This is a genomic window from Celeribacter halophilus, from assembly GCF_018860305.1.
Lineage (GTDB): Bacteria > Pseudomonadota > Alphaproteobacteria > Rhodobacterales > Rhodobacteraceae > Celeribacter > Celeribacter halophilus_A.
This window is the reverse complement of sequence record NZ_JAHKPE010000040.1, coordinates 55798-111790: the sequence shown is the minus strand read 5'-3', so window position 1 is coordinate 111790 and position 55993 is coordinate 55798. Positions and strand designations below refer to the sequence as shown.

Below are 55993 nucleotides of genomic sequence, written 5' to 3'. Positions count from 1 at the left end.
TGACCTTCACCACCAGAGGGCCGGTCAGGTTGACCTCCCCCGCCGAGACAATGGTGTCCACGCCGGCTTCGACGGGCAGGCTCTCTCCGGTCAAAAGGGAGCGGTCCAACTCGGAAGCCCCTTCGACAACGATCCCGTCCACCGGCACCCGTGCGCCCGGAACGACACGGACCAAAGCGCCTTTGGCAAGGTCAGCTATAGAGACCACAGTGCCATCCGCCAATGTGGCACGCGGCACTTCAAGCGCGGCCAGTTCTTCGGCGGCAGAGCGCGCTACAGAGCGCGTGCGATAGTCGAGATAGCGCCCCGCCAGAAGGAAGAAGGTCAGCGACAGAGCCGCATCGAAATAGGCATGACGGCCGGATTCCATTGTCTCGAACAGCGACATGCCGCCCGCCAGAAGGATCGCCAGCGAGATGGGCACATCCATATTGAGACGCCTGACCCTCAGCGCAGACCATGCGGAGCCGAAGAACGGCTGGGCCGCATAGGCAATCGCGGGCAAGGCGATGGCGGCTGAAATCCAGTGGAACATATCGCGGGTGACATCCGAGGCCCCCGACCAGACCGCGATGGACAACAGCATCACGTTCATCATGGCAAAGCCCGACACGGCGATGCGGGTCAGGATCGCGCGACCTTTCCGGTCGGTTTCCGTGGCAGAGATCGCGCCGGCGTCCAGTTCATAAGCCTCATATCCGGCCCGCGTGAGCGCGGAGATCAGGTCATCGACAGAGACGTCTTCGTCGGCATCCACCTGCGCGCGTTTGAGCGTCAGGTTCACCCGCGCCGCACGCACGCCCGGCTGTTTGATCAACTCGCGCTCGACCCCCGAGATACAGGCCGCGCAATAGATTGCAGGCAGGGACAGGACAAAGCGGGTATCACGCACATCACGCGCATGGGCCGCCTCTTCCGCAGCAGGCGCCGCGACACAGGCCGGACAGGCCGAGATTTGAACCTCAGACATCCCTCGCCCTCCCCATCATCAGCGTTTCACGTGAATAACAACGCGCTGGGTGAAATGCGTGCCATCAAGCGCCTTGGCCACCATGCGATAGTTCCAGTTGCCCTCGGCCAGAACACCCGTTTGGGCGACATAGGCCTCACCGTTGAAGGTAAATTCCGGCGTCTGGTCCTCTGTCACGGTTGTGGCGCGACCCAATGTGCCACCGATTTCCGCAACCTCGACCGGATTGCCCTGCGCATCACGAATATAGACGAACAGGTTTTCCTGATCATCCACCGCCTCGACCGTCCAGCCCAGTGCTTCCTGAGCCTGTTTGTCACGGTTGAAGGTCTGGGACACACCATAGGAATTGGCGGTTTCCAGACCGGGGAATGTCCTTACGGCCTGCACAGCCATAAAGATATTCACCCCGATGATCACAGAAAATGCAGACACAGTTCCGATAAGAACATGTTTGCCGGTGATTTCGCGCGCCATGGATTATTGTCCTTTCCCGTTGAACACGGTGTCGACGGAGACACGTTCATTGGCCACACCATCTTCGACCCAGAAGGTAAAGTCCGTTCGGTCGGACGTGGCCGCTTTGGAGCCCGCAGGCGCCTCGACATAGGCCCGCACGATCCGCATTTCATCGGCGTTCACCGCGATCGTATCGCCAAGCGTGTTGTCGGCCCCTTGCAAGGTCACCGTCAGCGTATCATCGCCCGACACGCTCACACGGAACTCGCGCTGCTCGCCATGTTTGTTGCGCAGACGCAGGTCATAAATGTTGCGGATCGCTCCATCGGATTGCAACACATAGGTCGGGTTGCGCACCGGTGCCACGGTCATGTCGATGTCCGAGCGGATGAACAGGGCAAACAGAAGCGCAAAGCCCACGCTGGACCAGAGCACAGTGTAGAGAATCGTGCGCGGACGGAAGATGTGTTTCCAGACCGGCTTCGGCTCCTGACCGGAGATTTCACGCGGCTCGTCGGTCAGCGCCATGTAGTCGATCAGGCCACGCGGCTTGCCAATCTTGTCCATCATTTCGTCACAGGCGTCGATGCAGAGCGCGCAGGTGATACATTCAAGCTGCTGACCATCGCGGATGTCGATCCCCATCGGACAGACGTTCACGCAAGCCATACAGTCAATGCAATCGCCCATCTCGGCAGCATTGGCCCCTTTGCGGTGCTTGCCGCGCGGCTCCCCGCGCCAGTGGCGATATGCGACGACCAGCGTATCCTCGTCCATCATCGCGGCCTGAATACGCGGCCACGGGCAGGCGTAGATACAGATTTGCTCACGCGCAATCGCGCCGAAGAATACGGTGGTGGCTGTCAGAATACCCAGTGTCAGATAGGCCGCAGGATGCGCATGTCCGGTCACCAGATCGACCAGCAGGGTCGGCGCATCGGCAAAGTAGAACACCCAGGCCCCGCCGGTTGCCAGACCGATCAGAATCCATGACAGGTATTTGATCGCACGCAGGCGGATCTTGCGCATATCCCATTTCTTTTGTCGGTGCAGACGCAGACGCGCGTTGCGATCCCCTTCGATCCAGCGCTCCACCAGAATGAACAGGTCCGTCCAGACGGTTTGCGGACAGGCATAGCCACACCACACACGACCGGCGGCAGATGTGAAGAGGAACAGCCCGAGCCCCGCCATGATCAGAAGGCCCGCGATGAAATAGAATTCATGCGGCCAGATTTCGATCCAGAAGAAAAAGAACCGGCGGTTGGCAAGATCAATCAGGATCGCCTGATCCGGCAGTTCGGGTCCACGGTCCCACCTGATCCACGGCGACAGGTAATAGATCCCCAGCGTGACCGCCATGATGATCCATTTCAGGTTGCGAAACTTGCCTTTTACCCGTCGCGGAAAAATCGGTTCGCGGGACGCATAAAGTTTCTCTTCGGGGGGGGTGTCGGTAGAGCTCATGGAGCGTTGCCTTCTTACACTGTTCGCGTTTTCCCTTATTGCGAGGGAGGGATTTGCGCAGCCTTGATGTGAATCAAGATATTTTGAAATCGCGCTAAAGACGCATTAAAAAAACATCTTTGGGATGTGACATGCTGCCACGTCCGCGCCGCGATCCGATATTTTTCCGGTATGAGGAGACCGCAGCGCCAAGGTGCTGCGGTCTCCGGATTTGTTGGCACCGACCCTGAAGAAACGCGCGAACAGGATCAAGGGCCGGCGCCTTAACCCGGACGTTACCGTCCGGATTTCGGGGTTATTGACCGCCGCCCAACTGGTGGACGTAGAGCGCGGCCGCATTCACCTCGGCCTGCGTCAGACGCTGACCCCAAGCGGGCATCACGCCGAAGCGGGCGTTGAACACCGTGTCATAGACCGTGTCGTGATCACCGCCGTAGAGCCAGATGGCGTCGGTCAGGTCGGGCGCACCTTGGTAGATGTCGCCGGTTCCATCTTCGCCGTGACAGGAGGCGCAGTTGTATTCGAACACTTCCGCACCGGCTGCCGCCAGTTCGACGTCATATGTGCCGCCCACAAGGTTGGTCCCATCGCCTTCCGGATCGGACAGGGACATGGCAAAGGCCACGACCTGATCGATTTCCTCGTCGGCCAGCAACTCGTCCGCGCCGAATTTCGGCATTTCGGAGTAGCGGGCCTCGTCAGTTTCGTTCCGGACACCGTGCTGGATGGTATAGGCCACCTCATCAATGGTGCCACCCCAGAGCCAGTCATTGTCGAGAAGGTTCGGATAGCCGAAGTTCCCTGCCGCACCGGAACCGTGGCACTGCGAACAGTTGGCGCGGAACACGGCAGCGCCCATGTTCACACCATAGCTGTGCACATCGGAGCCGGGTTCGATCATTGTAACGTCTGCGGCGGCCAGTTCGGCGTTCACGGCGGCGTTCATTTCCTCGAAAGAGGCAATTTTCTCCGCCACTTCGGCACGCGTCGACCATCCGAGGACACCGGCGGTTGCCGATTTGATCCCCGGCCATGCGGGCATGGCAATGGTGTAGGCAATCCCCCAGAGGATACAGGCATACCAGACCAGCAACCACCAGCGCGGAAGCGGGTTGTTGAGCTCTTCAATGCCGTCCCACGAGTGGCCTGTGGTTTCCACTTCTTTCTTACTCATGTCCTCGCCTCCTTTTCGGCGGGTTTGTCTTCATGCCGGAAGATGATGTCGGCCGTGTCGCGGTGTTCCTTGCGCGAGCCCGGGCGGAACGCCCAGATCACAGCGCCGATAAAGAACACGAACATGGCCAAAAGCACCCAGCTGTCGGCAAATTCGCGAAGGATGTGATAATCCATCTCAAGCCCTCCTTAACGAGAGGCGTCGGGCGTAAAGGTCGAGAAATCGACCAGTGTTCCGAGCATCTGCATATAGGCGATGAGCGCATCCATTTCCGTGATTCCGTCCTTGCCGTCGAAGTTCGACACCACGGCACCCGGATAGCGTTCCAACAGGCCATCGGTATCGGCCCACGGGTCGGCTTGGGCTTCGAAATCCGCCTTCGCAAGTTCGATCATCTCGTCGGTATAGGGCACACCCACGATCCGGTGCGTCGACAACAGATCCTCGATATACTCGGGCTCGATGTAACGCTCGGCGAGGAAGCCGTATTTCGGCATGACCGATTCCGGCACAACCGATTGCGGGTTGGTCAAGTGATCCACATGCCACGCATCCGAGTAACGACCACCCACACGGGCAAGGTCGGGACCGGTCCGTTTGGAGCCCCACTGGAACGGGTGATCGTATTTCGATTCCGCAGCCAGCGAGTAGTGACCGTAGCGCTCCACCTCGTCACGCATCGGGCGGATCATTTGCGAGTGACAGACGTAGCAGCCTTCACGCACATAGATTTCCCGCCCTGTGAGTTCCAGCGGGGAGTAGGGGCGCACGCCCTCTACATCCTCGATGGTGTTTTCAAGGTAGAACAAAGGAGCGATCTCGACGATCCCGCCCACGGTGACGACCAGAAGGGCGCCGACCATGAGCAAAGTGCCGTTGGTTTCGATAATCTTATGCTTATCAATGAGAGCCATAGTCCAAACCCTCCCTTATTCTGCCGGCACGGCAGCAGCGACATCCGCTTTCACGGGGCTGCGACGCACGGTCATGACGAGGTTGTAGCACATGATGATTGCACCGGTGAGGTAAAGCACCCCGCCCAAAGCACGCACCACATACATCGGATGTTTGGCAGACACGGTGTCAGCGAATGCGTTCACAAGGAAGCCCTGGCTGTCCACTTCGCGCCACATCAGGCCTTCCATGATACCGGTCACCCACATGGACGCGGCGTAGAGCACGATCCCGATGGTGGCGAGCCAGAAGTGCCAGGACACGAGGCCAAGGCTATAGAGACGCTGACGGTTCCACAGAGCCGGCACGAGGTAGTACAGCGCACCAAAGGTGATCATACCGTTCCAGCCCAGCGCACCGGAGTGCACGTGACCGATGGTCCAGTCGGTGTAGTGGGACAGCGAGTTGACCGCACGGATCGACATCATCGGCCCTTCAAAGGTCGACATGCCGTAGAAGCCCACGGAAATCACCATCATACGGATCACAGGATCGGTCCGCAGCTTGTCCCATGCGCCGGACAGCGTCATCAGACCGTTGATCATACCACCCCAAGAGGGCATCCACAGGATCACAGAGAACACCATGCCGAGGGTCGAGGCCCAGTCCGGCAGCGCGGTGTAGTGCAGGTGGTGCGGACCGGCCCAGATGTAGATGAAGATCAGCGCCCAGAAGTGGATGATCGACAGCTTGTAGGAGAACACCGGACGTTCGGCCTGTTTCGGCACGAAATAGTACATCATGCCCAGAAAGCCTGCGGTCAGGAAGAAGCCCACAGCGTTGTGGCCATACCACCATTGCGTCATGGCATCCTGAACACCGGACATCACCATAACGGAGCGCGAGCCGAGAATCGAAATCGGAATCGCCAGATTGTTGACGATATGAAGCATCGCGATGGTGATGATGAAGGACAGGTAGAACCAGTTGGCCACGTAGATATGCTTTTCCTTGCGCATAAAGATCGTGCCCATGAAGGTCACCAGATAGGCCACCCAGACAATGGTCAGCCAAAGGTCAATATACCATTCAGGTTCGGCATATTCTTTCGACTGGGTCACACCCATCAGGTAGCCGGTTGCGGCCAGAACGATGAAGAGGTTGTAGCCCCAGAACACAAACCAGCCGAGGCCTCCGCCCCAAAGACGCGCCGCCGAGGTGCGCTGCACCACATAGAAAGACGTCGCGATCAAGGCGTTCCCGCCAAAAGCAAAAATCACCGCAGAGGTGTGCAGCGGGCGCAGGCGCCCGAAGTTGCCATAGCCCTGCAGGAACTCGAAGTTCAACTGCGGGAAAGCGAGCTGGAAGGCAATGTACGTCCCCGCGAGGAAGCCCACAACGCCCCAGCCCGCAGTGGCGATGACACCTGCGCGCACAACACCGTCAAAGTAGCCTTCCGGCTTCGGTTTGACGTCACCTGTCGTGCGCAGGGTGTAAATAAAGGTGATGGCTGCAGCGGCCATAAAGATGAGCGCATGCACTTGATATGCAAAATCGCGCCCGTAGTTGGCGGCAAGGCCGAAAAGGATCACCGCGACCCCCAGCACTGCCAGCTTAATATAGTTCCACATGTTGCGTCCCTTCGTTCATTCGCCCTTGTCAGTAGGGCATAGTCGTCCCGCGTTCGACCCACGGGTGTCGACATTCAGCGGTTTGTCTCACATCTCTGTGACCAACCTTGATCTGAGTCAAAACACTGACATTTACGATTTTTATGCAACAGATTCCCAGCCCGCCTTTTCCGAACCGCGATGATCCGTCGCAGCCATGTTCGCGTCTCTAGTGTGCCTTCTCTTGCCGAATTCACAAAGCCAAAACAGGCAAAGAGCCGCACAAATCGACACGCACCTCCCTTTTGTTGATCTCAATCAATGCTACATTTTTCAGATAGAGCCATGCTCTGAGCAGAAACGACACAACGCGAGAAGGGAGGCGAACATGCCTTTCAAAACCATTACAACGATCATGTGCGACATGGAGGCCGACCGCCACGCACTTGATGCAGCGGTTGCCTTGGCACGACGCGAAGAAGGTCACCTCGACGTGATCTGTCTTGGCCTCGACCGGACCCAACCCGGTTTCTATTACGCGGGCACCAATGCCATGGCCTTGCAGGACAACCTGCAACAGGCGCAGGCTGACAGCAAAAAGGTTGAGGAAGATGTTTCCGATTACCTGAAGGCCGAGGAAATTCCTTGGGTTACCAACCCTGTCACCGCACAGATGGCCGGGCTGACCCCGCAACTTGCGCATTTCCTGCGCTTCTCCGATGTGGTCGTCCTGCCCCGCCCGTATGGTCCGGGCCGCGGACACGAGCATGAAGAAATTCTCGAAGCCGCATTGTTCTCCGGTCATGTACCGGTGCTCGTCGTCCCCGACGGCATCACGGTCGCAGACAATATCAACCGTGTGGTTGTGGCATGGAACGAAAGTGCCGAGGCGCTTGGGGCCGTCCGCTCCGCCCTGCCGATTCTGCAAAAGGCCGATCTGGTCGACATCACCATCATCGACCCGCCGCAACATGGCCCCGACCGGTCCGATCCGGGTGGTTCCCTGTGCCAGATGCTTGTCCGTCATGGCGTCCGCGCCGAGGTGTCGGTGCTGGCAAAAACCATGCCGCGCGTCTCCGATGTGCTGATGCGGCAACTGACCGACAAGGATGCCGACATGCTGGTGATGGGGGCCTATGGCCACTCGCGCTTCCGCGAATCCATCTTGGGCGGCGCGACACGGCACATGCTTGAACTGGCCGAAGTGCCGGTGCTCATGTCCCACTAAAGCATTTCGGGTCAAACCGGTCTGCGTGATTTCCCTCGTGCGCGGGCCGGAGTCCCAAAAGAAACCCCGCAGAAAATTCTGCGGGGTTTCTTTATTCTCAGCGTTCAAAATTTCGAAAAATCAGATCAAACCGCCATCGGTGTCATCACCCGTTTCTATCTGAAGCCGGTCATAATCGGGAATGATCACCTTCCGCTTGCCCTCAAGCGTGATCACACCTTCGCGTTTCAGCGCCGAAATCTGCCGCGACACCGTTTCCAGCGTCAGCCCCAGATAATCAGCCATCGACTCACGGGTCAGCGGCAACTCGAAACTCATGCCGTCGCCAGCCGTGGTCAGCTCCAGAGAGGCCTCGCGGCGGGCGATGATCGCCAGAAGCGAGGCAATCTTTTCACGCGCGGTCTTGCGACCGAGAATCAGCATCCATTCACGCGCCGCATCCAGCTCGTCGAGCGTCATCTCCAACAATCGCTGGCTGACATGCGGCGTGTGTAGCATCATCTGCTCGAACGGTTTACGCCGGAAACAACACAGGGTCAGGTTCGACACGGCAACCACGTCATATGGGGCAAATTCGCGTCCCGGACGGCCAAGGAAATCAGACGGCAGCAAAAGCCCGACCATCTGGGTTCGCCCGTCTTCCATCGCCTGACTCAAAGATGCCACGCCCGTGACCACGGAGGCCACGAAGTCCATACGGTCCCCCGACCAGATGATCGGCTGGCCCGCCTCGTAAGAGCGATAATATTTGATCGAATCCAGCTCTTCGAGCTCATCGGCCTCACATCGCGCACAAACGGCCCGATGGCGGATCGGGCACGAACCGCATTCTTTGTGGTCAAAAGTCTTGTCGCTCATTATGTGCGCTCGCAATTCTTGATCTGGGTCAAGGCACCGGATCTATGATTCACTAGAGCGTATCCGTATGAACAAACACACGCAACTCCGCAAGCTGGGCCTCTTCGATGCTCGTGTGCCTCGCTACACAAGCTATCCGACAGCGCCGCATTTTGGCAACACAACCTCTGCGGAGGATGTGGGAAGCTGGATGGGCTCTCTCAATCCTGCACAGCCGATCTCGCTCTATGTGCATGTGCCCTTCTGCCGTCGCCTGTGTTGGTTCTGTGCCTGCCGGACGCAAGGCACCACCACCGCCAGCCCTGTGGCCGCTTATGTCGAGACTCTCAAAGCAGAGCTTGCCCTGATCAAGACACGGATGCCCGAGGGAATCAAAATCGGCCACCTGCATTGGGGCGGCGGCACACCAACGCTTCTGGACGCGCAGATGATTGCCGATCTTTCCGGCAGCATCCGCGATCTGGCCGATTTCGCGCCGGAATACGAATTTTCCGTCGAGGTGGACCCGAACGAAATCGACGATTCGCGCCTTGATGCTCTGGCCGAAGCGGGCATGAACCGCGCCTCTATCGGGGTGCAGGACTTTGATCCGCAAATTCAGGAGACCATTGGCCGCATACAGTCCTACGAGACAACGAAAGCTGCCGTAGACGGTCTTCGCGCACGCGGCATCCGCTCGCTCAACGCCGACATTCTCTACGGCCTGCCGGGTCAAACACAGGAGAAAATCTCCGAAAGCGTGCAAAAACTTCTGTCCCTCTCACCGGATCGCGTGGCTTTGTTCGGCTACGCCCATGTCCCGTGGATGGCACGGCGGCAAAACATGATCCCGACCGACGAACTGCCCACCCCTGAAGAGCGGCTGGACCTGTTCAATATCGCGCGCGATCTGTTTGTCTGGGACGACTACGCCGAAATCGGCATCGACCACTTTGCCAAGAAAGGTGACGGGCTTGAAGTCGCGCTGCGTACCGGCAAACTGCGCCGCAATTTCCAAGGCTATACGGATGACAAATGTCCGACCATGGTCGGCGTCGGAGCCTCATCGATTGCAAAATATCCGCAAGGCTATGCCCAGAACCAGCCCTCAACCTCGAAATACCAGTCCGAAGTGCGCGCCGGACATCTGCCTATTGCCAAAGGTCATGTCTTTACCGCAGAAGACCATCTGCGGGGCCGGATTATCGAAGCTCTGATGTGCGACTTCAGGGTCGAAGCCGCAGAGCTGGCGCAACGTTTCGGCCTCACCGCGCAGGCCTTCGACGGTTTCGCCACAAGCGTGCAAGCGGCCTTTCCAGATATGCTCGATATTTCGCCGGAACGCATCGTCATCCGCGAGGAGGCGCGCCCCCTGACCCGCATGATCGCACGGCATTTCGATGCCTATGACATGACACAGGCGCAGCACTCCTCAGCGGTCTGATCCGGCACAAAGCAGATCAAAGCCCCGCCACAGGCGGGTCTTTCGCCTCCCCCTCTTGCCTTCCTCCATGTTTCGCAGGACAACCGGCACAACAACCGGAGACCGATCATGGACATTCTTTCCCGCCTCGCAGACATCACCCCCCATGTGCTCACAGGCGATGACGCCCTACCCTACGGGCGCGACTGGGTGGGGAAATACGAAACTAAACCTCTGGCCGTTGTGCGCCCCGGCTCCACGCAAGAAGTCTCGGAGATTCTCGCGCTTTGCCATGAAACCGGCACGCCCGTCGTTCCGATGGGCGGCAACACCGGCCTGACCGGTGCGACCGCCGCCGAAGCTATGCTTGTCCTCTCGCTGGACCGGATGCAGACCATTCGCGAAATCCGGCCGGACGCACGGCTTGCCGTGGTGGAAGCAGGAGTGATCCTGCAAAACCTGCATGACGCCACCGCCGAACATGGCCTGTCCTATCCGATGTCTTTCGGCGCAAAGGGATCGGCGCGGATCGGCGGCACGCTCGCGACGAATGCGGGGGGCTCGAATGTTCTGCGGTATGGCAACACCCGCGATCTGTGCCTCGGGGTCGAAGTTGTCCTCGCCGACGGGCGCGTGCTTGATCTCATGAGCGAGTTGCACAAGGACAATTCCGGCTATGACCTGCGCGATCTGATGATCGGCTCCGAGGGCACGCTGGGCGTCATCACCGCCGCCGTCCTGAAACTCGTCCCGAAACCATTGGCTTATGCCACCGCAATGGTCACTGTGCCGACCCTCTCCGCAGCCTTGCGCCTTTTGAACGCACTGCAAACCCGCACGGGGGGCATGGTCGAAGCATTCGAATATATGCCGCGGGATTACATGGAAAATCTGGAACGCTACCGTCCGGACCTGACCCCGCCTCTGGGATACGATCAGGATCATACCATCTTCCTCGAAATCGCCTCGACCGTGCCGCGCGACTGCACGCCGGATGAGGACGGACAGCTACCGCTTGCCGCGCAGCTGGAAGAGACCTTGGGCGAGATGTTCGAAGAGGGGCTTGTGCTTGATGCCGCCTTGGCCCAGTCGGAGACGCAGCGGGCCTTGATGTGGACCATCCGCGAAGTGGCCGCCGAGATTTCCGTAGCGGTCAAACCTGTGGTGATCAATGATCTTTGCCTGCCCGTCGATCAGGTCGAAACCTTCCTGAACCGCGCCGAAGCCAAGCTGCGCGCGCTGGATCCGGAGTTCGGCACCTGTGTGGTTAGCCACCTTGGCGATGGCAATGTGCATTACACGGTTTTCCCCTCGACAGAGGCGCTCATTGATCCGCTGATGGAAGCGGTTGAGGATATTGTGAAAGACATGCGCGGGAGCTTCTCGGCAGAACACGGCATCGGGCTTGGGAAACTTCCCTCCATGCGGCGGCGCAAAGACCCCGTGGCGCTAGAGATGATGCACGCCATCAAGACTGTGTTTGATCCGAAAGGGATTCTGAACCCCGGCAAAACCCTGCCCTGAGTATAGGGTATCGCGCAGGGCTGGCCGTTATTTCCAGTCGAAGAACCCGTCGCCCGCGCGTTCCAGAAGTTTCTCCGCCATCTCGATTCCCATAGCCGCTCCGTCTTCGACCGGACCGGTCATGTCGTCGGTGAGGCTCTCCGAGCCGTCCGAGCGCAGGATTTCTCCGCGCAGCCGGATCGTGCCGCCATCGACCTCAGCCAGCCCCGCAATCGGTGTCTGACAGGAGCCGTCAAGCTTGGCGAGAAACGCACGTTCACAGGCCATCGCCTGCCCCGTCGGAACATGGTGAAGCGCCGCGAGCATCTCCGCGATATGGTGATCTGCGGCGCGATGCTCGATGGAAATCGCCCCCTGCGCCACGGCAGGCAGCATCTCTTCGGCTGTCACCGCCGTGCGCGGCACATCCGCATAGCCGAGACGGTTCAGTCCGGCCATCGCAAGGAATGTTGCGTCGGCCACGCCCTCCTCGAGTTTCTTCAGGCGGGTCTGAACGGAACCGCGAAATTCGACGACGTTGAGATCGGGCCGTTTGTTCAACAGTTGCGCCTTGCGCCGCAAGGAAGACGAACCAACCGTGGCCCCCTGTGGCAAATCACGCAGCGCCTTGCCGTCGAGCGAGATGAACGCATCAAACGGGTTCTCGCGCGGCAGGAATGTGCCCAGAACCAAACCCTCCGGCTGTTCCACCGACATATCCTTGGTCGAGTGAACCGCAATATCAACCTCACCGGACAAAAGCCGGTCTTCGATCTCTTTGGAAAACAGCCCCTTGCCGCCCAATTCCCGCAAGGAACGATCCTGAACGCGGTCGCCACGGGTGGACAGGCTGACCACCTCGAACGCCTCTTCCGGCAGGTCGAAAGCGGCCATCAAACGGTCACGCGCCTCATAGGCCTGCGCCAGCGCAAGCGGAGAGCTACGGGTGCCGATTTTCAGCGGTTGGGCGGGAGTGGGCAAGGTCAAAGTCATACCCAAGGCTTACCTGCGGCAGATCGGCCTGACAAGGCGGGAAAACCGCTTGTTTGCTTGACAAAACCGCGCAGGACAGGGACCAGTGCAGGACACGAACACGGGAGGCCGCAGATGACCGACAAGACAATTCTGAAAGCACTCAAAGGCGAGACCCAGAAAGTGCCGCCGATCTGGATGATGCGTCAGGCCGGACGGTATTTGCCCGAATATCGCGCCACGCGGGCCGAAGCCGGTGACTTTCTCTCCCTGTGCTACAACTCCGATCTTGCCGCCGAAGTGACGCTTCAGCCGATCCGGCGTTTCGGGTTTGATGCGGCAATCCTTTTTGCCGATATCCTGTTGTTGCCGCAGGCTCTGGGCGCGGATCTTTGGTTTGTCACTGGCGAAGGTCCACGGCTTTCGACCATCACCGAAGACGCCGACTTCGCCAAACTCAAAGGCAAGGACGACATCCACGACAAGCTGGCACCGATTTACGAGACCGTCAAAATCCTCTCAACGGAACTCCCGAAAGAGACCACACTCATCGGCTTTGCGGGCGCGCCATGGACCGTTGCGACCTATATGATCGCCGGACGCGGCACACCGGATCAGGGGCCGGCCCATGCATTGCGTGAAGGCAATGTGGAGCTGTTCGAGAAGGTGATCGACCTGCTCACGGTCTCCACAATCGAATATCTCGACATGCAAATCCGTGCGGGTGCCGAAGTGGTCAAACTCTTTGACAGCTGGGCCGGAAGCCTCAAAGGCGAGGCTTTCGAGAAATATGCAGTCGAACCGGCAAGGATCATCACCCGCGAACTCAAACGTCGCCATGACAATATTCCCGTGATCGGCTTCCCGCGTGAGGCTGGCGACGGCTACATCGGCTTCCACAAGAAAACCGGCGTCGATTGCGTCGCTTTGGACAATTCCGTCACGCCAGAGTGGGGCGCGGAACATGTGCAGGTCGACGGCTGTGTGCAGGGCAACCTTGCGTCTTCGCATATGGTCACGGGCGGGCAGGCTTTGATCGACGAGGTGCGCCATGTACGCGAGGCCTTCTCGAAGGGCCCGCATATTTTCAACCTCGGCCACGGGATCACCCCCGACGCGGACCCCGACAACGTGAGCCTGATGATCGAGACGTTGCGCGAAAACGCATAAATAAAAGCCCCGTTAAACGCGGGGCTTTTTTTGAGTATTTAAACCATTAGAAAGCCGTCACACCCATTTTGCCATGGGCGGCAGCGACATCAGCACCGCATCTGGATTGTGACCGGTCTCCAGACCGAATTTTGTGCCGCGATCATAGACCAGATTATATTCCGCATAGAGACCACGATGGACAAGCTGACGATCCTTGTCGGCCTCTGTCCACGGCGTATCGCGGCGCTTTTCCGTCACGCCGAGGAAGGCGGGGAGGAAGGCGCGGCCGACGTCCTGGGTAAAGGCAAAGTCCTTTTCCCAGTCGCCCGTGTTGAGATCATCATAGAAAATACCTCCCACACCGCGCGCGCGTCCTCTGTGCGGAATGTAGAAATATTCGTCCGCCCATGCTTTGAAACGCGGGTAATACGCGGGATCGTGGCGGTCACAGTGCTCTTTTTGAACGGCGTGGAAGGCCTTTGTGTCTTCGTCATATTCGATGCACGGGTTCAGATCGGAGCCGCCGCCAAACCACCAGCCATGCGGCGTCCAGAACATCCGCGTGTTCATGTGAACGGCAGGCGTATGGGGATTTTGCATATGGGCGACAAGAGAAATGCCTGCGGCCCAGAACCGCGGATCGTCTTTCATCCCCGGCAGGCCCTTGCGCGCTGCCATAGCGTTTTGCGCCCGTTCGCCGAGAGAGCCATAGACGGTGGAGACATTGACGCCGACCTTCTCGAATACACGCCCGTCACGCATCACAGACATAAGGCCACCGCCCGCGTCCGTTCCGTCGTCCGACTGGCGCTGGGTCTTGGTGACTTCGAAACGTCCCGCCGGACGGTCGGCGAAAGGTCCGCTCACCTGCGTGTCTTCGAGCGCCTCGAACGCGGACACGATCTGATCACGCAAACTGCGGAACCATGCGCTGGCGCGGTCTTTTTCGGTTTTCATCTCATCGCTCATCGGGGCGGTCCTTCTTTCTCGTCTCGAGGGCAGGTAACAGCTTTCGACCTTTGGCGGCAAGTTCCCTTCCCCTGTGACAGAAACACGCTATGCTGACAGGCAAAGTCAAAAGGAGACGTTGTTATGCGTTGGTTTATCCCTCTCGCCCTTGTCCCGCTTCTCGCCGCCTGTTCCGAGCAACAGATGTGCATTTCCCGCGCGACGAAAGACCTACGGCAGGTGCAGAGCTTTATCTCCGAGGCCGAAGGAAATCTGGCGCGTGGCTATGCCTTGGTCGAAAAGGAATATATCGACTATGACATCAAGCGCTGCGGCGAGCATCCCGATGGCAAACCTCGCTACTGTCGGGTTCCCGATGTCGAAACGCGGCGCGTCGCGAAGGCCATTGATCTCGATGGTGAAGCCGCGAAGCTGGCCGCTTTGAAAAAGAAAGAGGCGCAGCTCTCCGCTCAGGCAGCTGCCGAGATAGAAGCCTGCAAGATCCAATATCCCGAGTGATTTCTATCACTTAGTGGGTCGGCGCGTGCACCGGATCAACCAGCGTGCGCCCGCCGTCCACGGTCAGGATCTGCCCCGTCATAAAGCCGGAGCAGTCGGAGGTGAGATATTGCACCGTTTCGGCCACTTCGGAGGCCGGCGCGACCCGTCCCAGCGGGGTTTTTGACGTGATTTCATCGCGATAATCGGGATTTTCCGCCAGCATATCCCGCAGACTTGAACTCATCACAGAGCCAAACGCCACGGCATTCACCCTAATGCGATGAGGTGCCAGAGACACAGCCATCGCACGCGTCATCTGGTCCACGGCGGCAGAGGAGATGGAAAAGGCCAGAAGCTCCGGCTGACAACGACGCGCGGCAATCGACGACAGGTTGACGATAGAGCCCACGACACCGTCATCGTCACCGCTCTTGTCCGAGTTCTTGATCATCCATTTCGCCACCTGCTGCGTCAGGCGCAGAGAAGTCATCAGGTTCTGCTCCAAAAGCTCGGCCACATTGTCCCCTTCCACCGACAAAGGCTCGCTCATCAGAACCTGCCGCGAGGCGTTGACCAGAATATCCACCCCGTCAAAGGCGTCGATCGTGGCGGAGAGCAGATTGGCGATGGTCAGCTTTTGACGCAAATCTCCGGCGAAATAGGCCAGTTTCGCATCTTCCGCATCGGCCTCCTCCCCATATTCGGCAATGAGACTGGACTCGTCCATATCGGCACACATCACATATGCGCCCTGCGCCAGAAAATGCCGCGCCACCGAAAGACCGACACCGTTGGCGGCCCCTGTGACGATGGCCACCTTGCCTGCAATCGAAAAGCTCATGGGAGACTCCCTGTTGTGTTAGCGCCGATGTTAGGATTTTGATCCGGTCCTGCGAAGAGGTTTCGCAGCGTGAAGCACTTTGAAACCGCTTGTGCCGCCAATCTCGGCGGTATTGCCAAAGAGAGAGGCAAGGGTCGCCTCATAAGGCAATTGCCGGTTGGCAACCAGCCAAAGCTGTCCTTGAGGGGCCAGCATGCCAGCGGCGGCCTTTATAAACGCCTGACCAAGCGCGGGATCAGCGGCGCGCGACGTATGGAACGGCGGATTCATGATCACCGCATCCAAAAGCTGCGGCGGCTTGAATTTTGTCGCATCTTCCCAATGGAACTGCGCACGCGGATCGGAAATATTGTCGCGTGCAGAAGCCAGAGCGGCGGCCTCAGCCTCGACCAGATGCAATTCTTTCACACCCTCGCGCGCCAGTATCGCACGGGACAGGTAGCCCCATCCGGCCCCAAGGTCCGCGATTCGGGCGGGCAATTTGTCAGGCAGACTGTCGACCAGCACCTGCGATGCCTTGTCGATGCGATCCACAGAAAACACGCCTAGGCGCGTGGTAAAGCCTTCGATCAGATGCAGCGGGCCCGGATCGGCCCAATCAGAAAAATCACCGCCGGAGAACCGGAGCGCCTTGCCATGCGATTTCGAGACGACCTGCACATCCGTCCGTTTGCGAATGTCTTTCAACAGGCTGTCGATGCCATCCGTCTTCTGCCCATCCACGATAACCTGATCCGCGCGCAAAACCGCATCCGCGATCAGGGCGCGGGCCTCCGCCTTGGCACGCGGCACAGCCACGACAGCAAGATCGAAATGCCCCTCGGCGGAGGTTGTCACATCAAAGCCTTGCGCCGCGAAGGCCTCAATATCCGGCTTGAACCCCTGCACTATATGGACATGCGCGCCTTTCAACGCCGACAGGTCGGCATCCGCACGCGGCCGATAGACCACAACACGCTCAGGCACAGGCCCGTTCAAAAGGAGGGGGAGACGCGGGGAGACCATGTCAGACAGGCGAAACGCCTATTCCTTTTCCATAGTGCATTGCAGCGGATGCTGATGCCGACGGGAAAAATCCATCACTTGCTGGACTTTGGTTTCCGCGATTTCAAACGGAAACACGCCCACGACGGCCAGCCCCTTTTTATGCACGGTCAACATGATCTCTGTCGCCTGCGCATGACCAATGCCGAAGAACCGCTCCAGAACCAGCACAACGAATTCCATCGGCGTGTAATCGTCATTGAGCAGCATAACCTTGTAGAGAGGCGGGCGTTTTGTCTTGGGTTTGGTTTTAAGCGCAAGTCCAGCGTCGCCGTCGCCATCCGAACGGTCGCCATTATCAGCCATCATCTGCGGTGCGAGGATCACTCTTATCGCCTCCGATATCGCATGTCTTGAATTCGGGTCTTGCACGAGCCGTTATATAGCCCCTTTTGCGCATGAATAAAGGGCGTTATGCCGAAACCGGTAAAGGAGCGCCGATCATATGACCGAGAAACTCGCGACAATCGCCTTTGATGCGGATGATACGCTTTGGGAAAATGAACAGTTTTTCCGTATGACGCAGGAGCGTTTCACGGAACTGCTCGCCGACTTCACCGAGGCCGACCACCTCTCCGAGCGGCTTCTGGCAGCCGAACGCCGCAACCTCGGTCAATACGGATTCGGCATCAAGGGCTTCGTCCTTTCGATGATCGAGACCGCCATCGAAGTCACAGAAGACCGTGTGCCCGCCTCGGTGATCCGCGAACTGATCGCCGCCGGACAAGAGATGCTGCGCCATCCGATTCACCTTCTCGACGGGGTGGAGGAGACGGTAGGAACCTTGGCCGAGGACTATGACATCCTGCTGGTGACCAAGGGCGACCTTCTGGATCAGGAGCGCAAACTCGCGCAATCGGGTCTCGGGGACATGTTCGATGGAATCGAAGTCGTCTCCAACAAGACGCCAGACATCTACCGCACCATTTTTGCCCGCCACAATACCGCGCCTGAACGTGCGATGATGGTCGGCAACTCCATGAAATCCGACGTTATTCCGCCGATCGAAGCCGGGGCATGGGGCGTATATGTCCCACATAATTACACTTGGGAAATCGAACATGCCGAGGCCCCTTCCGCGCATCCGCGCTTTCACGAACTGCCCCGATTGACGGAATTACCGGGCCTGATTGACGCGATCCAAAAAAGTTGATCGCGGCACTTTCCCCGATCTAGTAGACGCCAATCCAGCAAACACCAGATTTAGGGTTGCCGCTCTGCACCGCCTCAAAACCATTGAAAATTCTTTGTTTTCTCAAGGAAAAGCCTGTGCTACCGTCACATCAATAAGCTGGGCGAAATGATCCGGCAAGACGAGGCAGAGTTATCATGAAGAGCAACGTGCAAGCGCGGGGTTTCCTGCGTGCCGTTTCAGGGCGTATTTTTCCTCTCCTATTGATCGCATTCGCGATGTCAATCGCGGTGACCACACGGGCTATGGCAGCTGAATATGCTGCCCTTGTGATGGACGCGCGCAATGGCAAGGTATTGCACGCGACCAACGCCGACACACGACTGCATCCCGCATCGCTCACCAAGATGATGACGCTCTACATCACATTTGAAGCGGTGGAACATGGTGAGATCGGACTTGATGATCTGGTCACCGTGTCGCGCAATGCCGCCTCCGAACCGCCGTCCAAACTGGGTCTGAAAGCAGGCCAGAAGATCAAGCTGCGCTACCTGATCCGCGCTGCCGCCGTCAAATCCGCCAATGATGCAGCCACCGCCATCGGGGAAGCCATCGAAGGCTCCGAAGCCGCATTTGCCCGCCGCATGAACCGCACGGCCAAAGCACTGGGCATGTCGCGCACAACCTTCAAAAACGCCAACGGCCTGACCGAGGCGGGACACCTTTCGACCGCGCGGGACATGACCGTTCTGGGGCGGCATCTGTTCTATGACTATCCGGAATATTACAACATTTTCTCGCGCAAGACCGCTGATGCAGGTGTACGCACCGTGACCCATACCAACTCGCGCTTCCTGAGTTCTTACGAAGGAGCAGACGGGATCAAGACCGGGTACACCTCAGCGGCTGGCTTCAACCTCACGGCTTCGGCCCATCGTGGTAACAAGCGAATCATCACTACGGTCTTCGGCGGTCGCTCCACAGCATCGCGCAATGCCAAGGTAACCGAACTTATGGATCTCGGCTTCAAACGCGCGCCCAACCGTGTCGCGGTCTCGAAACCCGTCAAACCGCCCTACATGGGCAAATCCGGCGGGGCAGTCATGGTTGCCGGCAATCAAGAAGCGCCCAAAGTGGCCTCGAAGATCATCCGTGTGAACATCTCGATGACTTCAAGCCCCCTGCCCAAGCCGCGGCCACTTAAATCTCTGGCGCCCGAAGACGAACAACTCCTTCTCGCCGCCTCCGACGACGTTCTGAATGCATTGACGAAAGCCGAAGAGGAAGAAGCTCTCCTCGCAGCAGCCACAGAAGCGGCCGATGAAGCCAGCACGCTCTTGGCCGAAACAGCCCACGCGCAGCAGGAACCCACACCTGCTGTCACGGCAGCCGTCCCAGCCATCGCGCCCCTGCCGCGACCTGCTGCTTTGGAACAAATACAGCTTGCATCCGTGGAACAAACTGCGGCGGCTATGCCCGCTGCGGCATCGCAAGCCCCTGAAGTGGTGACGCGAATCTCGACCTCAGGCAGTCGATATTGGGGCATCAACATCGGCACCTATGGCTCCGAATATGCCGCCCGCAAGGAACTGTTAAGAACGGCATTGACGGAAGTCGAAATGCTCGACGGCGCGCTGCGTAAGGTGGTCAAAACCAAACGTGGCTACGACGCCAATTTCCTCGGCCTCACCGAAGAAATGGCAGCCATGACCTGTCGCCGCCTCGAAGCACGCGGCACGGAATGCGAGACTGTCGGCCCATCCTAGGTTTATCAAAATTCAAAACCTAAAGGCGGCCAACAATGGTCGCCTTTTTTATGAAGCACCATCCAACATATTCGTGACCTCCACTCACGGCAAATCCGAAATCGTAGATTTCAGTCAACAGTTAGTGCCCACGAGGATATGATAGACTGCATCCGCGAAACGGCAAACTTGCCTCAATACCCCAAAACGTCTTCAAACACTTCCCTCGCCCTTTGGCTTGAGGCGATCAGAGCTTCGGCCGATGCAATTGACGGTTTGTGATCCTCCTCGTCACCATTGAGTGCAAAATTCCCGTCTCTCATTACATTTGCGAACTTGGACATCCCCTGTGAATTCGCCCCGTCGAGGCTCTCCCAATCCTCCGCGAGCAAGGCGAAGAGTTCCTTCTCCCCGTCCACGGGATTGTTCCTTAAAACCTCTGTCGCTTTCTCAACATCGTCTAGATAGAAATATGATTTCGCGGCAATTTCCCGTGCACTTTCATGGTTCACGCTCAACGCATATTTCAACGCGTTTTGCATATCTCCAATGCCATAGAACGCTTCAGCTAATAATATTTTGGCGCCATCACCCATCTGGCCCTCAGCTTCAGGCATAAACTCCAAGGCTTGTTTGAAAAAACCAAGATCCAGCAAGCGCCTTGATACCGCAAGGCGCGCGCTATTTGAGAAGTCCGCTTGAGATATGCCATCCTTGTGCTGCCAAATAGTCTTTAAAAACGAAGTATCATCTGAAACCTGAGCCAGCGTCTCAAGGGCGCGGGAGGTAAGATTCTTAAGGTCAGGATTATCTGACCCTTCCTCCTGCTTTAGGGCAAAAATCTTCTCAACCGCGACATCCGGTTTTCCCGAATAGATTTGAGCTAGGATCGCTGCCTCTTGTAGCTTTCCTTCGAAGGGGTCACCACGAAACTCAACCGCAAACGCTTCAACTGTTTCTGCAATACTTTCATCAATTTCCTCGCCATCCTTAGCTTTCAATTGAATAAGTTTCACAAGCGCTTCCGGAGTATGCGTGCCATTTTCTGCAATAATATCTTTAAGTTTATCCTCACCGAGTTGTAAGTCCCCCTCCGCAAGAGCCAACTTTGCGTTCAGTAAGACTGATGCATCGCTCTGACGTTCGTTTACGCGCAACATCGCATTTTGAATGTATTGCACGCTCTCCGTATCTCCAATTGCAAGAAAACGATCCGACAATATCGGGCCAAGATGTCGTCGAAGATGGAATGGCAATGCTGAAAATGTCGATAGGATACTATTCATGTTATAGTCTTCATCCGGATCAAGTGCCTTTTTAGACAAAACTGACCAAAGGGCCACAGATGTATCGCACTGGAACTGATGAGATAACGGACTGGAAACCTCTGTAAAGCCTTGGTCCATGATGTCCGCCATGGCCCAAAGAATGTCGTGCCCCTCCACTTTGACACCGAAATCACGCAACACAGATTTGGCTTCCGCTCCGAAAGTCAAATAAAGGTAATATCGCGCAAGATCTCTAATGCCTTCGGGATCCGGTCGATCAAACTCACCGAGAATTTTTGCGCGCAAATGGGATAAGCTTTGACCATCATCCACAGCCCTCCCCCACTGTGAAATTTGAACTTGACGGTCATCCAAACAAATATTCCGACTTCCTTCAATAATCTGCGGCTCCGCGGTATCACCCCGTTCGCGGTCAATCGAAGACTGAATATGTATGTGGGATAATTCTGCAGTGTCCTCATCCGATATTATAGATTCGCGGTTGCCACTATCCGCTGACACGGCCTCGTCTTGAGGCTCGATTGTCCCATTTTCAGCTCGATCAGCTTGCGACACTTCCGGCTCTAACAACCCTTGCGTGACAGCGCGCCCGATCTGCTCAAGCAGTTTACGTTCCAAATCGTTTACATCGTCTAGGTGCTCACTGAACGCTTCCTCCGCATTAAGTGGGGTAGCCGATGAAGCATCATGGGCAAAGCTATCACTCTCCAAAGGAAAGCCATTGTCAGGCTCCCCATTCTCTTCCTCATCTGGAATCCACTCCTCAGCGACAGAAACAAAACCGCCGCCTCCTTCCCCCGAAATTATAATATCAGAAGCAACAGGCACCGGCACAGTATCTTTCCCCGCAGCACCCAGTGAGGGCGGGGAAACTGTTTCATCGCCATTTACGTGTTTAGTCAAAGTCTGCTCAAATTCCGACGATGTTTCAGGAGCACCGTCCTTTATGTCAATAACCACACGTCCCTCGCGCAGCTCGAATACATCTGCATGGACATTGTCCGGAATGGTCAGCCGAAGATATCCATTGCCACTCTTGACGTTCGCAATACGTTGGCGGGGAATCTTTTGAAACACTGCACTTGTGTCAAAATACATATCCTCACCCGGCACATGAAACTCATAACCCTGTTCTGACCGACCGAATGCCCAATCCGTCTTTTCGGAAAACTGCATCACCAAACGCGAAAACCCCGCATGCTCGCCGGAACGCACAGTTATGACTTCCGCAAACAGAACCTGTGGCATCAGAGCAAGACCAAGAATATATCCCAGAATCCGGATCATGCCGCCTCCGATTTAACTTCTTTAAGCGCTTCTTCTAAATCCGAGAAACTTGGACGATATCGACCAGGCGTATTCTGCCGTCCGACCTCAATACAAATATTCGTTGCGTGATTGTGCAGGTTAGCCACAAGAACTTCGCGAACTAGATTGTAGAAATGCCCGTCCTCTTCAATCACATCCTTCATTTTGCGCGCAAACGGACCTACGATACCATAAGCAAGGAACACACCAAGAAAGGTGCCGACGAGAGCGCCGCCGATCATTTTTCCCAATATTTCTGGGGGTTGATCAATAGAAGCCATTGTTTTGATGACCCCCAAAACTGCGGCTACAATACCAAGAGCCGGCAAAGCATCACTAATCGCGGTCATCGCATGTGAGGAGTGCAACGCATGGTGAAGGTTCGCTTCAAGCCGCTTTTCAAGCACCTCCTCAACCTGATGCGGATCATCATAGTTCATAGAGGCCGACCGCAAAGTATCGCAGATCAAAGCGATCGCCTCTTTATCTGCGAGAATCTTTGGATATTTCGAGAATATGATCGAGTTCTCAGGGGCTTCGATATGTTCCTCAAGAGCAACCGGATTCTGACGCGCCAGACGAATCAGTTCAAAAAGCAAACAAAGGAGATCTTTATAGTCTTCCGGCTTCCATTTGGGCCCCTTGAAAACTTTGCCTATATCTTTGAGCGTATGCTTGATTCCCGACAGATCATTGGAAATAACAAATGCCCCTGTCGCCGCTCCTCCGATCATCATGAATTCGAAGGGCAAAGACTTCATAATGATAGCGATTTTACCACCAGCGGCAGCATATCCACCGAACACCATGATAAAGATCAGCAAGATTCCAACGATACCGATCATTCTCTTTCCTCATGTCTGCGTATCAACAGGGTCAACCTGTCACAAACCTCTTAAGAAAGTTTATCCATCAGACTATTCGCGCGGCGCCTTTGCATTTCGTCCTGCCAAAATAACAGAAATTGTATAGGCAGTTTCCGGATCTAGTCCGGCCAGAATTGCGCCAGCCGCATCAGAACGCATCCGGCCCAAAAATCCCGCCGCAAACTCCGGAGACATTGCATCAAAGAGTTCAGCGGCTTCTTTCGGTTTTATCGCCTCATAAACAGCTGTCAGTTTGGCCAGATCATCCTCTGCCGCAGTCTGAGAACGCGCCATTGTGGCCTGTAGGCGCGCCTCCGCTTCCTCAAGCGCAGACAGGTTCTCCAGAGCTTTTTCGCGGGCCAATTCAATGGTTTTCATCTTTTGGGCGAGAAAGAACTCTTGTTCTTCAACTTTTTTTTCACGCTCCAACAAAGCAGCAATCAAATCAGCCGTTTCTTCATCGGAATAGCAAGCCTCGGCCTCTTGCACTCCCGCCATATCGTCACGAGACAATTCCGACATTTCACGCGCAATTGCGGCTCCCGTTCCAGAAGCAACCCGAAGAAACGCAGAAACACCAAAGATCGTTGCAATAATCCAAAGTGCACCGCGTCCGGATCGAACGTTGCGAAACATTTTCTTGCTCGGTTTTGTAGCTTGCTTCATTCCGCAGCCTCCACTCGTCCTCTTTGGCTCAGAAAAAATGTCTCCTGCTCGGATTTCTCCTCTGCTTCAGGCTGGGGAGGCGTCTCGACTGGCGCCGGGCCTTCAGGCAAATCGTGCATTGAGGCAATAAGAAGCTCCATGCGTCGGGAGACATCCTCGGCCCGCTCTGTAAGGCTTTCCAACCTTCCCGCAGACCCCGCCGCGGTTTTTTGCGCCTTGGTCAACGTTTTCGTCATGTCATCCACTTGAGCGGACAAAACAGCGATTGCTCCGCCGACCCCTTTTTCAAGGTCCGTGAACCGGCTCAAACGTCTGGCCAACACCATGCAGTAGACAGCAACCGCCAATGTTCCAGAAATCATAAGAATGTCTGCAATAAGCTCCATGACGAAGTCCTCAATTTATAACGAATTCCATAATGAGAACGTCATTGACACGTCCTTCACCGGCGACAATCTGCAAGCGCCTCAATATCTGGGCGCGCAAACGAACGAGTGCGGATGGGCTTTCCAACTCGGAAACCTCGACAGCGCGCAAATATCCGTTCAACACATCAATCAGACGTGGAAGCAATGTCTCCACCTCCTGCTTATATTGTGTCGGCACTTCCAACTGCGCCTGAAAGCGCAGATGACGGTTCTGCCCGGACGTATCCACCAGATTGACGATCAGCGGATCTATCGGAACAAAAGCCATATTGGGCAGAGGCGTCACACTCCCCCCGTCAACAGTGGCACTACCTTGCCCGGAGCGGCCTTCATCGGGTGGAAACAGTGCCCCGGAATACACAAGGGCAAACCCGCCTCCTCCGAGGGCGAGCATCAAAATCACCCCCAAGAGCAAAGAGAGTTTCGCTTTTTTATTGGCTCCGCTTTTGAGCTGTTCTTCTTCAGCCATAAGTCCATCCAGAATTTTTCTCCGAATCCGTTTTATCCTGAATGTAGCTAACCAATTATTAAGACGGATCAGGCATTTCTATGAACAGACGGGAGCAGAAGCTCACGCATTCAAGGAGTGTCGTCTTGCAACAGATTCTTTCTGTGTGGTCCAATTTAGATATCAATCGCCGCGTCATTGTCGTTGGCGCAACTATATTGATGTTCGTCGCAATCATCGGCTTGTCTCGACTGGCGACAAAGCCATCAATGTCTCTTCTGTATTCCGGACTTGAAACAGGGGCGGCTGGTGAGGTTGTGCAATCTCTTGAAGCACAAGGTGTCCCGCATGAGATTCGCGGCGGCGCGATCTTTGTGCCGTCCGATATGCGTGATGAATTGCGTATGACATTGGCATCCGAGGGGCTCCCCGCCAATTCCATAGGGGGATACGAGTTGCTCGATTCCCTCTCAGGCTTCGGAACAACGTCACAAATGTTTGACGCCGCATATTGGCGCGCAAAAGAAGGTGAATTGGCTCGAACGATTCTCTCGTCTCAGAAGATCAGGTCTGCACGCGTTCACATTGCAAACCCTTCGTCGCAACCTTTTCAGCGGGAAATAGCAGCGTCGGCTTCTGTTACGGTCACCGCTGTGAGCGGATCAGTATCAACCGATCAGGCAAACGCTTTCCGGTATCTTGTGTCCTCCGCTGTCGCGGGGCTCGCCCCTGAAAATGTCTCTGTCATCGATGGTCGCACTGGCGTTGTCATCACAGGTGAAGACCCGACAACGGGAACTTCTGGCAACACAGATCGCGCCGAAGAAATGCGTCGAAATGTGCAACGGCTTCTCGAAGCACGTGTTGGCGTTGGCAAGGCTGTCGTCGAAGTTTCCATTGAAACGGAAACCGATAGAGAATCCATTGTCGAACGTCATTTCGACCCCGAGAGCCGCGTTGCGATCAGTTCGGAAACAGAAGAGCGCAGCAATTCCTCGCAAGGGAGCGGTAGCGGCGCTGTGACGGTCGCCTCCAACCTGCCGGACGATAGCAGCGCAACAAACGGCGCTTCGAGCACAAGTAACAGCGAAACCCGTGAACGCATCAATTACGAGGTTTCGGAGACACGTCGTGAAATTCAACGGGGCCCCGGTGCGATCAAACGCTTGACTGTGGCGGTCTTGGTCGACGGAATCAGAACGATCAACCCCGAAACACAAGAGGTTTCCTGGGCGCCGAGAAGCGACGAAGAGATCGATACTCTACGAGATTTGGTTGCATCAGCCATTGGCTTCAACGAAGAGCGCGGAGATCAGATCACGCTAAAAACGATGGAGTTCGAGCCCTTGCTCATAGAAGGGGCCGAAGCGCAAAGCTCTCTGCTCCCCCCTATGAATATTGATCCCATGTCGATCATACAATTGGCAGTTCTGGCCATTGTGACACTCATTCTAGGTCTCTTCGTCTTGCGCCCCATTCTGGCAAAACCTGCCCCCGCACTCCCTCCTGTGGATGCCTCGGATGTGAATGCGCCTGAAAGCTTGCCTGCCACGATACCAATGCCGGACTTGCCGTCCCCTTCAACTCCGGCGTTGGACGGAGAGATTTCTGAAAACGGATTTGAGTTGCCCGCTATGGGAGTCGTCTCGGATTTTGATTTCGAAGACGATGACATCGGCACGCCAAGCGATCCGGTGAAACGCCTCAAAAAACTCATTGAAGACCGACAAGAGGAAACCGTCGAAATCTTGCGCGGCTGGATGGAAGACGCGGAGGAGAACGCCTGATGACCTCGCAATTCCCCCTCGAAGATTTCAGCATCACATCACAACCGGCGTCCCAGCCCCCTTTAACACAGCGAGATACAGACGGCGCAGCCACACCGCCCGTTCCGACTGAGGAAGAAATAGAAGCCAAGAGAATGGCCGCCTATGAGCAAGGATACAAAGCGGGATGGGATGACGCCACGCGCGCCGAAAACGAGCAACAGACCCGCATTGGCGCCGAGTTTGCGCGGAATTTGCAAGACCTGAGCTTCACATTCCACGAAGCCCGCGCACATATCATGAAGGCACTTGAGCCGCTGCTCAAGGAAATGACCAGCAAGGTGCTACCTCGGCTGGTGAGCGAGACCCTTGGTCAAAAAATTGTTGAAGAGCTTCTGCCGATGGCTGAGGCCGCATCGGATTCGCCGATAAAAATTGTGGTTTCTCCTGCATCCCGACCCGTAATTCAGCGCCTTATTGACGACTCCTTAACCATTCCATTGGACATCATGGAGGAGCCCAGCCTCGCAGATGGCCAAGTCTATCTGCAGATGGGCGGGCTTGAGAAAAAGATCGATATGGATGCGACCTTAGAAAAGATCATGAACGCCATTGATGCTGTATACGCTCTGAACGAGGAGGCCATAAAATATGGTTGAACAGACTGAAACCAATGTAAAAAATCCGTTTTCTCAAGTTCCGATCGAAATCACGATATCCGTCGGAAAGGCGCGGCCTCTCGTGAAGGATCTATTGAAACTGCAAAGCGACAGTGTCCTTCCGCTCGACCGGAACATCGAAGATCCTGTCGAGCTATACGTCGGAGACAAACTCATCGCTCGCGGGGAGCTACAGGAAATGGATGGCGGGCAAGCCGGGCAGCTGGCTGTGCGCCTTACCGAAGTTGCCGATCTGAAAAACGGATTGTGAAACTTGATGCGCCCTTCAATCTTTCTGTCCGTTCTGGCCCTCATCCTCTTGTTGGTCAGCGATCCGGCCAACGCGCAATCCATGACTTTGGACCTTGGGGCAGACGGGTCGTTGTCGGCGCGGTCCATCCAACTTCTGCTGCTCATCACCGTTCTCAGCATTGCCCCCGGCATTGCCATAACACTCACATGTTTCCCATTCATCGTCACGGTTCTATCGATTTTGAGACAGGCGATCGGCTTGCAACAATCCCCGCCGAACATGCTGATGATCAGTCTGGCCATGTTCCTGACCTATTACGTTATGGAACCTGTGTTCACCGAGAGCTGGGCGACAGGTGTTCGCCCCTATGTGAATGGAGATATCCCTCTCGAACAGGCATTTTCTCTCTCCATTGATCCGTTCCGAGGCTTCATGTCCAATCGCATTGATCCCGACACGTTTCAGCAACTGAAAGAACTTCGTGCTGATTTCAGCACCGTCAACGGTGTGTCGCGGGACGCCCCTCTTTCCTTGCTCGTGCCGTCTTTTCTGCTTTCCGAAGTCGAGCGCGCGTTTCAAATCGGATTTCTCGTCTTTTTACCTTTTCTCATCATCGACTTGGTCGTGTCCGCCATCTTGATGTCGATGGGTATGATGATGGTCCCACCCGCGATCGTCTCCTTGCCGTTCAAACTTGCGTTCTTTGTTGTGTCCGACGGTTGGTCACTCCTCTCCAGCGCCCTTGTCCGAAGTTATTTCTAAAATGCTTGGGACAGTGCCGGATGCATAAAGTTCCCGCTTAAAGGCACCTTATCGGTATAAGATCACAAAAAATGGGCGTCAGGATTTCGGTGGCAACTCGAAACCGGCCTCTTCCATAAGACGATCGGACGCGGCCTCAACGACCTGCTCAAGTTCCGACATAACGCCTTTCATCTCACGGCCCGCTTTGATCCGCGGCAAGAACTCTACCACCGCCAGACCCGGCTTGCGGTAGATACCGTGGCGCGGCCAGAACACACCCACGTTGGTCGCCGCCGGCACAAGGTCCTGACCAGTTTGATCATAGAGCACGCCCGTACCAATTTTATATGGCAGATGCGCCCCCGCCGCGACACGGGTGCCTTGCGGGAAGATGATCAACTGACCAGGAAGGGTAGCGCCGGACTTCACATCCGAAATCATTTTTTTGATCGCCAAACCACGTTTGCCCCGATCGACAGGAACACAACCGATACGTTTGGCGAAATATCCCACGATAGGGGTCCAGACGATTTGCTTTTTCATAATGAACTTCGGACGCGGAACCGCCGAAACGATCAAAATGATGTCGAAAAAGCTCTGATGCTTGGCTCCAATCAGCACCTCATCTGTAGGCACTTCGCCCCGAATCTCGGATTTCAACCCGACCAGCCAGCGCGCCGAAAACCGCACCCAGTGACAATAGGTGTGAACCGCCGTAAAGGCCCAATCGCGCTTGAGCAGCGACAAAGGAGTAAAGAAAACCGCCATGAGGAACATGACCAGATACATCTGGATCACGAATATCAAAGACAGAAACCACTGGATCGGATAGGGCATCACATCAACCTTCGCAGGGTTTGAGTCGCGGCCACACGGGTCGCAACATAGGCCACAATCGCGGCGAGAAGCGGGATCAAAAGCGGCCAGAGCCATTGCGCGCCGGAGAATCCCAGCCCCGTCAGAAAACCGCCCGCTTCGTCTGCCTTCGGCAAAAGCGCAATGGCGACCATGCCGAGAAATGTCCCGATCACGGCACCGGAAAGCCCGCGCAAGGTGAAACGACGGACGAAGGCACTGGCAATAAAGCGGTCCGTTGCCCCCACAAGACGCAAGGTCCGGATCACTTGCGCCGTCGCCGCCAAGGCCGCATTGGCCGCCAACGTGATCATACCACCTGTCACCCCCGCAATCAAAAGCAGGGAAATAACCCCCAACAGGCGCAGCCGCTCCGCCGCGCGCACCAAGGGCCGCCGCCAACGACTATGATCGTCGAGAACAGCACCGGGAGCCTCCCCCGCCAGCCTGAGACGCAGCCCTTCAGCATCAAACCCGTCGGGCGTTTCCTGAACGTCAATCAAGACCGGCAAAGACAGGCTGTCGAGTGGCAGATCGGGGCCGAACCACGGCTCCAGAAGCGCGGTTTCCTCTTCGGCACTCAAGCGCCGCGCCTCAGCCACCCCCGGCGTGGTCTCAAGCACCTTGATCGCTGCAGCGGTTTGGGCCTCGATCTGATCGGAAGGCGCGGAAATACGCACGGTCGAGCCGCGCGCAAGCTCCGTCCCCCAGCTATCCGCCAAACGTCCGGTTGCCATCGACAGTGCCAATGCAAAAACCGCCAGAAAGGCCATCGCAGCCGCCGTTATCACGGTCAGTTGCGCCGTAAAGCCCGAAGGCGGCACCACACGTCCCGAAGGGCTTTCGCGAAAACTCAGGAAGGACAAGAAAACGGTTTTCACAGATCCGCCCCCGCTTGCTGAATACGCCGGTTGGAGATGCGCAACACCCGCGCCTGCACTTGCGCTTTGGCCTGACGAATCAGATGCAGGTCATGCGTGGCGATCACCACCGTTTTCCCCATCCGGTTCAATTCGATCAAAAGCTGCAAAAGGCGCAGCGACATTTCCCAGTCCACGTTGCCCGTCGGCTCATCCGCAAGAATCACTTCCGGCGACATGATCACAGCACGCGCCAAGGCCGCACGTTGGCGTTCCCCGCCCGACAGTTCCGGCGGATGGGCTTTGGCCTGTTCCGACAGCCCGACCCAATTCAGAAGATCCTCCAGATCACGCTCATCGCGTTCACGACCGGAAACGGACAGCGGCAGGGCGACGTTATCGACAAGGCTGAGGTGGTCAAGAAACTGGCAATCCTGATGCACGACACCGATGCGCCGACGCAGGTTCGCCACCTCGTCCCGCTCCATCTGTCGCGTGTCTTCGCCAAAGATCGACACCCGACCAGCCGTGGCCTGAAGCTCGCGATAACACAGTTTGAGAAATGTTGTTTTCCCTGCCCCTGAAGGCCCCGTCAAAAAATGGAAAGACCCCGGCGCGAGCGTCAGGGACATTTCTGTCAATAGCTCCCGCCCACCGTAGCCGTAGCCTGCCTCATGAAACTCAATCACGTGTCACCTCTGCGAACCCCAGTCGCTTCTTCGCGACAGTTTTGCCTCACTGGTCAAAACCTTTCAATGCAACTGTCGCAAAAATATGGACAATCTGCTAATTCACGTTAAGAATTGCAGAAAATCGCGCAGTCAGCATGGGGGAGCGTGCGCAGATAACGTGTGGCAGGGGAAGTTATGCGGCTGATATGTCCGAATTGCGGAGCTCAATACGAAGTGGATTCACGTGTCATTCCTGACACGGGGCGTGATGTTCAATGTTCAAACTGCGGGCATACCTGGTTTCAGCAACCCGCCCGTATGGACAAAGAGCTGGCGGAAGAACTGGGATATGAAATTCCCGACGAAGATGCCTCTCTTACAGATACCTCCCCTGAACCCGCCGCGGTCCAACCTGCGGCAGAGGAGATTCACGAAGATGTGCCTGCGGCCGTTCAAGCGCCGGAACCAGCCATCGAACCAGAGCTTGATCCCGTGCCGGAGCCGGAAATTGTTCCCGAGCCTGTAGATATCCCTGAACCGGTGTTCGAACCGGAGCCAGAGTTCGAAGCGGAGCAGGACGCAATATCCGTGCCGGAAGCCGAACCGGAATACGAGATCGAAGACAGCGAAGATCTCCCGCCTCCCGCACAAGACACCGCACCACAGAGCAGCGTCGCGCTCAAGGACAGCGTGCGGGACATCTTGCGTGCCGAGGTCGAATTCGATCACGCGATGCGCCAGACAGAAGGCGAGACAATTGAAACCCAGCCCGATCTGGGGCTGGAAGAACCCGCGCAGGACTCAGCCAAGAAAAGCCTGCGCGAACGGATGGCGCGGCTGCGCGGGCTTGATCCGGCGGACCCCGGTCTTGTGGCGGGCGGCGTGGCTGCGGCCACAGGCAAACGTCGCGACCTCTTGCCTGATATCGAGGAAATCAACTCCACCCTGAGCGCCGCTTCGGAACGCGACGACGATGGCACCGTGCCGGATGAAGACACCCGCCGCGAGCGCGCGGAACGCTCCGGTTTCCGCACCGTTTTCCTGACGCTGGTGCTGATCGCGGTCTTCCTCGTGGCACTCTATATCCTCTCGCCTCTGATCGCGGCAAAAGTGCCCGCTCTGGCAGGCGTGATGGAAACCTACGTCCATATGGCAAACAGTTTCCGTGGCTGGCTCGACCAAACCCTGTCAGCCGCCAGCGCGCGGCTGAATGCGCTTCTGGGTCAGCTCAGCAGTTGATAAAGCAGCAAACCACTCAGAACTGATCCAGCAGCCGGTTGAGATAATCGCGCTCTTCCGCTGTGCGCTCCCGATCTTCGGTGCGGCGACGGATTTCATCCAGAAGCTCCTCGGCGCGACGATAGACATCCTCGCCCTCATAAAATTCATCATCCGTGCCAAGACGCCCTATGCCACCCGGCGTGCGCCCCAACGGATCGCGGCCTTGCGCCTCTGATCCGTCGTTTGGCTGACCGTCCTGATCTTGCTGCGATTGTGCTTGTTGTTCACCAAGTTGACGCATCCCGTCACGCAGGGCCTCCATCGCCTCGGCCTGCCCGTCAAGCGCGCCGGAGAGATCCCCCTCGCGCAACGCCTCTTCAGCGTCCTCCATCGCCCGATCCGCACGATCGAGTGCGCCGCCGACACTGTCTTCTCCGCCGCCACCGGGGACATTGCGCCGCTGTTCTCGCAAGGCTTCCCGCAAGGCGCGCTGACGCTCGGAAAGAGATTGCTCCGCGCCTTCTTCACCAGCCTCCGCGCCGCCCTGCGCTTCTCCATCCGGCTCATCGCCTTGCTGATCGCCACCTTGAGAGGGCGCGTTCTGGCCGAACTGCTCCTGCAAATCCGAGAACGTATCGTCATTCAACTGCTGTTGGTCGCGCAGCGTATCTTGCAGGCCCTGCACCCCCTCGCTGCCTTGGCCGCCCTGCCCCTCGCCTTGCGTGACCCGCATGTTTTCGAGCATTTCAGCCAGCATATCCATAAGCTGCTGTGCTTCGGCCATACGACCCTGCTCCATCAACTCCTGAATACGATCCATCAATTGTTGCAACTGATCCTGCGTGATCTCCTGCCCCTGATCCTGACCTTGGTCCGGCGCGTCCGTGTCGTCTGCGTCAGGGCCTTGCTGTTCGGCCAGTTGCTGCATGTAATCACGAGTCGCCTCGCGCAATTCTTGCATCAAGTTTTCGATCTCTTCAGGCGTGGCCCCGTCGCGCATAGCTTGGCTCAGACGCTCCTGCGCCCGATGCAGCCGCGCCAAAGCCTCTTTCAACTCACCATCTTCAAGCTCCAGCGCAATATCCCAAAGCGTGGCGGCGATGGTGTCGACCTGCTCATCCGTCAGCCGACCGTCACGCCCCTCAAGCTGGCCGATCACTTCGCGCAAGCGGACATAGCTGGTCATCTCATCAAACATTTCGCTCGGGTTGACGGAAATGGCGCGCAGAACCTGCGCCGTGCGGGGCGCATTCTCTCGATTCCACAGCAATTCACGCCGCTGATCCACCAAAGCCGCAGCCAGCGGATCAAAGAACCGGCGCGTCGGAAGGATGCTTTCGCCCAACGCCTCACTGCTCTCCTGCCCCGCCTCGTCCCAATCGCTCAAGGACAGGCGCACAGGAAGCCCTGCGAACGGATGCTGGGCAAGGTTTTCGGCAATCCGGCCTTCGATTTCGCGCCGGTCTCCGGTCTGCGGCAGCATGACGGGCACGGAAATATCCTCACGCGGCTCTGGCGGCAAAACATAGCCGTAACGTCGTTCCACCGCTTCAACGTCGCGCGAGATCGTCAATATGGCGCGACTGACCCCGAAATCATCGGACAGGCGGAAATCCTGACGCGCCTCGCCGGACGGGGCGCGGGTCATTGGCCCGACCAACTCTGCCACGGGCAGCGCATCCGGCTGAAGCGCAACCTCCCAAAGCCGGCCTGTGGGGCCATCGATCTCGATTTCCCCCGACTGCCGGATCCGGAAATCAGGACGCGTATCCATGTCTCCCGACACGGTTTCGCGCAGCGTCAAAACACCATCGTCCCCGTAAAACCGCAGCGTCACATCCGCCCCTTTGGGCACATCGAAATGCGGATCGAGGTCGCCCAAATAGAGCGTGGGCTTGCCGGAATACGCAGGCGGACGCACCCAGCCCTCCCAGATCGGCCCTGTGGCAATCTCTCCGCCACGCACTTGAAGGCTCGTGAGAGACCCGACGCGCTCAACCGAACCGAAGAGCAGCCCCATACCAAGGGTTGTCAAAGCGACAAGACGCAAAGCAAGGGGGTCACGAGGAGCCAGACGAATGTTTGGGGCGACGGGACGGACCGACGCGAGTCGCGCAATCATACGCTGGCGATGCCGCTCCCAAAGCGTCTCCGAAGCCGCATCCCCTGCCCCGACCAGAACCGTATCGGACAGCGCCTGTAGCGGTCGCCCCGGCAAATGCGCATCAACGCGGGTCATGACCTCGGCCTTTCGCGGCAAATATATCGCCCGCAGACCAAGGACAAGCGACAAGAGCGCGGCAATCCCGAAAAGCGCAAGACCCGTCCGAAAACCCCATATCGGCAGAGCGTCCTGAACGCCCAGCATCAACAGCCCCGCAGCGAAGAGAAACAGCGAGATCAGCGGCCAGAAGGCCAGCGCAATACGCTCAAGGATCAGCCCCGCTCCGGTCAACAGCAAAGCCGCCTTCACCCTGCGGGCAAGGGGGCGATCAAGGCTGTCAGTGGGTCCGTGCTCAGGGTCCATACATCTCGCTTTACAGCTCGTTTCGCTTCTCGGCCCGCCGTTACACTGCACCACTGGCGAGCAGGTCAGAGCCACACAGGGATGGTATCGCGGTTTATCATCTCGTCAAAGCTCGGACGTGCGCGGATGACAGCGAATTGATCGTCCTTCACCAAGACCTCGGGGACCAAAGGTCGCGAATTGTATTCGGACGCCATCACGGCCCCATAAGCACCGGCGGAGCGGAAAGCGACGAGATCGCACTCTCCCAAAGCGGGCATGTTGCGCCCCTTGGCAAAGGTGTCGCCCGTTTCGCAAATCGGCCCGACGACATCCACCGGAGCTTGCTCGGCCCCCGCAACGGGTTCCTCAACCGGCACAATATCATGATAGGCATCATACATCGACGGGCGCACCAGATCGTTCATCGCAGCATCAACAATCAGAAAATCTCGTCCCTCACCGTGTTTGAGGTAAATCACGGAAGACACGAGAATCCCCGCGTTGCCCGAAATCAGACGCCCCGGCTCGATCTCGATCTCGCAGCCCAGATGGCCCACGGTGCGACGGATCATATCACCATATTCAACCGGCAAAGGCGGCGCTTCGTTGGAACGCTCGTAAGGAATGCCAAGCCCGCCGCCCAGATCGAGACGCCGGATATTGTGCCCGTCGGCCCGCAATGCTTCGGTCAGTTCCGCGACTTTGGTGAACGCCAGCTCAAACGGCTCAAGCTGTGTCAGTTGCGATCCGATATGCACGTCGATCCCGACAACATCGATCCCCTCCATTGCTGCAGCACGCGCATAGACGTCGCGACAGGTGGCAATCGGAATACCGAATTTGTTTTCGGATTTACCCGTCGCGATTTTCGCATGGGTCTTGGCATCCACATCCGGATTGACCCGCAACGCAATGGGAGCTTTGACGCCAAGAGCTGTCGCGACCTCGTTCAGGGCCTCCAGTTCGGGTTCACTTTCCACATTGAATTGACGAATCCCGCCCTCAAGCGCCTGACGCATTTCCCAGCGGGTTTTGCCAACCCCGGAAAACACGATACGATCACCGGGCAATCCGGCGGCTTTGGCCTTGAGATATTCGCCAATGGAGACCACGTCGATCCCCGCGCCCAACTCGCCCATGAGCTTCAAAACCGCGAGGTTCGAATTCGACTTCATGGCGAAACAGACAAGGTGATCCATGCCCTCCAAAGCCTCGTCGAACAGCTTGAAATGCCGTGTCAGCGTGGCGGCTGAATAAACGTAAAACGGTGTCCCGACCTGTGCCGCAATTTCGGACACGGAAACGTCTTCGGCATGAAGCACGCCGTTTTTATAGAGAAAATGGTCCATGTGGATTGCCTTGTCGCGGCTCAGTTGAGCGGAAAATGGATGTTGAGTTCGGTGTCTGTGTAGCCGCCAGAGCCGGAGTTCACGCCCACAGTTGTTCTGGCGCTGATTTCAGGTTTGGAGGGCTCCCCATCGACGCCACAGGCGCTAAGGCCCAGAACAACGAACAGGGCGGCAATAACGGGTTTCATCCGAGTACCTCTTTCCAACGCTTGATTTGCGCACGCACTTGCGCGGGCGCGGTTCCCCCGTAGCTTGTCCGAGACGCGACCGAGTTTTCAACCGTCAAGACATCATAAACGCCTTCTGTGATCGCTTCGTGAACGGAATTCATGTCTTCCAGCGTCAAATCGGGCAGATCGCAGCCCTTTTTCTCCGCCATTGCCACCAATGCGCCAGTCACATGGTGCGCATCGCGGAAGGGCAGCCCCGCCTCACGCACCAGCCAATCGGCCAGATCCGTCGCCGTCGAGAAGCCGGAGGCAGCAGCCGCCCGCAAATTGTCGATATTCGCAGTCATGTCGGACACCATGCCCGTCATCGCCGCAAGAGCCAGCATGAGGTTGTCAGCGGCATCGAAGACCTGTTCCTTGTCTTCCTGCATGTCTTTGGAATAGGCCAGCGGCAACCCCTTCATCACCGTCATCAACGCAACATTGGCACCGAAAATACGCCCGATCTTGGCGCGGATCAGTTCGGCGGCGTCGGGGTTTTTCTTTTGCGGCATGATGGACGAACCGGTCGAGAAACGGTCCGACAGGGTCACAAAGCGGAATTGCGCGGAGGACCAGATCACCAGTTCCTCTGCAAACCGCGACAAGTGCATGGCGCAGATCGAGGCACAGGACAGAAATTCGAGCGCGAAATCCCGATCCGCAACAGCATCCAGAGAGTTCGCGGTCGGACGGTCAAAGCCCAAAGCCTCTGCCGTCATATGCCGATCAATCGGAAAGCCTGTGCCCGCCAGAGCGGCGGAACCGAGCGGGCTTTCATTCATCCGCGCCCGCGCATCTTTGAAGCGCGACAGGTCACGCCCCAACATCTCCACATAGGCCATCATGTGATGCCCCCATGTCACGGGCTGCGCCGTTTGCAGGTGGGTGAAGCCGGGCATAACCCAGTCAGCTCCCTCTTCTGCCTGTGCGATCAAGGCGCGGATCAGCGCCTCGACACCGGAGATCGCTGCATCGAATTGGTCACGCGTCCAGAGTTTGAAGTCCGTCGCCACCTGATCATTGCGCGAGCGCGCCGTGTGCAAACGCCCCGCGGCATCCCCGATGAGTTCCTTGAGGCGGGCCTCGACATTCATGTGGATGTCTTCAAGAGCGGTGGAAAAGGCAAATTCTCCGGCCTCAATCTCTGACAATACCGTGAGAAGGCCTTCCCGAATGGCCTCGGCATCTGTATCGGTAATGATGCCCTGTTTTGAGAGCATCAAGGCATGGGCGCGTGAGCCTGCGATATCTTGGGAGGCCAGCCGTTTGTCGAAATCAATGGAGGCGTTGATAGCTTCCATGATAGCGTCAGGTCCGGCAGCGAACCGGCCGCCCCACATCGCGTTTGATTTCTTTTCGGTCATGGACGTGTCCCACATGTTGAAAAAACTGATTGCTGCAATCCTTTATACGGCCCTGAGCCTCGGCGCAATTCCTGCTACCGCGCTTGATATTGAAGGGGCCGAAGCATTGCGCGAAGGAAGTATGATGAAGCTGGGCTTTCATAGCGCACCGAAAGAGGTCAGCGCTCTGAGCTTCACCGACATTGATGGCAACGAGGAAACCCTCGCGGATTATCAGGGGCAATTCGTGCTGTTGAACTTCTGGGCGACGTGGTGTGCGCCTTGCCGCAAGGAAATGCCCGCACTCAATGCGCTTTCGGGCGCGTTTGGGGACCAAGGATTGACCGTGCTGCCGGTTGCGACAGGACATAATCCGCTGCCTGCGATCAAAAGCTTCTTTGAAAAAGCAGAAGTCGAACACTTGCCTGTGCGTTTGGATAGCAAGGGCGCAATGGCACGCGATATGGGAGTGCTCGGTCTTCCGGTGTCCATCCTGATTTCGCCCGAAGGTAAAGAAATCGCACGCATGACCGGAGATGCCGAATGGTTTTCCCCCTCCGCGCAAGCCATCATCACGCATATACTTGAGAAAGATTCCGCTCAGCCATCGGATGTTTCTCAAGAGAGCAATTAAAGCTGCGCGGGATTGCCGTTTCGACCATTGCTGCAACCTTATCTGCAAGCGCCAAAATCTGTTCCAGGGTGCTATCAATTTCAATGTGAAATCGGTCGAGTTGATTAATCACCGGCGTCAGCGCCACAGATTGCGCGCCAAGCCGCCCCGCTTCCACACGGCACAAAACGCGAATCGAGTCCAACCCTGTCACAAGTTGACGCAGATCTTTCGCGGATCTCGCCAACCCCATCGCCTCCCTGCAAACGGAATGCAACACGCCGCCAGAGTCCGCCATATAGTCTTCTGCCAATTTATTCAAAACATCCCCCTCGCCCTGAAAACCATCTTTTTCAGCGCCTGCGGCAAGATCCTCCGCAGCAACAGCTTTCACCTCACATTGAATAGTTGACGCAGCCATCATGAAGAGCGCCTTATACACTTGCTCCGTTACCACCGCGGGCAAACTCTGTGTGCCATCTGCTCCCTGAAAGCTACCCAGATGATTGCTGGCCTCATCAGACATCAACCGATAGTTTTGTGAAATAGCAGAAATGGGCCCGCCCGCGGGCTCAAGTCGTGAGGCCACAATTCTCATGTTTGAGGGGATACCCCTCGTCTTGGCAAAAGACGCAAAAAGCGATGTGTGCTGTTCGTCCAGAGCTTCAAGAACAGGCAGAAGGCGTGCAAGACTCTGCAAGCGTTCATCTTCAACACGAGCAAGCGCCTCATCTCGCGCCATCACCTCCTGAGCAACGGCATAAGAACTGAACGCACTATATGTCGGAAAGCCAAGATCACTTAATTTCGCGTGAATATTCTCCGCACTTTCCGCCGGAGAAAGGCCATCTTCCCGTTCACACTTAAGCGCTTCCGCATAAAGCGTTTTCACAGTCTCAAAGAGCGCCGACGTCGGCTTGAGCCGGACGGACACATAGCCCTCATCCACCAGTGAAAAGATGGCATAAACCCAATAATACCGACCATCCTTTGCGCGATTTTTAACATAGGCGCCCGTTGCGAGGCCTTTTTTGAGACGCTCCCACAGAATATAAAATACGCCCTTGGGCATATCCGGATGACGTATAATTTTATGTGGCGCACCTACCAATTCATCCCAAGTATATCCGGAAATACGCCGGAAAACCTCGTTTCCGGATATAATAATGCCACGATCATTCGTGCGCGAAAAAAAGAGTTCGCTGATCTCAAAAGGGGCTTCTTCTTTTGAAGGCGCCGTGCTGGACGAGAAATCTTGTCGCGACATGTCAGTTCCTTTTGTTCAATCGGCAACAAGGAACCAGAATATGCTTTCAATTTCGTTAAACCTAAGTGCGCATTGTGTTTTTTTTCAAAAACACCTCACAGCGTCTGCTATCCGCAGACATATCCGACAGATTGAAAGAAAAACTTTATATAAATCCAATGCATTTCCTAAAAATCCTCGCGACATCACGAAAATTATCACTAAATATCAGATCATTACAAATTCATCATAAAATTAGGTAATTTTCACATCAAATCACGTCATTCACCAATCGTTATCACTTCCCCGCCAAAATCGACGGTGCAATTTACAAGCGACACAAGGTGATGGGATGCCCGATTCTTTCTATGATAATAGCGACTTGGAAAGCCCGCTGTCCGCGGCGATTGCCGCCAGGGACCGCCACACCATAGATATGGTGAAAGAGGCCCTCAGCAAAAAGCACGTGATGCTGGCCTATCAACCCATTGTGCATACTCTGCGACCGGACCGTCCTGCCTTTTACGAAGCGCTCATTCGTGTTCTCGACCAAAACGGACGCGTTATCCCCGCGCGCGAATTCATTGAAGTCGCCGAGACCACAGAAACAGGGCGCATTCTGGACTGCCTCTCTCTGGAACTGGGCTTGCAGGCACTTCATGAACACCCCGATCTTCGCCTCGCGATCAACATGTCCGCCCGCTCCATTGGCTACCCGCGCTGGAAGCAGACCCTCACGGAGGGCCTCGCAATGGGGCCAACCATTGCGGAGCGTCTTATCCTCGAAATCACCGAAAGCTCGGCCATGGTCATGCCCGATCTGGTTTCTGTTTTCATGTCTGATCTCCAATCTATGGGCATTTCCTTTGCGCTTGATGATTTCGGCGCGGGCTATACAGCCTTTCGCTATCTCAAGGATTTCTATTTCGACATCGTAAAAATCGACGGAGGGTTTATTCGCGGAGTCGCCTCCAATCCGGATAATCAGGTTTTGACTCAAGCACTTGTCTCGGTCGCGAAGCATTTTGACATGTATACGGTGGCGGAATTTGTCGAGAATTCCGCTGATGCCGAATACCTTACGGAAATCGGTGTTGATTGTATGCAGGGACACTATTTTGGCGCCGCAACAATTGATCCTGTGTGGCGACGCCCGGAGACAAAACACAAGACCGGCTAGAGGCAAGACACTTGATTGCGGTGACAAAGCGCCTCATGATCCCATTGAAGGTTGAAAATGCTGCGCTTGCAACATAGACCTTACACGGGGAGTCGAGCAACTTTGTTGCAAATTTTGCATCATTTGAGCAATCTCCCCGCAAACATTACGGGAGAGAGAGTATCATCATGACCAATGTCGTTATCGCATCTGCAGCACGGACAGCTGTCGGCAGCTTTTCCGGCGCCTTCGCCAACACCCCGGCCCACGAGCTCGGGGCACGCGTTCTCGAAGCGCTTGTCGAGCGTGCGGGCATAGACAAAAGCGAAGTGTCCGAAACCATCCTCGGACAAGTCCTCACCGCAGGTCAGGGCCAAAACCCCGCACGTCAAGCGCACATAAACGCGGGTCTGCCGCAAGAATCTGCCGCATGGAGCATCAATCAGGTCTGCGGTTCCGGCCTGCGCACAGTTGCCCTTGCCGCACAACACATCATGCTCGGAGATGCCGATATCGTCTGTGCCGGCGGACAGGAAAACATGTCCATGGCTCCTCATGTCGCCAACCTGCGCGCAGGGCACAAAATGGGCGACATGAAATTCATCGATTCGATGATCAAAGACGGGCTCTGGGATGCCTTCAACGGCTACCACATGGGGATCACCGCCGAGAATGTCGCAGAACAATGGCAAATTTCCCGCGAGATGCAGGACGAATTTGCCCTCGCGTCCCAAAACAAAGCCGAAGCGGCCCAGAAAGCGGGCAAATTCTCCGACGAGATCATCCCGATCACGGTTAAAACCCGTAAGAGTGAAACCGTTGTCGATCAGGATGAATACATCCGTCACGGCGCCACGCTTGAAAGCATGCAGAAATTGCGTCCGGCCTTTGATCGGGAGGGCACTGTTACGGCGGGGAACGCATCGGGGATCAACGACGGGGCAGCGGGCGCTTTGTTGATGTCTGCCGAGAACGCCGAGAAACGCGGCATCCAGCCGCTTGCACGTATTGCGTCCTATGCCACAGCGGGCCTTGACCCGTCGATCATGGGAGTGGGGCCGATCTATGCGTCACGCAAAGCGCTGGAGAAAGCGGGCTGGAAGCCCGAAGATCTCGACCTCGTCGAAGCGAACGAAGCCTTTGCGGCTCAGGCCTGTGCCGTAAACAAGGACATGGGCTGGGATCCGGCCATTGTGAACGTCAACGGCGGCGCCATCGCAATCGGTCACCCGATCGGCGCATCTGGCGCACGCATCCTCAACACACTCCTGTTTGAAATGCAGCGTCGCGACGCCAAAAAAGGCCTTGCCACCCTGTGCATTGGCGGCGGCATGGGTGTTGCCGTCTGTCTTGAGCGCGACTGATTTGGCGAAGGGGCCGTCATGGCCCCTTCATCCGCCCCTGATAATGGCATGTCGGTTTCACAAAATATTCCAAAATTCTTTAAGCAACATTGTTGCGCGTGTGGAATATTTTAGATAACAAGATTGCCAACTGGAATCTACTAGGAGGAGTACCATGTCCAGAGTCGCTCTCGTGACCGGAGGATCGCGCGGAATTGGCGCTGCCATTTCTATGGCGCTGAAAGACGCGGGCTATAAAGTTGCCGCCACCTATGCGGGCAACGATGAGGCCGCCGCTCACTTCACAAAAGAAACCGGCATCAAAACCTACAAATGGTCTGTGGCCGATTACGAAGCCTGCACTGACGGCATTGCAAAGGTCGAAGCCGACCTTGGTCCCGTCGACATTCTGGTGAACAACGCAGGAATCACGCGCGACGCACCGTTTCACAAAATGAGCCGAGAACAGTGGCAGGAGGTCATGGACACCAACCTCTCCGGCGTGTTCAACATGACCCATCCGCTCTGGCCCGGCATGCGTGAGCGGAAATTCGGACGTGTGATCAACATCAGTTCGATCAACGGCCAGAAAGGCCAGTTCGGGCAGGTCAACTACTCCGCCGCCAAAGCCGGAGATATCGGCTTTACCAAGGCGCTGGCCCAAGAAGGTGCACGCGCGGGGATCACCGTTAACGCAATCTGTCCGGGTTACATCGCGACCGAAATGGTGATGGCCGTGCCGGAAAAAGTCCGGGACTCGATCATTTCCACAATTCCGGTCGGACGTTTGGGTGAACCGGAAGATATTGCGCGCTGTGTGGTCTTTTTGGCCTCGGATGACGCGGGCTTCATCACCGGCTCGACCATCACCGCGAATGGTGGCCAGTATCTGACCTGACCAATCATTAACCTGAACGGTTTTCACACAAATGGGCTGCGCTTTCGTGGCCCATTTTTGATTGCGCCACAGCAAGGTTTTGGCTTTAGTGCTTTCATGACAAAACGCACCGCCACATTCATCGGCTTTATTGCCGTTCTACTCTGGGCCCTACTCGCACTCTTCACAGTAGGCGCACGGGAAATCCCTGCCCTACAACTCAATGCCGTGTGTTTTGCGATTGGCGGAACAATCGGGGTGATTTGGACCACCGCGAGCAAACGCTGGCATGAGCTGAAAAGCGTGCCACTGTCGATCTACGCATTTGGAACGGTCGGTCTATTCGGCTACCATTTTCTCTACTTTTCGGCCCTCAAAGCCGCCCCTCCTGCCGAAGCCGGATTGATCGCCTATCTCTGGCCTTTGCTCATCGTTCTGTTTTCCGGCCTGCTTCCCGGAGAGACCTTGCGCCCGCTGCATCTTGTGGGGGCGGGCCTGTCCTTTGTCGGCGCCGCGCTCATCGTTGCCAAAGGCGCATCTTTTTCGGGAGGGCATATGACCGGCTACCTGCTGGCCTCAGCCTGTGCGCTGACATGGTCAAGCTACTCGGTCATCTCCCGCCGGCTCGGATCGGTCTCAAGCATGGTGGTCACAGTCTATTGTCTGGCGACAGCCGTCCTGTCCCTCATTGCGCATCTGGCGCTGGAAGAGACCGTCTGGCCCTCGTCACAGACAGGCTGGCTTAGCATGATCGCACTTGGTCTCGGCCCCGTAGGAGCCGCGTTTTATGTGTGGGATATCGGGGTCAAGCGCGGCAACATCCAACTCTTGGGGACGGCCTCATATGCCGCACCGTTGCTCTCAACGCTGGTTCTGGTCGGCGCGGGCATCGCAGAGCCGCGCGCAACGCTTATCTTGTCAGCCGTTCTGATTACCGCTGGTGCCGGTTTGGCCGCATTCGCCAGCCGCCAAACCGGGTCGTGACAGTTCAAGGGGCAGAGGTCGCGTCAGGTGGTGCTCAGACGCGCAATCTCTTCTTTGATGCGGAGTTTCTGCTTCTTCAAGTCAGCGATCCGAAGGGCGTCGATACCCGGCGAACGTTGAGCAGTCTCAACGGCCTCCGAGAGGGATTGATGCTTTTTCTTCAGTTCCTCGATGTGGGACGTCAAGCTCATGTCTTCTCCTCTCTGTTTGGATACAGCTTTGTAAAAGCTATATGACAACTGCAGCATAGAATTTGAGTCGTGTCACGGCTTGTTTTTGGAACAATCTGACCCATATGGGCTCACACGCGAAAGATTGCCAAAACCTTAACGCGACCACGGCAAATCTGCGCCGCTTCGCAAGATTTTTAACACATTTTCGGCATAGCTTTCACCGTCACGTTCATGGCGCAGGCCTTGGTGCATGATCAGCGGCGCCTCCAGCACGAACCCTGCCCGCCCCGACTTGCGCGCCTGAACCAACACAAGCTCGGCCACGCGCCCCACCCGCGGCTGCACCGCTCGCACTCGCACAGAGCCCAAACGCCCCTCCAGAGCACAAAGCAGTTCCGGCAGGCGGTCCGCCTTCTGGATCATGGTCAAATAACCTTTGGGAGCCAGCCTACGCGCAGCCACATCGACCCAAGTCGCCAAGGGGGTCTCGCCAGCCAAAGCAATATCGCGCCCCTCATCCTCCGAGGCCGTTGAGCGCGCACGTTCGTAATACGGCGGATTGGCGATCACATGGTCGAAACTTCGCGCCCGTATATCTTGCGGCAAATCCCGCAAATCCGCGTCACAGACCGTCATATCCGCACCGTTCTCCACCGCATTGCGTTGCGCCAGAGCGGCATAGAACGGCTGCACCTCGATACCTGTCAGGCTCAGACCCGCGACCCGCGCATGCAAGCACAGGGAGGCCACACCGGCCCCGCAGCCCAGTTCCAACACAGTCTGCCCTGAACGCGCGGGCGTCGCCGCCGCCAAAAGCACCGGATCCACCCCCGCGCGATAGCCGCGTTTCGGTTGGAACACATGAATCTGCCCGTCCAGAAAAGCATCCCGGCTCAGATCACCTTCTGCGCTCACAACTCCTCCAGATCGAAGTCATTATCTTTGAGAATGCGCCGCGCTTGCGGCAGGTCGTCATCGCGCACCATCAGGCGGCGCGGCAATATGCCAATCCCCCCTTCGAGGATGCTCATATGGACGTCCATTTCAAAGCAGTCTATATCCTCTCCAGACAGGAGCGCTTTGGCATAGATGATCTGGGTCGGGTCGGTTGTGCGTAGGAGTTGCTTCATTATTCAAGTTAACGACAGGCCGTGAGGTTTGTCGAGCCGGGAAAACCGCGAGGGCATCACATGGGTTTGGAAAAAGCCGTTGTCAAACCGCACGAAAGACTGGCCACCGCACTGGCGGCAGAGCTGATTGCGGTCAATGCACTGATCCGCAAGCGGATGTCCTCCGAACATGCGCCGCGCATCCCCGAGGTGACAGCGCATCTGATCGAAGCGGGCGGCAAGCGCCTGCGCCCGATGTTGACGCTGGCGGCGGCGAAAGCCTGTGGCTACCAAGGCCCCTACCACATCCACCTTGCCGCAACCGTGGAATTCATCCACACCGCCACGCTTTTGCATGACGATGTCGTGGACGAAAGCGCGCAACGGCGGGGTCGCCCAACAGCCAACCTCTTGTGGGACAATAAATCTTCGATTCTGGTCGGCGATTATCTCTTTGCCCGCGCGTTCCAGTTGATGACAGATGCCGATAACATGCGCGTCCTGAAAATCCTGTCCAACGCGTCCGCAACGATTGCCGAGGGCGAGGTTCTACAACTGACCGCAGCGCAGGATCTCAAAACCGACGAGAGCATCTACCTGCAAGTTGTGCGCGGCAAAACCGCCGCCTTGTTTTCCGCTGCGACCGAAGTCGGGGGCGTTCTGGCTGATGCGGATGAAACCGTCATCAAAGCCCTGTTCGATTATGGTGATGCGCTCGGCATTTCCTTTCAAATCGTGGATGATTTGCTGGATTACTGGGGATCGGATCAAACCGGCAAGAATATCGGCGACGACTTCCGCGAACGCAAACTCACCCTGCCCGTCATCAAGGCCGTTGCGAAAAGCGACGATGAAGAGCGTGCCTTTTGGGAGCGCACGATTGAAAAGGGCAAACAGGAAGACGGTGATCTGGAGCACGCCATTGCCTTGCTGAACCGTCATAACGCCTTGGAAGAAACCCGCGACGTGGCGATCGCTTGGGCGGAAAAGGCGAAAGGCGCTTTGAAAGCCCTGCCCGAAAGCGACATCGTCGAAATGCTGTCGGACATCGCCGATTACGTCGTCGCCCGCGTGCGCTGATTCGACCGAAGGCGATATTCGGGAGGACACGCGAGAGGGGGAGTGAGGCGGGCTTGGCCCGGTAACTCACCCCGGCAAGGTGCTCGCGGATTTCACCCACCACCACGGATTGCTGTCCGCCAGTTGCAGCGCGGCCGCATCGGCGGTGTAGCGGTTCTCGAACAAAGCAAAACAGGTCGCGCCCGAGCCGGACATACGCACCATCTGCGCCCCCGGAGCAAGCGCCAATGCTGTCAAAGCCGCCGCCACTTCCGGCACGCGCTTTACAGCAGGCGCCTCAAGGTCATTGCGCTGGGTGCTCAGCCAGTCGATGAAAGACAGGCTACCAGGCCAGTCCGGCAAGACTTCCGGCATCGCGGCGTTCGTCTTGCTCTCCAAGGATTTGAACACCTCGGGCGTCGAAACCTCGACCCGCGGATTGACCAGAACCATGTGCAAAGCCGGCATCGAAACCGGTGTTAATGCCTCCCCGATCCCGCTCATACGCACTGGTTTTGCGCCCAAACAAACCGGCACATCAGCACCGAGGGACAGCACGTCCTCTGCGGCCACAGGCTTTGCCCCAAGGCGGGCGGCTGCGCGCATTGTGGCCGCCGCGTCGGCAGACCCTCCGCCAATTCCGGAGGCGGGCGGCAGGCGTTTGTCGAGGGTCAGGGACATGGGAAACCCCGCCAGACTGGCAGCCTGCATCACCAGATTGGAACCGTCCGTCGGCACCCCTTGCGCAAACGGGCCCCTCACGGAAAGCTCCGACACCGTCGCAGGCGTTGCGGTCACCTGATCGCCCAGATCAACAAAGACCACCAGACTGTCCAGAAGATGATACCCGTCTTCGCGCTGCCCTGTGACATGAAGCGTCAGGTTGATCTTGGCCGGAGCAAAGACCTTAACCGTCATTGATCGGCCTCGTCGGTTCTTCTCCCTCATCGATCAGAACCCGATCAAGGCCTACTTCCAGCTTGCGCCGGATGCGGTCGGCCTCGTCTTCTTCAGGATCAAAGGACAGGGCCCGTTTCCATTGGAAACGCGCTTCGCGCACACGCCCGACCGCCCAATAAACATCGCCCAGATGGTCATTGATGATCGGATCGACCGGCATCAACTCGGCGGCGCGTTCCATCGGCTCGACCGCCTCTTCATAGCGCCCCAAGCGATACAGCCCCCATGCCAGACTGTCCGTGATGTAACCGTCCTGCGGGCGCATCTCTGCGGCCTTGCGGATCATCTCCATCGCTTCGTCCAAATTGGTTTTCAGTTCCAGAAACGAATATCCCAGATAATTCAGCACCTGTGGCTGGTCGGGTTCGAGTTCCAAGGCCTGACGCAGGTCGGCTTCGGATTTTTCCCATTCCTCAAGGCGCTCATACGAGGTCCCACGCGTAAAGTAGAGCGGCCAAAGCGCCCGTGTCGGGGGCTGATGGCGGTCAATGACCACAGAATAAGCCTCGGCGGCCTCGCCATAACGCTCTTCACGGCGCAAGGCATCGCCCAGCGCGATATGCACGTCATCCATCTCAGGATGAGCCTTTGCCAACTGGCGCAGCACTTCCAACGCGGCCTCACTCTTGCCCGCTGCACGCAGGGTCTCTGCACGTCCGAGGCTGGCAATCGGATAGACCGGATCCTCCGGTGAAATACTGTCGAAAGCTGCAGTCGCCAGATCATAATTACCCAAACGCTCCAGCAGCGTGGCCACATTCAACACATAATTGGCTTCGTCCGAGCGCAACGTCTCGGCAATCCGCGCGTAAAGCAGGGTGTAGCCATCATCCAGCCCACCATCGAGCGCCGCAGCCACAGCGAAGAACACATCCGCGATCCCGTCCCGTGCGCTGCGCACAACGGTGAAAGGCACGGTCTCGCCCGCCGTCAAGGACTCACGAAGCCCTTCAAGCACGGGGTCCAGCTCCCCCTCACCGAAATTGTCGTTCAGCACGGTCAAGGCTTCGTCATTGCGCTCAAGCTGGCTGAGAATTTCGATGCGCGCGATCACGGAAGATCGGGTTTCCCGAATGCCGGATTCTGTCAGGACCTCCAAAGCCCCTTCGAAATCACCGACGAGGCCAAGCGCCAAGGCTTTGTTATAATGCCCGAAATCCTCGAACCCTTGGCTCAGGTTCGCACCATTGTCGAAAAGTTCCAGCGCGCCGGACATATCCCCCTGACCGACATGCGCCCAAGCGAGCATCAGGCCATCCACCACGGTGCTGATGCTTTGCCCACCTTCGAGAGCGGCGACGAGCCCGTCATAGTCTCCCTCTTTCACCAAGAGGGTCAGTTGGGACATAGCGGCGATCTGGTTGCCGGGTTCGATCTGGCTCAAAAGCGCGGCATAACCTTTGGTCGTCTCGAAGTCGCCCATGGAAATATGCGCGGAAATCACGGATTCGAGCAGAACCGGATTTTGCGGATCGGAGGCTAGCGCACGCGTGGCATAGCTCGCGAGTTCCTGAAAGCTACGGTCCATCGTGGCCTGACGTGCCGCCAGATAGGGGCCGGCATCCGCCATAAGGGGCGCAGGCGCCAGCGTTCCGGCACCTCCAAACAAAAGGCCAATGGCCGTAAGGGCAGATATCATGCGGCGCGCGCGTTGTGTCACCTGTCGTCTCCTTGGACATTTTGCCTGTATCTGTCCGAACCTATCGCCCAAACCCTGCCGCCGCAATGCAAACGGGGGCCGCTTTGGCCCCCGTTGATCAACAAGCGTAACACGTTGCCGTTACATATTCGGATAGTTCGGCCCGTCTCCCCCTTGCGGGACAGTCCATGTGATGTTCTGGCTGGTTTCCTTGATGTCACAGGTCTTGCAATGGACGCAGTTCTGAAAGTTGATCACAAATTTCGGCTCTTGGCCCTCTTCGGTCAGATATTCATAAACACCCGCCGGACAGTAACGCTGTGAGGGGCCGCCGAATTCCTTGTAATCAACATCAATCGCCACCTGCGGATCCTTGAGCTTCAAGTGACAGGGTTGGCTTTCCTCGTGGTTCGTTGCCGCGAAGGCCACGTTGGTCAGGCGGTCGAACGAAATCACCCCATCAGGTTTCGGATAGTCGATCGGCTTGAACTTCGCCGCCTTGCCCGTCGATTGCGCATCCGTCTTGCCGTGTTTCACCGTGCCGAACAGGGAGAACCCGAACAGGTGGTTGGTCCACATATCGAATCCACCGAGCGCCAGAGAGGCTGACAGGCCGAATTTCGACCAGAGTGGCTTGACATTGCGCACGCGCTTGAGGTCTTTGCCCACCGCGCCCTCGCGCAGCTCGATCTCGTAACCTTCAAGCGTATCCCCCGCGCGCCCCTCTTTGAGCGCGGCGACAACGTGTTCCGCTGCGGCCTTGCCCGAGAGCATCGCATTGTGGTTGCCCTTGATCCGCGGCACGTTGACCAGACCGACAGAGCAACCCAACAGAGCGCCGCCCGGAAAGGCCGCTTTCGGCATCGACTGATAACCACCCTCGGAAATCGCGCGCGCGCCGTAAGCGACACGTTTGCCGCCTTCCAGCAAGGCTTTGACTTGCGGATGCTGTTTGAATCGCTGGAATTCCATATAGGGGAAGAGATAGGGGTTTTCGTAGTTCAGGTGCACGACGAAGCCCAGATAAAGCTGGTTGTTTTCGGCGTGGTAAATAAACCCGCCGCCTCCGGCATTCGACCCCAAGGGCCAACCCATCGAGTGCCAGACCTTGCCCTCTTTGTGCTTGTCGGGGTCGATCTCCCAGATCTCTTTCATGCCGAGACCGAATTTTTGCACGTCGCGACCGTTTTGCAGGTCGTATTTCGCAATGATCTCTTTGGTCAGCGACCCGCGCACGCCTTCGGAAATCAGCACATATTTCCCGTGCAACTCCATCCCCGGCTCGGTGTTTTCGCCGATGGACCCGTCAGGCTCCAGCCCGAAGACACCGGCGACCACGCCTTTGACCTCGCCATTGTCGCCGTAAACCAGTTCAGAACATGCCATGCCGGGGAAGATTTCCACCCCCATTGCCTCGGCCTGCTCAGCCATCCAGCGGCAGACATTACCCATAGACACGATGTATTTACCGTGATTGCTCATGAAAGGCGGCATGGGCCAGTTGGGGATGCGGATTGAACCGGCCTCTCCCAACATGTGAAAATGGTCTTCCGTGACCTCGGTGTTCAGCGGTGCGCCCTTTTCTTTCCAGTCGGGAATCAGTGCATCCAGACCCACCGGATCCAGCACCGCTCCTGACAGGATATGCGCGCCCACTTCCGAGCCTTTTTCCAGAACGACGACACTCAAGTCCTCGTCCAATTGCTTCAGCCGGATCGCAGCAGACAGGCCCGCAGGCCCCGCCCCCACAATCACGACATCATATTCCATCGCCTCACGCTCGATATTCGACATTTAATTTCTCCCTGGCTCAGGCGGCGCTCCGCCGACTACCTAACCGCGAAGCGAGGGGAGGGTCAATTTATGTTCCGGTTTTTCGTTGCGTTCTTTGGGGATTGCGGCCCGCCCTCGCTGCTGAGCCCGCAAATTCCCGCGCAAAACCCCGCCAACCAAGTCACAAGACAGGCAAACAGCGGCCAGAATCGCTTTCCAAACAAAATTTGCGCCCTCAGGGCCACAAAGCCCCCTTGCAATAGACTCGCATTCCGAGTCAGGTAGTTCGACAAGAATGTAATAACCAAAGCACACGGGTGGCATTTGCCCCTGTCGTGCTTTTTTCGTGCAGATGAGTGGGTTGATGGAAAAGATTCTCATAACGCGCGCGGGTTACACCGCGTTGAACGCCGAACTGAAACAGCTCAAGTCCGTGGAGCGCCCGGCGATCATTCAGGCGATTGCGGAAGCCCGCGAACTCGGCGATCTCTCGGAGAATGCCGAATATCATTCGGCACGCGAGAAGCAGAGCTTTATCGAAGGCCGGATCAAGGAACTTGAAGGTGTGCTCTCGCTCACCGACGTTATTGATCCGAAAACGCTCTCGGGGAGCGTGAAATTTTCCGCCACCGTGACCATCGTTGATGAGGACACGGATGAGGAAAAAACCTACCAGATCGTTGGTGAGTATGAGGCCGACATCGAACGCGCCCTCTTGAACATCAAATCCCCGCTGGCGCGCGCGCTGATCGGGAAAGAGGAAGGTGACAGCGTCGAGGTTCGCACACCCGGCGGCGTTAAATCCTATGAAATCCTCAAGATAGAGTATATCTAATCGGGTAATGTGGTCGTGGAGGCCCCCTTGGCAGACGAAAGCCCGAAAAAAGTAGAACTCGGCGTCTATCAACGCCCCGAAGATGCGCCGAGAATTACAGCAACCGAAATGATCGCTGCGGTCTTGTCACTGTTGTGGCTGGCCATGACCGCGGGCTATTTCATGATTGTCGGCAAAGGTTCGAGCGAGTTCGACAGCATCCGCTTTGTGATGATGCTGATCGCGATTTTCATGCCTGTTGCGATGATCTGGGTCGGCGCTCTGGCCGTGCGTGCTTCGGTCACGATGCGCGAAGAGAGCCGCCGCCTGCAAACCGCGATCTCCGCCATGCGGCAGTCCTATCTGGCGCAGCAACATGGCGGCACCGCCAGCGCCTCGGTCGAGAAAAAGCTCGAAGAGATCGCCGCCGCCCAGCGCAAGACCGAAAGCACATTGGCGACTTTCACCTCGATCCGTCCGGGGCAGACACCGGCGGAAGACAAGCTCGCCATTCCGGCACCTGCGCTTGTGGAAGAGCAAGCCTCCCTCGCGCTTGGCACCCCGTCAGAAAGCCTTGCGCCGCCGCTGTCGGTTGCGGATTTTATCAAGGCACTCAATTTTCCGGAAACCGCCGATGACAAAGAAGGCTTCCGGGCGCTGCGCCGCGCTTTGTCGGATCGCAAGGTCAGCCAGCTGATTCATGCGGCCCAAGACGTGCTGACGCTTTTGTCGCAAGACGGCATCTATATGGACGACCTGCGCCCCGACCGTGCCAAGCCGGAAATCTGGCGCCGCTTTGCCAAGGGCGAGCGCGGTCATTCCGTTGCGGCGCTTGGCGGTGTTCGGGACCGCTCCTCTCTCGCGCTGGCCTCGGCACGTATGAAACAGGATGCGATTTTCCGCGATGCGGTGCACCATTTCCTGCGCAAATTCGACAAGACCTTCGCCGAGTTTGAACAGACCGCCTCGGATGAGGAAATCGCCGCCCTGTCTGACAGCCGCACCGCACGGGCCTTTATGCTTCTGGGGCGCGTGACCGGCACATTCGACTAAGCGGCGCTTGCGGCCTCTTCACCATTCGCAAAGCCCGTCTTCACAATTTGTCATTGGTCCCCTATCTCCGGCACACATAAAGTGACGCGAATATTCACGCGTTTTGCGATCAACCCGAACCGCGGGAATTGCGAAACGCAGAGGACGTATTGATGTAGAGGGCCTTTCACACTCACCTTGCGAGGCAAGGGAAATGCGACAGGCTTCAAAGCGATGGATTCTATGATTTCTTCACCTGCTGCACGGCAATTTCTTCAAGGGGCCAAAGACGGCCTGCCCTTCCATATCGTCATCTGGCCGTTTGCCGCCATTTTCGGCGCGATTGCCACGCAGGCCGGTCTCAATGTCGTAGAAGTCATGGGCTTTTCCATTCTCGTGATCGCGGGCTCTGCACAGTTGGCCGCGCTTCAACTCATGACGGAAAACGCCCCGACTGTGATCGTTCTCGCCACCGCACTGGCGGTGAACCTGCGTATGGGGATGTATTCCGCATCCATCACACCGCATCTGGGCAAAGCCTCGCTCCTCACCCGCGCCTTTGCGGCTTATATGCTCTACGATCAGCCCTATGCGCTTTCGACGATCAAGTTCGAGAAAGAGCCGGACATGAACCTGTCCGAAAAACTCGGCTACTTTTTCGGCACTGCCATTCCGATTGGCGTTGCATGGTATGCGCTCACGCTGATCGGCGCATTGCTTGGCGAGCGCATCCCCTCTGACATCGGCGTTGATTTTGCTGTGCCGATCACATTTCTGGCCGTGGTTGCGCCCATGTTGAAAACACTGGCCCATATGGCCTCCGCGCTCACCTCGGTTGTTCTTGTGCTGGTCTTGAGCTTTATGCCCTATGGCACCGGCCTGTTGGTGGCCGCATGTGTTGCTCTTGTTGTAGGTGCCCAGATCGAAGTCTGGATGGAAAAGAGAAAGGATGCGGCATGATTGAAGCCAGCACGACAGAAATCTGGATCGTCATCCTCGGGATGGCAGCGGGCACCTTCCTGATCCGCTTTTCGTTTCTGGGCCTCGTCGGAGACCGCCCCCTTCCCGCATGGCTGTTGCGTCTTTTGCGTTATACGCCGGTGGCCGTTCTCCCCGCCGTTGTGGCCCCCATGCTCTTGGGCGCGAAGGCGGAGGCGGACCCGCTACGCCTGTTTTGCGCGGCGGTGACAATCATTGTCGGGGTCTGGACCAAAAACGTGCTCTGGGCGATCCTGACGGGCTTGGGCCTGTTCTTTGGCCTCGGCGCATTTCTGGGATAAGGCTCAAGCCCCACCGTGTGCCAGCAGCAAGGGCGGGGCCTGCACCAACCGGCCATTGTCATCCGGACTGTCGTCATAAAACTTTTGCTCGGTCACGCCCTGCAATTCCCCGAACCAGTTCATCAGCTTCTTCGGGGACATCGTATGTGGCGTCGCTTCAAAGCCGGGCAGACTTCTTAAAATATCGGAGATGCTTCTGGCGCACATGGCCTTGGGCACCGCACCATAGGCCTGCACCTTGGCCAGAGCGAGCGTGGCGACTTCGGGGCTCACCTGAACCGTCTGTTCGACGACATGCCAGCTCACCCGCGCATGGTAATCAATGTAAAAGTCAACGGCGGCATCGCTCATTCCGAAATGGACATCATTCCGTTCTGGCAAATGCGGATGATAGAACGTGCCTGCCGGATCAAAAATCACCCGCTCGGAAGGCGCATTAACCATAAGCGCGCTATGGCCCCCGCCACCGTGGCGGTTGTTGATCACTGTGAACAATGTCAGCTCATAGGGGGCGCCATGCACATAATGCGAGCGTGCAACATCGGCGTCAGGCGCCCATTTGGGTTCTGCGGCCCCACATGCGGTGAGAACGACAAGCGACAGGAGCCAAAAGGCTCGATGCAAAATGTGCAAAGTTTCGGCTCCCGGCCTTAGTAGATCAACTGTTGAAAACGGCCATGATGAGTAGAACGAAAATGCTAGCTCCGGCCACACCGATCGACCACTTGATAAAGCCGTCGAAGGTCTTTTCCTGAACCGAAATATCCATTTCACCGTGTTTGTGTTCAGCCATAGTGCGTTTCCCCTGTGATATTTCCTATTGAATTAGACGATTCAGAGGCGTCTGTCACCCGTTGGCTGTCTCATCCGGCTGTTCTGCTGCCTGCTCCTGTTCCAGATCGGCCACAAGGCGAAAGCCGATCCGTGCGGGGGCTTTGTCTTCGATCTGTTTCGGCAAGGCCCGCAACATCACATTGAGCTGGCTGACATGCTGGATCAGCTGGGTTTTCGTGCCCGCCGCATCGGTTCCATAAAAGGTCACGATATCGGGGTCGAAAAAGCCGATTCCCTCAATCCGCATCACACCTGTGTCGGAGCCGGCGAAACCCATCGCGATCTCGTGTTCGCTATCGAGCTGTTCCTCGAAATTCTGGATGTAGAGGATCAGCCGTTCATAGGCCCATTCGGCGGCGCTTTTCTCTGCGACGGGCTTGCGGGCCATAGCATCCGGCAGCGGTTTCTGTTCCGCAGAACAGGCGTCAGGATCGGCATGAACCACCCGCGCTTGCGGCAGGGCGGTGCTTTCATGCGCCTCGGCAGTGGTGCGGATCATATCGCTCATGGTCATTCTCCTGTTTGCCACAGGATGGCACCATCTTCACGCCTACGTCCAGACACAACCCCAAGCCGTTCAAGATGGCGGCAATGGGCCATCGCTTCGACCATCGCCAAACCGTATTCGCCCTTTTTGATCGGACGCTTGAACAGAACCTCGAAACAGTCGCAGGCCGTGCGCGGCTCCGACAGGGCCTCGGTTAAACGCGCCAGAGCATGACGGTGATTCTCGATCAGATGGGTCAGCCGCGCAGGCAGACCTGTATAGGGCAGCTTGTGGCCGGTCAGCACCAGATGCGTGTCGCGGGCATGGGGCACGAAACGCTCACAAGACACCAGCCACTCGCCCACAGGGTCCGCCTCGGGTTCTGTGGCCGATACCCCAAGGTTGGGAGAAATCCCGCCCAGCAGCTGATCGCCGCCAATCACCAAGTGCGCATCACGGCTCCAGAATGTCAGATGTTCGGGCGCATGACCGTCGCCTGTGCGAATGTCCCACAGGCGTCCGCCAATCTCGATCTCGTCGCCGTCTTGCAAGCGGGTATAGCCCAAAGGCAGGGCATGCACCGCATCAGCGGTATTAAAAGGGCGCTCGTTCAGGCGCTTTTCGTAGATCTCCGGTGCCATCCCGCAAGAGCGCCAAAAGGCCAGCATCTCTGCAGTCGGGGCCTCCTGCACATCCAGCCGAAGCATCCGCGCCATAAGGTAAGACGTGCGGCTGGTCAGAAGCTCCGCGCCATGTTCAGCGATTAACCAGCCCGCCAGCCCGATATGGTCGAGGTGGTGATGGGTCACGATCACCCGTTTGACAGGGCGGCCCCCAAGTGGTCCGGCCATGAACTCCGACCAAAGACGGCGGCTTTTGCCTGTGTCCACCCCCGTGTCCACCACGCTCCAGCCATCGCCCTCGTCAAACGCATAGACATTCACATGCCCCAAAGGCGGCGGCAAAGGCATTCTCGTCCAGAGCACCCCCTCCGCAACCTCCACCACGCCTCCCGTTTCGGGTGGCTCGAAGGGCGTGCGGATCGGGGTAAACATCAGACTGTCAGATCCTCTGGACTCAAGGCATAAATATCTTGGGCACCGAGACGCACCTGCGCCAGCAAAGCCCTATGTTCTGGCAGCATACGCTTGATGTAGAAAGCCGCAAGACGCGAGCGTGGCCCGTCGCCCCCTTCGGCAATCGCGGCTTTCAAATGGAAATACCCGCCCAGAACACGCGCAAAGGCCCGCAGGAACGGCACCGC

59 protein-coding genes (2 of these 59 running past the window's edge) are annotated in these 55993 nt (G+C 57.1%); 22 read left to right on the top strand and 37 right to left on the bottom strand.

Annotated features, from left to right (window positions below):
- From KO492_RS17695 to ccoN, 7 genes are all read right to left on the bottom strand, one after another.
- Positions 1-970, bottom strand: partial view of a heavy metal translocating P-type ATPase gene (locus KO492_RS17695; RefSeq protein ID WP_216046188.1) — the 5' portion only. The gene continues 1214 nt to the left of window position 1, outside the view; only the first 970 of its 2184 coding nucleotides appear in the window; the start codon lies at positions 968-970; its stop codon lies beyond the left edge, outside the window.
- 18 nt (positions 971-988) lie between these two features.
- Positions 989-1447 carry a FixH family protein gene (locus KO492_RS17690; protein ID WP_216046187.1) on the bottom strand — a complete coding sequence of 153 codons (459 nt, stop codon included), beginning with the start codon at positions 1445-1447 and terminating at the stop codon, positions 989-991.
- A 3-nt stretch (positions 1448-1450) separates the two neighbouring features.
- Positions 1451-2896 carry a cytochrome c oxidase accessory protein CcoG gene (gene ccoG / locus KO492_RS17685; protein ID WP_216046186.1) on the bottom strand — a complete coding sequence of 482 codons (1446 nt, stop codon included), beginning with the start codon at positions 2894-2896 and terminating at the stop codon, positions 1451-1453.
- Between the two features lie 295 nt (positions 2897-3191).
- Positions 3192-4070, bottom strand: a complete 879-nt coding sequence (ccoP, locus tag KO492_RS17680) for a cytochrome-c oxidase, cbb3-type subunit III (RefSeq protein ID WP_216046185.1) — start codon at positions 4068-4070, stop codon at positions 3192-3194.
- Positions 4067-4246 carry a cbb3-type cytochrome oxidase subunit 3 gene (locus KO492_RS17675; protein WP_216046184.1) on the bottom strand — a complete coding sequence of 60 codons (180 nt, stop codon included), beginning with the start codon at positions 4244-4246 and terminating at the stop codon, positions 4067-4069. The genes ccoP and KO492_RS17675 overlap by 4 nt, the downstream gene beginning before the upstream one ends.
- A gap of 12 nt (positions 4247-4258) precedes the next feature.
- On the bottom strand, positions 4259-4984 hold the full coding sequence (gene ccoO, locus KO492_RS17670) for a cytochrome-c oxidase, cbb3-type subunit II (protein WP_066602564.1): 726 nt from the start codon (positions 4982-4984) through the stop codon (positions 4259-4261).
- A 15-nt stretch (positions 4985-4999) separates the two neighbouring features.
- Positions 5000-6595 carry a cytochrome-c oxidase, cbb3-type subunit I gene (gene ccoN, locus KO492_RS17665; protein WP_216046183.1) on the bottom strand — a complete coding sequence of 532 codons (1596 nt, stop codon included), beginning with the start codon at positions 6593-6595 and terminating at the stop codon, positions 5000-5002.
- A gap of 367 nt (positions 6596-6962) precedes the next feature.
- Between ccoN and KO492_RS17660 the strand changes: the two genes are divergently transcribed.
- Positions 6963-7802, top strand: coding sequence for a universal stress protein (locus tag KO492_RS17660; protein WP_216046182.1), 840 nt, complete (start codon positions 6963-6965; stop codon positions 7800-7802).
- Positions 7803-7922: 120 nt separating this feature from the next.
- Here KO492_RS17660 and fnrL read toward each other — a convergent pair whose 3' ends face one another.
- On the bottom strand, positions 7923-8660 hold the full coding sequence (gene fnrL, locus KO492_RS17655; RefSeq protein ID WP_216046181.1) for a transcriptional regulator FnrL: 738 nt from the start codon (positions 8658-8660) through the stop codon (positions 7923-7925).
- A 67-nt stretch (positions 8661-8727) separates the two neighbouring features.
- Here fnrL and hemN point away from each other — a divergent pair, with 67 nt between their 5' ends.
- Both hemN and KO492_RS17645 read left to right on the top strand, forming a co-directional pair.
- Positions 8728-10083 (top strand): oxygen-independent coproporphyrinogen III oxidase, encoded by a 1356-nt coding sequence (hemN, locus tag KO492_RS17650; RefSeq protein ID WP_216046180.1) that lies wholly within the window; start codon positions 8728-8730, stop codon positions 10081-10083.
- Between the two features lie 108 nt (positions 10084-10191).
- Complete coding sequence (locus KO492_RS17645) at positions 10192-11586, top strand: FAD-binding oxidoreductase (RefSeq protein WP_216046179.1); 1395 nt, start codon at positions 10192-10194, stop codon at positions 11584-11586.
- 27 nt (positions 11587-11613) lie between these two features.
- Here KO492_RS17645 and hemC read toward each other — a convergent pair whose 3' ends face one another.
- On the bottom strand, positions 11614-12558 hold the full coding sequence (gene hemC, locus KO492_RS17640; protein ID WP_216046178.1) for a hydroxymethylbilane synthase: 945 nt from the start codon (positions 12556-12558) through the stop codon (positions 11614-11616).
- A 114-nt stretch (positions 12559-12672) separates the two neighbouring features.
- On the opposite strand from hemC, the gene hemE reads away from it, so the two are divergent.
- Positions 12673-13707, top strand: a complete 1035-nt coding sequence (hemE, locus tag KO492_RS17635) for a uroporphyrinogen decarboxylase (RefSeq protein WP_216046177.1) — start codon at positions 12673-12675, stop codon at positions 13705-13707.
- 57 nt (positions 13708-13764) lie between these two features.
- Here the strand turns inward: hemE and hemF are convergent, their stop codons facing one another.
- Complete coding sequence (gene hemF / locus KO492_RS17630; RefSeq protein WP_216046176.1) at positions 13765-14658, bottom strand: oxygen-dependent coproporphyrinogen oxidase; 894 nt, start codon at positions 14656-14658, stop codon at positions 13765-13767.
- A gap of 123 nt (positions 14659-14781) precedes the next feature.
- Here hemF and KO492_RS17625 point away from each other — a divergent pair, with 123 nt between their 5' ends.
- On the top strand, positions 14782-15156 hold the full coding sequence (locus KO492_RS17625; RefSeq protein WP_216046175.1) for a hypothetical protein: 375 nt from the start codon (positions 14782-14784) through the stop codon (positions 15154-15156).
- Positions 15157-15166: 10 nt separating this feature from the next.
- On the opposite strand, the gene KO492_RS17620 is transcribed toward KO492_RS17625, so the two are convergent.
- Genes KO492_RS17620 through clpS form a run of 3 tightly spaced genes read right to left on the bottom strand, consistent with a single transcriptional unit; the run spans position 15167 to position 17329 of the window.
- Positions 15167-15979, bottom strand: a complete 813-nt coding sequence (locus KO492_RS17620; protein WP_216046174.1) for an SDR family NAD(P)-dependent oxidoreductase — start codon at positions 15977-15979, stop codon at positions 15167-15169.
- A 30-nt stretch (positions 15980-16009) separates the two neighbouring features.
- Entirely contained in the window at positions 16010-16945 is a 936-nt protein-coding gene (locus KO492_RS17615; RefSeq protein WP_354668253.1) for a methyltransferase, read from the bottom strand.
- Positions 16946-17002: 57 nt separating this feature from the next.
- Positions 17003-17329 (bottom strand): ATP-dependent Clp protease adapter ClpS, encoded by a 327-nt coding sequence (gene clpS / locus KO492_RS17610; RefSeq protein WP_170845880.1) that lies wholly within the window; start codon positions 17327-17329, stop codon positions 17003-17005.
- A 139-nt stretch (positions 17330-17468) separates the two neighbouring features.
- Here clpS and KO492_RS17605 point away from each other — a divergent pair, with 139 nt between their 5' ends.
- Complete coding sequence (locus KO492_RS17605) at positions 17469-18176, top strand: HAD family hydrolase (protein ID WP_216046172.1); 708 nt, start codon at positions 17469-17471, stop codon at positions 18174-18176.
- 284 nt (positions 18177-18460) lie between these two features.
- Positions 18461-19921, top strand: a complete 1461-nt coding sequence (locus KO492_RS17600; protein ID WP_436835707.1) for a D-alanyl-D-alanine carboxypeptidase family protein — start codon at positions 18461-18463, stop codon at positions 19919-19921.
- Between the two features lie 173 nt (positions 19922-20094).
- On the opposite strand, the gene KO492_RS17595 is transcribed toward KO492_RS17600, so the two are convergent.
- The 5 genes from KO492_RS17595 to KO492_RS17575 all read right to left on the bottom strand — a co-directional run bounded on the left by KO492_RS17595 (position 20095) and on the right by KO492_RS17575 (position 24926).
- Positions 20095-22476: a hypothetical protein gene (locus tag KO492_RS17595; RefSeq protein WP_216046170.1), complete on the bottom strand. Its 2382-nt coding sequence runs from the start codon at positions 22474-22476 to the stop codon at positions 20095-20097.
- Entirely contained in the window at positions 22473-23342 is an 870-nt protein-coding gene (gene motA / locus KO492_RS17590) for a flagellar motor stator protein MotA (RefSeq protein WP_216046169.1), read from the bottom strand. Before motA ends, KO492_RS17595 begins: the two co-directional genes overlap by 4 nt.
- Before the next feature lie 72 nt (positions 23343-23414).
- Positions 23415-24029, bottom strand: a complete 615-nt coding sequence (locus KO492_RS17585; RefSeq protein WP_252735600.1) for a MotE family protein — start codon at positions 24027-24029, stop codon at positions 23415-23417.
- Positions 24026-24415, bottom strand: a complete 390-nt coding sequence (locus tag KO492_RS17580) for a hypothetical protein (protein ID WP_216046168.1) — start codon at positions 24413-24415, stop codon at positions 24026-24028. Before KO492_RS17580 ends, KO492_RS17585 begins: the two co-directional genes overlap by 4 nt.
- A gap of 10 nt (positions 24416-24425) precedes the next feature.
- Positions 24426-24926: a flagellar basal body-associated FliL family protein gene (locus KO492_RS17575; protein ID WP_216046167.1), complete on the bottom strand. Its 501-nt coding sequence runs from the start codon at positions 24924-24926 to the stop codon at positions 24426-24428.
- 80 nt (positions 24927-25006) lie between these two features.
- Here KO492_RS17575 and fliF point away from each other — a divergent pair, with 80 nt between their 5' ends.
- The 4 genes from fliF to fliP are packed head-to-tail and all read left to right on the top strand — an operon-like array spanning position 25007 to position 28345.
- Complete coding sequence (gene fliF, locus KO492_RS17570; protein ID WP_216046166.1) at positions 25007-26692, top strand: flagellar basal-body MS-ring/collar protein FliF; 1686 nt, start codon at positions 25007-25009, stop codon at positions 26690-26692.
- A complete protein-coding gene (locus KO492_RS17565; protein WP_216046165.1) occupies positions 26692-27330 on the top strand; it encodes a flagellar biosynthesis protein in 639 nt (212 codons plus the stop codon). Before fliF ends, KO492_RS17565 begins: the two co-directional genes overlap by 1 nt.
- Positions 27323-27601: a FliM/FliN family flagellar motor switch protein gene (locus KO492_RS17560; protein ID WP_216046164.1), complete on the top strand. Its 279-nt coding sequence runs from the start codon at positions 27323-27325 to the stop codon at positions 27599-27601. Before KO492_RS17565 ends, KO492_RS17560 begins: the two co-directional genes overlap by 8 nt.
- Positions 27602-27607: 6 nt before the next feature.
- The gene (gene fliP, locus KO492_RS17555; protein WP_216046163.1) at positions 27608-28345 is read left to right on the top strand and encodes a flagellar type III secretion system pore protein FliP; all 738 of its coding nucleotides are present in this window, start codon (positions 27608-27610) and stop codon (positions 28343-28345) included.
- Between the two features lie 78 nt (positions 28346-28423).
- On the opposite strand, the gene KO492_RS17550 is transcribed toward fliP, so the two are convergent.
- From KO492_RS17550 to KO492_RS17540, 3 genes are read right to left on the bottom strand one after another with little or no spacing between them, the layout of a single operon-like run.
- A complete protein-coding gene (locus KO492_RS17550; RefSeq protein ID WP_216046162.1) occupies positions 28424-29164 on the bottom strand; it encodes a lysophospholipid acyltransferase family protein in 741 nt (246 codons plus the stop codon).
- Positions 29164-30063 carry a cell division protein FtsX gene (locus KO492_RS17545; protein WP_216046161.1) on the bottom strand — a complete coding sequence of 300 codons (900 nt, stop codon included), beginning with the start codon at positions 30061-30063 and terminating at the stop codon, positions 29164-29166. The genes KO492_RS17550 and KO492_RS17545 overlap by 1 nt, the downstream gene beginning before the upstream one ends.
- Entirely contained in the window at positions 30060-30731 is a 672-nt protein-coding gene (locus tag KO492_RS17540; protein WP_074914296.1) for a cell division ATP-binding protein FtsE, read from the bottom strand. Before KO492_RS17540 ends, KO492_RS17545 begins: the two co-directional genes overlap by 4 nt.
- Positions 30732-30908: 177 nt before the next feature.
- Between KO492_RS17540 and KO492_RS17535 the strand changes: the two genes are divergently transcribed.
- Positions 30909-31952 carry a zinc-ribbon domain-containing protein gene (locus KO492_RS17535; RefSeq protein ID WP_216046160.1) on the top strand — a complete coding sequence of 348 codons (1044 nt, stop codon included), beginning with the start codon at positions 30909-30911 and terminating at the stop codon, positions 31950-31952.
- Between the two features lie 16 nt (positions 31953-31968).
- Here the strand turns inward: KO492_RS17535 and KO492_RS17530 are convergent, their stop codons facing one another.
- The 4 genes from KO492_RS17530 to argH form a co-directional block, all read right to left on the bottom strand.
- On the bottom strand, positions 31969-34461 hold the full coding sequence (locus KO492_RS17530) for a DUF4175 domain-containing protein (RefSeq protein WP_216046159.1): 2493 nt from the start codon (positions 34459-34461) through the stop codon (positions 31969-31971).
- Between the two features lie 65 nt (positions 34462-34526).
- Positions 34527-35792 carry a diaminopimelate decarboxylase gene (lysA, locus tag KO492_RS17525; protein ID WP_216046158.1) on the bottom strand — a complete coding sequence of 422 codons (1266 nt, stop codon included), beginning with the start codon at positions 35790-35792 and terminating at the stop codon, positions 34527-34529.
- 20 nt (positions 35793-35812) lie between these two features.
- Positions 35813-35980 (bottom strand): hypothetical protein, encoded by a 168-nt coding sequence (locus KO492_RS17520; RefSeq protein ID WP_216046157.1) that lies wholly within the window; start codon positions 35978-35980, stop codon positions 35813-35815.
- Positions 35977-37368: an argininosuccinate lyase gene (gene argH, locus KO492_RS17515; protein ID WP_216046156.1), complete on the bottom strand. Its 1392-nt coding sequence runs from the start codon at positions 37366-37368 to the stop codon at positions 35977-35979. Before argH ends, KO492_RS17520 begins: the two co-directional genes overlap by 4 nt.
- On the opposite strand from argH, the gene KO492_RS17510 reads away from it, so the two are divergent.
- Positions 37271-37981: a TlpA disulfide reductase family protein gene (locus KO492_RS17510; protein WP_354668252.1), complete on the top strand. Its 711-nt coding sequence runs from the start codon at positions 37271-37273 to the stop codon at positions 37979-37981. The genes argH and KO492_RS17510 overlap by 98 nt on opposite strands.
- On the opposite strand, the gene KO492_RS17505 is transcribed toward KO492_RS17510, so the two are convergent.
- Positions 37920-39227: a PAS domain-containing protein gene (locus KO492_RS17505; RefSeq protein WP_216046154.1), complete on the bottom strand. Its 1308-nt coding sequence runs from the start codon at positions 39225-39227 to the stop codon at positions 37920-37922. The two genes, KO492_RS17510 and KO492_RS17505, sit on opposite strands and share 62 nt — an antisense overlap.
- 331 nt (positions 39228-39558) lie before the next feature.
- Between KO492_RS17505 and KO492_RS17500 the strand changes: the two genes are divergently transcribed.
- From KO492_RS17500 to yddG, 4 genes are all read left to right on the top strand, one after another.
- Positions 39559-40386: an EAL domain-containing protein gene (locus tag KO492_RS17500; RefSeq protein ID WP_216046153.1), complete on the top strand. Its 828-nt coding sequence runs from the start codon at positions 39559-39561 to the stop codon at positions 40384-40386.
- A gap of 167 nt (positions 40387-40553) precedes the next feature.
- Positions 40554-41729: an acetyl-CoA C-acetyltransferase gene (locus KO492_RS17495; protein ID WP_216046152.1), complete on the top strand. Its 1176-nt coding sequence runs from the start codon at positions 40554-40556 to the stop codon at positions 41727-41729.
- A 154-nt stretch (positions 41730-41883) separates the two neighbouring features.
- Entirely contained in the window at positions 41884-42606 is a 723-nt protein-coding gene (locus KO492_RS17490; protein ID WP_216046151.1) for a beta-ketoacyl-ACP reductase, read from the top strand.
- A 96-nt stretch (positions 42607-42702) separates the two neighbouring features.
- On the top strand, positions 42703-43569 hold the full coding sequence (gene yddG / locus KO492_RS17485) for an aromatic amino acid exporter YddG (protein WP_216046150.1): 867 nt from the start codon (positions 42703-42705) through the stop codon (positions 43567-43569).
- 23 nt (positions 43570-43592) lie between these two features.
- Here yddG and KO492_RS17480 read toward each other — a convergent pair whose 3' ends face one another.
- From KO492_RS17480 to KO492_RS17470, 3 genes are all read right to left on the bottom strand, one after another.
- Complete coding sequence (locus tag KO492_RS17480) at positions 43593-43760, bottom strand: YdcH family protein (protein WP_074914289.1); 168 nt, start codon at positions 43758-43760, stop codon at positions 43593-43595.
- Between the two features lie 135 nt (positions 43761-43895).
- Positions 43896-44657: a tRNA1(Val) (adenine(37)-N6)-methyltransferase gene (locus KO492_RS17475; RefSeq protein WP_216046149.1), complete on the bottom strand. Its 762-nt coding sequence runs from the start codon at positions 44655-44657 to the stop codon at positions 43896-43898.
- On the bottom strand, positions 44654-44872 hold the full coding sequence (locus tag KO492_RS17470; protein ID WP_066600593.1) for a putative signal transducing protein: 219 nt from the start codon (positions 44870-44872) through the stop codon (positions 44654-44656). Before KO492_RS17470 ends, KO492_RS17475 begins: the two co-directional genes overlap by 4 nt.
- A gap of 60 nt (positions 44873-44932) precedes the next feature.
- Between KO492_RS17470 and KO492_RS17465 the strand changes: the two genes are divergently transcribed.
- A complete protein-coding gene (locus tag KO492_RS17465; protein WP_216046148.1) occupies positions 44933-45931 on the top strand; it encodes a polyprenyl synthetase family protein in 999 nt (332 codons plus the stop codon).
- Between the two features lie 66 nt (positions 45932-45997).
- Here KO492_RS17465 and KO492_RS17460 read toward each other — a convergent pair whose 3' ends face one another.
- The 3 genes from KO492_RS17460 to KO492_RS17450 form a co-directional block, all read right to left on the bottom strand.
- Positions 45998-46828 carry a 4-(cytidine 5'-diphospho)-2-C-methyl-D-erythritol kinase gene (locus tag KO492_RS17460; protein WP_216046147.1) on the bottom strand — a complete coding sequence of 277 codons (831 nt, stop codon included), beginning with the start codon at positions 46826-46828 and terminating at the stop codon, positions 45998-46000.
- Complete coding sequence (locus KO492_RS17455) at positions 46818-48530, bottom strand: tetratricopeptide repeat protein (RefSeq protein ID WP_216046146.1); 1713 nt, start codon at positions 48528-48530, stop codon at positions 46818-46820. The genes KO492_RS17460 and KO492_RS17455 overlap by 11 nt, the downstream gene beginning before the upstream one ends.
- A gap of 120 nt (positions 48531-48650) precedes the next feature.
- On the bottom strand, positions 48651-50303 hold the full coding sequence (locus KO492_RS17450; RefSeq protein WP_216046145.1) for an electron transfer flavoprotein-ubiquinone oxidoreductase: 1653 nt from the start codon (positions 50301-50303) through the stop codon (positions 48651-48653).
- Positions 50304-50646: 343 nt separating this feature from the next.
- Here KO492_RS17450 and greA point away from each other — a divergent pair, with 343 nt between their 5' ends.
- From greA to KO492_RS17430, 4 genes are all read left to right on the top strand, one after another.
- Positions 50647-51117, top strand: a complete 471-nt coding sequence (gene greA / locus KO492_RS17445) for a transcription elongation factor GreA (RefSeq protein ID WP_216046144.1) — start codon at positions 50647-50649, stop codon at positions 51115-51117.
- 15 nt (positions 51118-51132) lie between these two features.
- On the top strand, positions 51133-52149 hold the full coding sequence (locus KO492_RS17440; protein WP_074914309.1) for a hypothetical protein: 1017 nt from the start codon (positions 51133-51135) through the stop codon (positions 52147-52149).
- Positions 52150-52371: 222 nt separating this feature from the next.
- Positions 52372-53088, top strand: coding sequence for an AzlC family ABC transporter permease (locus KO492_RS17435; RefSeq protein WP_066600708.1), 717 nt, complete (start codon positions 52372-52374; stop codon positions 53086-53088).
- The gene (locus KO492_RS17430; RefSeq protein WP_216046143.1) at positions 53085-53408 is read left to right on the top strand and encodes an AzlD domain-containing protein; all 324 of its coding nucleotides are present in this window, start codon (positions 53085-53087) and stop codon (positions 53406-53408) included. Before KO492_RS17435 ends, KO492_RS17430 begins: the two co-directional genes overlap by 4 nt.
- Positions 53409-53411: 3 nt before the next feature.
- Here the strand turns inward: KO492_RS17430 and KO492_RS17425 are convergent, their stop codons facing one another.
- The 5 genes in view from KO492_RS17425 to KO492_RS17405 are tightly spaced (at most 54 nt apart) and all read right to left on the bottom strand, a layout consistent with a single transcriptional unit that may run on beyond the window.
- A complete protein-coding gene (locus tag KO492_RS17425) occupies positions 53412-54041 on the bottom strand; it encodes a hypothetical protein (RefSeq protein ID WP_231730478.1) in 630 nt (209 codons plus the stop codon).
- A gap of 25 nt (positions 54042-54066) precedes the next feature.
- Entirely contained in the window at positions 54067-54201 is a 135-nt protein-coding gene (locus KO492_RS17420; RefSeq protein WP_066600573.1) for an aa3-type cytochrome c oxidase subunit IV, read from the bottom strand.
- A gap of 54 nt (positions 54202-54255) precedes the next feature.
- Positions 54256-54750, bottom strand: a complete 495-nt coding sequence (locus tag KO492_RS17415; RefSeq protein WP_216046142.1) for a DUF6173 family protein — start codon at positions 54748-54750, stop codon at positions 54256-54258.
- A 2-nt stretch (positions 54751-54752) separates the two neighbouring features.
- Positions 54753-55784 (bottom strand): MBL fold metallo-hydrolase, encoded by a 1032-nt coding sequence (locus KO492_RS17410; RefSeq protein ID WP_216046141.1) that lies wholly within the window; start codon positions 55782-55784, stop codon positions 54753-54755.
- A protein-coding gene (locus tag KO492_RS17405) for an acyl-CoA dehydrogenase (protein WP_216046140.1) crosses the window boundary here: on the bottom strand, positions 55784-55993 show its 3' portion. Its footprint extends 1500 nt past the window's final position; only the last 210 of its 1710 coding nucleotides appear in the window; the start codon falls outside the window, past its right edge; the stop codon is at positions 55784-55786. The genes KO492_RS17410 and KO492_RS17405 overlap by 1 nt, the downstream gene beginning before the upstream one ends.

What these genes read in the sequence shown, in the direction of transcription:
- KO492_RS17500 (WP_216046153.1), top strand. Translation starts at nt 39,559, where the DNA reads ATGCCCGATTCTTTCTATGATAATAGCGACTTGGAAAGCCCGCTGTCC.
- clpS (WP_170845880.1), bottom strand. Translation starts at nt 17,329, where the DNA reads ATGGCTGATAATGGCGACCGTTCGGATGGCGACGGCGACGCTGGACTT.
- KO492_RS17430 (WP_216046143.1), top strand. Translation starts at nt 53,085, where the DNA reads ATGATTGAAGCCAGCACGACAGAAATCTGGATCGTCATCCTCGGGATG.
- KO492_RS17415 (WP_216046142.1), bottom strand. Translation starts at nt 54,750, where the DNA reads ATGAGCGATATGATCCGCACCACTGCCGAGGCGCATGAAAGCACCGCC.
- KO492_RS17690 (WP_216046187.1), bottom strand. Translation starts at nt 1,447, where the DNA reads ATGGCGCGCGAAATCACCGGCAAACATGTTCTTATCGGAACTGTGTCT.
- ccoO (WP_066602564.1), bottom strand. Translation starts at nt 4,984, where the DNA reads ATGGCTCTCATTGATAAGCATAAGATTATCGAAACCAACGGCACTTTG.
- fliF (WP_216046166.1), top strand. Translation starts at nt 25,007, where the DNA reads ATGAACAGACGGGAGCAGAAGCTCACGCATTCAAGGAGTGTCGTCTTG.
- KO492_RS17620 (WP_216046174.1), bottom strand. Translation starts at nt 15,979, where the DNA reads ATGAGCTTTTCGATTGCAGGCAAGGTGGCCATCGTCACAGGGGCCGCC.
- KO492_RS17470 (WP_066600593.1), bottom strand. Translation starts at nt 44,872, where the DNA reads ATGAAGCAACTCCTACGCACAACCGACCCGACCCAGATCATCTATGCC.
- KO492_RS17645 (WP_216046179.1), top strand. Translation starts at nt 10,192, where the DNA reads ATGGACATTCTTTCCCGCCTCGCAGACATCACCCCCCATGTGCTCACA.
- KO492_RS17580 (WP_216046168.1), bottom strand. Translation starts at nt 24,415, where the DNA reads ATGGAGCTTATTGCAGACATTCTTATGATTTCTGGAACATTGGCGGTT.
- hemF (WP_216046176.1), bottom strand. Translation starts at nt 14,658, where the DNA reads ATGAGCGATGAGATGAAAACCGAAAAAGACCGCGCCAGCGCATGGTTC.
- ccoN (WP_216046183.1), bottom strand. Translation starts at nt 6,595, where the DNA reads ATGTGGAACTATATTAAGCTGGCAGTGCTGGGGGTCGCGGTGATCCTT.
- greA (WP_216046144.1), top strand. Translation starts at nt 50,647, where the DNA reads ATGGAAAAGATTCTCATAACGCGCGCGGGTTACACCGCGTTGAACGCC.
- KO492_RS17575 (WP_216046167.1), bottom strand. Translation starts at nt 24,926, where the DNA reads ATGGCTGAAGAAGAACAGCTCAAAAGCGGAGCCAATAAAAAAGCGAAA.
- KO492_RS17625 (WP_216046175.1), top strand. Translation starts at nt 14,782, where the DNA reads ATGCGTTGGTTTATCCCTCTCGCCCTTGTCCCGCTTCTCGCCGCCTGT.
- KO492_RS17480 (WP_074914289.1), bottom strand. Translation starts at nt 43,760, where the DNA reads ATGAGCTTGACGTCCCACATCGAGGAACTGAAGAAAAAGCATCAATCC.
- hemN (WP_216046180.1), top strand. Translation starts at nt 8,728, where the DNA reads ATGAACAAACACACGCAACTCCGCAAGCTGGGCCTCTTCGATGCTCGT.
- fnrL (WP_216046181.1), bottom strand. Translation starts at nt 8,660, where the DNA reads ATGAGCGACAAGACTTTTGACCACAAAGAATGCGGTTCGTGCCCGATC.
- KO492_RS17450 (WP_216046145.1), bottom strand. Translation starts at nt 50,303, where the DNA reads ATGTCGAATATCGAGCGTGAGGCGATGGAATATGATGTCGTGATTGTG.
- KO492_RS17495 (WP_216046152.1), top strand. Translation starts at nt 40,554, where the DNA reads ATGACCAATGTCGTTATCGCATCTGCAGCACGGACAGCTGTCGGCAGC.
- hemC (WP_216046178.1), bottom strand. Translation starts at nt 12,558, where the DNA reads ATGACTTTGACCTTGCCCACTCCCGCCCAACCGCTGAAAATCGGCACC.
- KO492_RS17565 (WP_216046165.1), top strand. Translation starts at nt 26,692, where the DNA reads ATGACCTCGCAATTCCCCCTCGAAGATTTCAGCATCACATCACAACCG.
- KO492_RS17460 (WP_216046147.1), bottom strand. Translation starts at nt 46,828, where the DNA reads ATGACGGTTAAGGTCTTTGCTCCGGCCAAGATCAACCTGACGCTTCAT.
- ccoG (WP_216046186.1), bottom strand. Translation starts at nt 2,896, where the DNA reads ATGAGCTCTACCGACACCCCCCCCGAAGAGAAACTTTATGCGTCCCGC.
- KO492_RS17595 (WP_216046170.1), bottom strand. Translation starts at nt 22,476, where the DNA reads ATGATCCGGATTCTGGGATATATTCTTGGTCTTGCTCTGATGCCACAG.
- KO492_RS17675 (WP_216046184.1), bottom strand. Translation starts at nt 4,246, where the DNA reads ATGGATTATCACATCCTTCGCGAATTTGCCGACAGCTGGGTGCTTTTG.
- KO492_RS17520 (WP_216046157.1), bottom strand. Translation starts at nt 35,980, where the DNA reads ATGAAACCCGTTATTGCCGCCCTGTTCGTTGTTCTGGGCCTTAGCGCC.
- lysA (WP_216046158.1), bottom strand. Translation starts at nt 35,792, where the DNA reads ATGGACCATTTTCTCTATAAAAACGGCGTGCTTCATGCCGAAGACGTT.
- fliP (WP_216046163.1), top strand. Translation starts at nt 27,608, where the DNA reads ATGCGCCCTTCAATCTTTCTGTCCGTTCTGGCCCTCATCCTCTTGTTG.
- motA (WP_216046169.1), bottom strand. Translation starts at nt 23,342, where the DNA reads ATGATCGGTATCGTTGGAATCTTGCTGATCTTTATCATGGTGTTCGGT.
- KO492_RS17410 (WP_216046141.1), bottom strand. Translation starts at nt 55,784, where the DNA reads ATGTTTACCCCGATCCGCACGCCCTTCGAGCCACCCGAAACGGGAGGC.
- KO492_RS17490 (WP_216046151.1), top strand. Translation starts at nt 41,884, where the DNA reads ATGTCCAGAGTCGCTCTCGTGACCGGAGGATCGCGCGGAATTGGCGCT.
- KO492_RS17465 (WP_216046148.1), top strand. Translation starts at nt 44,933, where the DNA reads ATGGGTTTGGAAAAAGCCGTTGTCAAACCGCACGAAAGACTGGCCACC.
- KO492_RS17660 (WP_216046182.1), top strand. Translation starts at nt 6,963, where the DNA reads ATGCCTTTCAAAACCATTACAACGATCATGTGCGACATGGAGGCCGAC.
- KO492_RS17435 (WP_066600708.1), top strand. Translation starts at nt 52,372, where the DNA reads ATGATTTCTTCACCTGCTGCACGGCAATTTCTTCAAGGGGCCAAAGAC.
- argH (WP_216046156.1), bottom strand. Translation starts at nt 37,368, where the DNA reads ATGACCGAAAAGAAATCAAACGCGATGTGGGGCGGCCGGTTCGCTGCC.
- KO492_RS17550 (WP_216046162.1), bottom strand. Translation starts at nt 29,164, where the DNA reads ATGCCCTATCCGATCCAGTGGTTTCTGTCTTTGATATTCGTGATCCAG.
- hemE (WP_216046177.1), top strand. Translation starts at nt 12,673, where the DNA reads ATGACCGACAAGACAATTCTGAAAGCACTCAAAGGCGAGACCCAGAAA.
- ccoP (WP_216046185.1), bottom strand. Translation starts at nt 4,070, where the DNA reads ATGAGTAAGAAAGAAGTGGAAACCACAGGCCACTCGTGGGACGGCATT.
- KO492_RS17505 (WP_216046154.1), bottom strand. Translation starts at nt 39,227, where the DNA reads ATGTCGCGACAAGATTTCTCGTCCAGCACGGCGCCTTCAAAAGAAGAA.
- KO492_RS17530 (WP_216046159.1), bottom strand. Translation starts at nt 34,461, where the DNA reads ATGGACCCTGAGCACGGACCCACTGACAGCCTTGATCGCCCCCTTGCC.
- KO492_RS17585 (WP_252735600.1), bottom strand. Translation starts at nt 24,029, where the DNA reads ATGAAGCAAGCTACAAAACCGAGCAAGAAAATGTTTCGCAACGTTCGA.
- yddG (WP_216046150.1), top strand. Translation starts at nt 42,703, where the DNA reads ATGACAAAACGCACCGCCACATTCATCGGCTTTATTGCCGTTCTACTC.
- KO492_RS17420 (WP_066600573.1), bottom strand. Translation starts at nt 54,201, where the DNA reads ATGGCTGAACACAAACACGGTGAAATGGATATTTCGGTTCAGGAAAAG.
- KO492_RS17535 (WP_216046160.1), top strand. Translation starts at nt 30,909, where the DNA reads ATGCGGCTGATATGTCCGAATTGCGGAGCTCAATACGAAGTGGATTCA.
- KO492_RS17560 (WP_216046164.1), top strand. Translation starts at nt 27,323, where the DNA reads ATGGTTGAACAGACTGAAACCAATGTAAAAAATCCGTTTTCTCAAGTT.
- KO492_RS17600 (WP_436835707.1), top strand. Translation starts at nt 18,461, where the DNA reads ATGGCAGCTGAATATGCTGCCCTTGTGATGGACGCGCGCAATGGCAAG.
- KO492_RS17605 (WP_216046172.1), top strand. Translation starts at nt 17,469, where the DNA reads ATGACCGAGAAACTCGCGACAATCGCCTTTGATGCGGATGATACGCTT.